Annotated in this window: 52 protein-coding genes and 11 pseudogenes (2 of these 63 only partly in view); 34 read left to right on the top strand and 29 right to left on the bottom strand. The window is 68.5% G+C overall.

What is annotated here, in order from left to right; genetic code table 11:
* The 3 genes from ACZ7M3_RS34115 to ACZ7M3_RS34125 form a co-directional block, all read right to left on the bottom strand.
* Positions 1-950 carry the start of an ALF repeat-containing protein gene (locus tag ACZ7M3_RS34115; protein WP_472068393.1) on the bottom strand. Its footprint begins 2,428 nt before the window's first position, so 950 of the gene's 3,378 nt are visible here — the first part of the coding sequence; it begins with the start codon at positions 948-950; the stop codon falls past the left edge of the window.
* Between the two features lie 127 nt (positions 951-1,077).
* Positions 1,078-3,279 carry a trypsin-like serine protease gene (locus ACZ7M3_RS34120; RefSeq protein ID WP_472068395.1) on the bottom strand — a complete coding sequence of 734 codons (2,202 nt, stop codon included), beginning with the start codon at positions 3,277-3,279 and terminating at the stop codon, positions 1,078-1,080.
* Between the two features lie 61 nt (positions 3,280-3,340).
* Positions 3,341-3,847, bottom strand: a complete 507-nt coding sequence (locus ACZ7M3_RS34125) for a hypothetical protein (RefSeq protein ID WP_472068397.1) — start codon at positions 3,845-3,847, stop codon at positions 3,341-3,343.
* 589 nt (positions 3,848-4,436) lie between these two features.
* Here ACZ7M3_RS34125 and ACZ7M3_RS34130 point away from each other — a divergent pair.
* Positions 4,437-4,970 (top strand): annotated as a pseudogene (locus ACZ7M3_RS34130) (transposase); the annotation flags it as partial.
* Between the two features lie 31 nt (positions 4,971-5,001).
* On the opposite strand, the gene ACZ7M3_RS34135 reads toward ACZ7M3_RS34130, so the two are convergent.
* Positions 5,002-5,277: a hypothetical protein gene (locus tag ACZ7M3_RS34135; RefSeq protein ID WP_472068399.1), complete on the bottom strand. Its 276-nt coding sequence runs from the start codon at positions 5,275-5,277 to the stop codon at positions 5,002-5,004.
* A 138-nt stretch (positions 5,278-5,415) separates the two neighbouring features.
* Between ACZ7M3_RS34135 and ACZ7M3_RS34140 the strand changes: the two are divergent.
* A pseudogene (locus ACZ7M3_RS34140) lies at positions 5,416-5,550 on the top strand (ISAzo13 family transposase); the annotation flags it as partial.
* Positions 5,551-5,898: 348 nt separating this feature from the next.
* Here ACZ7M3_RS34140 and ACZ7M3_RS34145 read toward each other — a convergent pair.
* Complete coding sequence (locus ACZ7M3_RS34145; RefSeq protein WP_472068401.1) at positions 5,899-6,363, bottom strand: SRPBCC family protein; 465 nt, start codon at positions 6,361-6,363, stop codon at positions 5,899-5,901.
* A gap of 46 nt (positions 6,364-6,409) precedes the next feature.
* On the opposite strand from ACZ7M3_RS34145, the gene ACZ7M3_RS34150 reads away from it, so the two are divergent.
* The gene (locus ACZ7M3_RS34150; RefSeq protein ID WP_472068403.1) at positions 6,410-7,018 is read left to right on the top strand and encodes a TetR/AcrR family transcriptional regulator; all 609 of its coding nucleotides are present in this window, start codon (positions 6,410-6,412) and stop codon (positions 7,016-7,018) included.
* Between the two features lie 444 nt (positions 7,019-7,462).
* Positions 7,463-7,774: a hypothetical protein gene (locus ACZ7M3_RS34155; RefSeq protein ID WP_472068405.1), complete on the top strand. Its 312-nt coding sequence runs from the start codon at positions 7,463-7,465 to the stop codon at positions 7,772-7,774.
* 64 nt (positions 7,775-7,838) lie between these two features.
* Here the strand turns inward: ACZ7M3_RS34155 and ACZ7M3_RS34160 are convergent, their stop codons facing one another.
* A complete protein-coding gene (locus ACZ7M3_RS34160; protein WP_472068407.1) occupies positions 7,839-8,237 on the bottom strand; it encodes a hypothetical protein in 399 nt (132 codons plus the stop codon).
* Positions 8,234-9,082, bottom strand: coding sequence for an IS5 family transposase (locus ACZ7M3_RS34165; protein ID WP_472068409.1), 849 nt, complete (start codon positions 9,080-9,082; stop codon positions 8,234-8,236). The genes ACZ7M3_RS34160 and ACZ7M3_RS34165 overlap by 4 nt, the downstream gene beginning before the upstream one ends.
* A 321-nt stretch (positions 9,083-9,403) precedes the next feature.
* Between ACZ7M3_RS34165 and ACZ7M3_RS34170 the strand changes: the two genes are divergently transcribed.
* Entirely contained in the window at positions 9,404-10,243 is an 840-nt protein-coding gene (locus ACZ7M3_RS34170; protein ID WP_472068411.1) for an IS5 family transposase, read from the top strand.
* Between the two features lie 69 nt (positions 10,244-10,312).
* Here the strand turns inward: ACZ7M3_RS34170 and ACZ7M3_RS34175 are convergent, their stop codons facing one another.
* From ACZ7M3_RS34175 to ACZ7M3_RS34200, 6 genes are all read right to left on the bottom strand, one after another.
* A complete protein-coding gene (locus ACZ7M3_RS34175) occupies positions 10,313-10,765 on the bottom strand; it encodes a nuclear transport factor 2 family protein (RefSeq protein ID WP_472068413.1) in 453 nt (150 codons plus the stop codon).
* Positions 10,766-11,853: 1,088 nt separating this feature from the next.
* The gene (locus ACZ7M3_RS34180) at positions 11,854-12,318 is read right to left on the bottom strand and encodes a MarR family winged helix-turn-helix transcriptional regulator (RefSeq protein WP_351314200.1); all 465 of its coding nucleotides are present in this window, start codon (positions 12,316-12,318) and stop codon (positions 11,854-11,856) included.
* A gap of 84 nt (positions 12,319-12,402) precedes the next feature.
* Positions 12,403-12,567: a hypothetical protein gene (locus ACZ7M3_RS34185; RefSeq protein ID WP_472068415.1), complete on the bottom strand. Its 165-nt coding sequence runs from the start codon at positions 12,565-12,567 to the stop codon at positions 12,403-12,405.
* A gap of 39 nt (positions 12,568-12,606) precedes the next feature.
* On the bottom strand, positions 12,607-15,441 hold the full coding sequence (locus ACZ7M3_RS34190) for a helix-turn-helix transcriptional regulator (protein WP_472068417.1): 2,835 nt from the start codon (positions 15,439-15,441) through the stop codon (positions 12,607-12,609).
* Positions 15,438-15,890 carry a phosphotriesterase family protein gene (locus ACZ7M3_RS34195; RefSeq protein WP_472068419.1) on the bottom strand — a complete coding sequence of 151 codons (453 nt, stop codon included), beginning with the start codon at positions 15,888-15,890 and terminating at the stop codon, positions 15,438-15,440. Before ACZ7M3_RS34195 ends, ACZ7M3_RS34190 begins: the two co-directional genes overlap by 4 nt.
* A gap of 46 nt (positions 15,891-15,936) precedes the next feature.
* Positions 15,937-16,830, bottom strand: coding sequence for an alpha/beta fold hydrolase (locus ACZ7M3_RS34200; protein ID WP_472068421.1), 894 nt, complete (start codon positions 16,828-16,830; stop codon positions 15,937-15,939).
* 201 nt (positions 16,831-17,031) lie between these two features.
* Here ACZ7M3_RS34200 and ACZ7M3_RS34205 point away from each other — a divergent pair.
* Positions 17,032-17,163, top strand: a pseudogene (locus tag ACZ7M3_RS34205) (isochorismatase family protein); the annotation flags it as partial.
* Positions 17,164-17,176: 13 nt separating this feature from the next.
* Here the strand turns inward: ACZ7M3_RS34205 and ACZ7M3_RS34210 are convergent.
* On the bottom strand, positions 17,177-17,314 hold the full coding sequence (locus ACZ7M3_RS34210; protein WP_472068423.1) for a hypothetical protein: 138 nt from the start codon (positions 17,312-17,314) through the stop codon (positions 17,177-17,179).
* Positions 17,315-17,506: 192 nt separating this feature from the next.
* Here ACZ7M3_RS34210 and ACZ7M3_RS34215 point away from each other — a divergent pair, with 192 nt between their 5' ends.
* Both ACZ7M3_RS34215 and ACZ7M3_RS34220 read left to right on the top strand, forming a co-directional pair.
* Entirely contained in the window at positions 17,507-18,193 is a 687-nt protein-coding gene (locus ACZ7M3_RS34215; protein WP_472068425.1) for an MFS transporter, read from the top strand.
* A 219-nt stretch (positions 18,194-18,412) separates the two neighbouring features.
* Positions 18,413-18,712 (top strand): carboxylesterase family protein, encoded by a 300-nt coding sequence (locus ACZ7M3_RS34220; RefSeq protein WP_472068427.1) that lies wholly within the window; start codon positions 18,413-18,415, stop codon positions 18,710-18,712.
* A 145-nt stretch (positions 18,713-18,857) separates the two neighbouring features.
* Here the strand turns inward: ACZ7M3_RS34220 and ACZ7M3_RS34225 are convergent, their stop codons facing one another.
* The gene (locus ACZ7M3_RS34225) at positions 18,858-19,811 is read right to left on the bottom strand and encodes an AsnC family transcriptional regulator (RefSeq protein ID WP_472068429.1); all 954 of its coding nucleotides are present in this window, start codon (positions 19,809-19,811) and stop codon (positions 18,858-18,860) included.
* A 533-nt stretch (positions 19,812-20,344) separates the two neighbouring features.
* Between ACZ7M3_RS34225 and ACZ7M3_RS34230 the strand changes: the two genes are divergently transcribed.
* On the top strand, positions 20,345-21,964 hold the full coding sequence (locus tag ACZ7M3_RS34230) for an amidohydrolase (protein ID WP_472068431.1): 1,620 nt from the start codon (positions 20,345-20,347) through the stop codon (positions 21,962-21,964).
* A gap of 186 nt (positions 21,965-22,150) precedes the next feature.
* Here ACZ7M3_RS34230 and ACZ7M3_RS34235 read toward each other — a convergent pair whose 3' ends face one another.
* Entirely contained in the window at positions 22,151-22,516 is a 366-nt protein-coding gene (locus ACZ7M3_RS34235) for a darcynin family protein (RefSeq protein ID WP_472068433.1), read from the bottom strand.
* A 72-nt stretch (positions 22,517-22,588) separates the two neighbouring features.
* A complete protein-coding gene (locus ACZ7M3_RS34240) occupies positions 22,589-23,482 on the bottom strand; it encodes an NAD(P)H-binding protein (RefSeq protein WP_472068435.1) in 894 nt (297 codons plus the stop codon).
* A gap of 107 nt (positions 23,483-23,589) precedes the next feature.
* Here ACZ7M3_RS34240 and ACZ7M3_RS34245 point away from each other — a divergent pair, with 107 nt between their 5' ends.
* The gene (locus tag ACZ7M3_RS34245; RefSeq protein ID WP_472068437.1) at positions 23,590-24,570 is read left to right on the top strand and encodes a LysR family transcriptional regulator; all 981 of its coding nucleotides are present in this window, start codon (positions 23,590-23,592) and stop codon (positions 24,568-24,570) included.
* A 133-nt stretch (positions 24,571-24,703) separates the two neighbouring features.
* Here the strand turns inward: ACZ7M3_RS34245 and ACZ7M3_RS34250 are convergent.
* The 3 genes and pseudogenes from ACZ7M3_RS34250 to ACZ7M3_RS34260 form a co-directional block, all read right to left on the bottom strand.
* Positions 24,704-24,858, bottom strand: a pseudogene (locus ACZ7M3_RS34250) (IS5/IS1182 family transposase); the annotation flags it as partial.
* 82 nt (positions 24,859-24,940) lie between these two features.
* Entirely contained in the window at positions 24,941-25,216 is a 276-nt protein-coding gene (locus ACZ7M3_RS34255; RefSeq protein ID WP_472068439.1) for a hypothetical protein, read from the bottom strand.
* A 48-nt stretch (positions 25,217-25,264) separates the two neighbouring features.
* Positions 25,265-25,936, bottom strand: coding sequence for a TetR/AcrR family transcriptional regulator (locus ACZ7M3_RS34260; RefSeq protein WP_472068441.1), 672 nt, complete (start codon positions 25,934-25,936; stop codon positions 25,265-25,267).
* Positions 25,937-26,320: 384 nt separating this feature from the next.
* Between ACZ7M3_RS34260 and ACZ7M3_RS34265 the strand changes: the two genes are divergently transcribed.
* From ACZ7M3_RS34265 to ACZ7M3_RS34280, 4 genes and pseudogenes are all read left to right on the top strand, one after another.
* Positions 26,321-27,757 carry an aldehyde dehydrogenase gene (locus ACZ7M3_RS34265; RefSeq protein ID WP_472068443.1) on the top strand — a complete coding sequence of 479 codons (1,437 nt, stop codon included), beginning with the start codon at positions 26,321-26,323 and terminating at the stop codon, positions 27,755-27,757.
* A 73-nt stretch (positions 27,758-27,830) separates the two neighbouring features.
* On the top strand, positions 27,831-29,435 hold the full coding sequence (locus ACZ7M3_RS34270) for a GMC family oxidoreductase (protein WP_472068445.1): 1,605 nt from the start codon (positions 27,831-27,833) through the stop codon (positions 29,433-29,435).
* 13 nt (positions 29,436-29,448) lie between these two features.
* Entirely contained in the window at positions 29,449-29,691 is a 243-nt protein-coding gene (locus ACZ7M3_RS34275) for a hypothetical protein (RefSeq protein WP_472068447.1), read from the top strand.
* Positions 29,692-29,983: 292 nt separating this feature from the next.
* Positions 29,984-30,817 (top strand): annotated as a pseudogene (locus ACZ7M3_RS34280) (IS5 family transposase).
* Between the two features lie 396 nt (positions 30,818-31,213).
* On the opposite strand, the gene ACZ7M3_RS34285 reads toward ACZ7M3_RS34280, so the two are convergent.
* Both ACZ7M3_RS34285 and ACZ7M3_RS34290 read right to left on the bottom strand, forming a co-directional pair.
* Entirely contained in the window at positions 31,214-31,762 is a 549-nt protein-coding gene (locus ACZ7M3_RS34285) for a DUF1062 domain-containing protein (RefSeq protein ID WP_472068449.1), read from the bottom strand.
* A gap of 211 nt (positions 31,763-31,973) precedes the next feature.
* A pseudogene (locus ACZ7M3_RS34290) lies at positions 31,974-32,270 on the bottom strand (transposase family protein); the annotation flags it as partial.
* 252 nt (positions 32,271-32,522) lie between these two features.
* Here ACZ7M3_RS34290 and ACZ7M3_RS34295 point away from each other — a divergent pair.
* The 3 genes from ACZ7M3_RS34295 to ACZ7M3_RS34305 all read left to right on the top strand — a co-directional run bounded on the left by ACZ7M3_RS34295 (position 32,523) and on the right by ACZ7M3_RS34305 (position 33,410).
* Complete coding sequence (locus ACZ7M3_RS34295) at positions 32,523-32,774, top strand: YlcI/YnfO family protein (protein ID WP_067383353.1); 252 nt, start codon at positions 32,523-32,525, stop codon at positions 32,772-32,774.
* A gap of 2 nt (positions 32,775-32,776) precedes the next feature.
* Complete coding sequence (locus ACZ7M3_RS34300; RefSeq protein ID WP_472068451.1) at positions 32,777-33,148, top strand: toxin Doc; 372 nt, start codon at positions 32,777-32,779, stop codon at positions 33,146-33,148.
* Between the two features lie 70 nt (positions 33,149-33,218).
* Complete coding sequence (locus ACZ7M3_RS34305) at positions 33,219-33,410, top strand: hypothetical protein (RefSeq protein WP_472068453.1); 192 nt, start codon at positions 33,219-33,221, stop codon at positions 33,408-33,410.
* 61 nt (positions 33,411-33,471) lie between these two features.
* On the opposite strand, the gene ACZ7M3_RS34310 is transcribed toward ACZ7M3_RS34305, so the two are convergent.
* Positions 33,472-33,789 carry a hypothetical protein gene (locus tag ACZ7M3_RS34310; protein WP_472068455.1) on the bottom strand — a complete coding sequence of 106 codons (318 nt, stop codon included), beginning with the start codon at positions 33,787-33,789 and terminating at the stop codon, positions 33,472-33,474.
* 744 nt (positions 33,790-34,533) lie between these two features.
* On the opposite strand from ACZ7M3_RS34310, the gene ACZ7M3_RS34315 reads away from it, so the two are divergent.
* Both ACZ7M3_RS34315 and gap read left to right on the top strand, forming a co-directional pair.
* Entirely contained in the window at positions 34,534-35,490 is a 957-nt protein-coding gene (locus ACZ7M3_RS34315; protein ID WP_472068457.1) for a GlxA family transcriptional regulator, read from the top strand.
* Between the two features lie 110 nt (positions 35,491-35,600).
* Entirely contained in the window at positions 35,601-36,599 is a 999-nt protein-coding gene (gap, locus tag ACZ7M3_RS34320; protein WP_472068459.1) for a type I glyceraldehyde-3-phosphate dehydrogenase, read from the top strand.
* A 209-nt stretch (positions 36,600-36,808) separates the two neighbouring features.
* Here the strand turns inward: gap and ACZ7M3_RS34325 are convergent, their stop codons facing one another.
* Positions 36,809-39,517: a SpoIIE family protein phosphatase gene (locus tag ACZ7M3_RS34325; protein WP_472068461.1), complete on the bottom strand. Its 2,709-nt coding sequence runs from the start codon at positions 39,515-39,517 to the stop codon at positions 36,809-36,811.
* Between the two features lie 966 nt (positions 39,518-40,483).
* Positions 40,484-41,689, bottom strand: coding sequence for an epoxide hydrolase family protein (locus tag ACZ7M3_RS34330; protein ID WP_472068463.1), 1,206 nt, complete (start codon positions 41,687-41,689; stop codon positions 40,484-40,486).
* Positions 41,690-42,535: 846 nt separating this feature from the next.
* Here ACZ7M3_RS34330 and ACZ7M3_RS34335 point away from each other — a divergent pair.
* A complete protein-coding gene (locus ACZ7M3_RS34335) occupies positions 42,536-42,718 on the top strand; it encodes a hypothetical protein (RefSeq protein WP_472068465.1) in 183 nt (60 codons plus the stop codon).
* Between the two features lie 32 nt (positions 42,719-42,750).
* Positions 42,751-43,014, top strand: a pseudogene (locus ACZ7M3_RS34340) (IS5/IS1182 family transposase); the annotation flags it as partial.
* Between the two features lie 45 nt (positions 43,015-43,059).
* Here the strand turns inward: ACZ7M3_RS34340 and ACZ7M3_RS34345 are convergent.
* Positions 43,060-43,437 carry a hypothetical protein gene (locus tag ACZ7M3_RS34345; RefSeq protein ID WP_472068467.1) on the bottom strand — a complete coding sequence of 126 codons (378 nt, stop codon included), beginning with the start codon at positions 43,435-43,437 and terminating at the stop codon, positions 43,060-43,062.
* An 85-nt stretch (positions 43,438-43,522) separates the two neighbouring features.
* Between ACZ7M3_RS34345 and ACZ7M3_RS34350 the strand changes: the two genes are divergently transcribed.
* From ACZ7M3_RS34350 to ACZ7M3_RS34375, 6 genes and pseudogenes are all read left to right on the top strand, one after another.
* The gene (locus ACZ7M3_RS34350; protein WP_472068469.1) at positions 43,523-43,753 is read left to right on the top strand and encodes a reverse transcriptase domain-containing protein; all 231 of its coding nucleotides are present in this window, start codon (positions 43,523-43,525) and stop codon (positions 43,751-43,753) included.
* A 29-nt stretch (positions 43,754-43,782) separates the two neighbouring features.
* A complete protein-coding gene (locus tag ACZ7M3_RS34355) occupies positions 43,783-44,265 on the top strand; it encodes a reverse transcriptase domain-containing protein (RefSeq protein WP_472068471.1) in 483 nt (160 codons plus the stop codon).
* Between the two features lie 39 nt (positions 44,266-44,304).
* Positions 44,305-44,862, top strand: a pseudogene (locus ACZ7M3_RS34360) (transposase); the annotation flags it as partial.
* A 38-nt stretch (positions 44,863-44,900) separates the two neighbouring features.
* Positions 44,901-45,239, top strand: coding sequence for a cupin domain-containing protein (locus ACZ7M3_RS34365; RefSeq protein ID WP_472068473.1), 339 nt, complete (start codon positions 44,901-44,903; stop codon positions 45,237-45,239).
* Between the two features lie 43 nt (positions 45,240-45,282).
* Positions 45,283-45,438, top strand: a complete 156-nt coding sequence (locus ACZ7M3_RS34370) for a hypothetical protein (RefSeq protein ID WP_355311219.1) — start codon at positions 45,283-45,285, stop codon at positions 45,436-45,438.
* 455 nt (positions 45,439-45,893) lie between these two features.
* Positions 45,894-46,241 carry a hypothetical protein gene (locus ACZ7M3_RS34375; RefSeq protein WP_472068475.1) on the top strand — a complete coding sequence of 116 codons (348 nt, stop codon included), beginning with the start codon at positions 45,894-45,896 and terminating at the stop codon, positions 46,239-46,241.
* Positions 46,242-46,318: 77 nt separating this feature from the next.
* Here the strand turns inward: ACZ7M3_RS34375 and ACZ7M3_RS34380 are convergent, their stop codons facing one another.
* Positions 46,319-47,341 (bottom strand): hypothetical protein, encoded by a 1,023-nt coding sequence (locus ACZ7M3_RS34380; RefSeq protein WP_472068477.1) that lies wholly within the window; start codon positions 47,339-47,341, stop codon positions 46,319-46,321.
* A 54-nt stretch (positions 47,342-47,395) separates the two neighbouring features.
* A pseudogene (locus ACZ7M3_RS34385) lies at positions 47,396-47,584 on the bottom strand (IS5/IS1182 family transposase); the annotation flags it as partial.
* A 189-nt stretch (positions 47,585-47,773) separates the two neighbouring features.
* On the opposite strand from ACZ7M3_RS34385, the gene ACZ7M3_RS34390 reads away from it, so the two are divergent.
* Positions 47,774-48,211 (top strand): hypothetical protein, encoded by a 438-nt coding sequence (locus ACZ7M3_RS34390; RefSeq protein ID WP_472068479.1) that lies wholly within the window; start codon positions 47,774-47,776, stop codon positions 48,209-48,211.
* Positions 48,212-48,256: 45 nt separating this feature from the next.
* Positions 48,257-48,904, top strand: a pseudogene (locus ACZ7M3_RS34395) (Tn3 family transposase); the annotation flags it as partial.
* A 140-nt stretch (positions 48,905-49,044) separates the two neighbouring features.
* Here ACZ7M3_RS34395 and ACZ7M3_RS34400 read toward each other — a convergent pair.
* On the bottom strand, positions 49,045-49,923 hold the full coding sequence (locus ACZ7M3_RS34400) for an alpha/beta hydrolase family protein (protein WP_472068481.1): 879 nt from the start codon (positions 49,921-49,923) through the stop codon (positions 49,045-49,047).
* 34 nt (positions 49,924-49,957) lie between these two features.
* Between ACZ7M3_RS34400 and ACZ7M3_RS34405 the strand changes: the two genes are divergently transcribed.
* From ACZ7M3_RS34405 to ACZ7M3_RS34425, 5 genes and pseudogenes are all read left to right on the top strand, one after another.
* Positions 49,958-50,182, top strand: a complete 225-nt coding sequence (locus ACZ7M3_RS34405) for a hypothetical protein (protein ID WP_472068483.1) — start codon at positions 49,958-49,960, stop codon at positions 50,180-50,182.
* A 293-nt stretch (positions 50,183-50,475) separates the two neighbouring features.
* Positions 50,476-50,595: pseudogene (locus ACZ7M3_RS34410) on the top strand (transposase); the annotation flags it as partial.
* 187 nt (positions 50,596-50,782) lie between these two features.
* Positions 50,783-51,724 (top strand): ABC transporter ATP-binding protein, encoded by a 942-nt coding sequence (locus ACZ7M3_RS34415; protein ID WP_472068485.1) that lies wholly within the window; start codon positions 50,783-50,785, stop codon positions 51,722-51,724.
* A complete protein-coding gene (locus tag ACZ7M3_RS34420; RefSeq protein ID WP_472068487.1) occupies positions 51,721-53,076 on the top strand; it encodes an ABC transporter permease in 1,356 nt (451 codons plus the stop codon). The genes ACZ7M3_RS34415 and ACZ7M3_RS34420 overlap by 4 nt, the downstream gene beginning before the upstream one ends.
* A gap of 4 nt (positions 53,077-53,080) precedes the next feature.
* A protein-coding gene (locus ACZ7M3_RS34425; protein ID WP_472068488.1) for a phosphoesterase crosses the window boundary here: on the top strand, positions 53,081-55,507 show its 5' portion. Its footprint extends 327 nt past the window's final position; 2,427 of the gene's 2,754 nt are visible here — the first part of the coding sequence; its start codon is at positions 53,081-53,083; the stop codon falls past the right edge of the window.

A 55,507-nucleotide genomic window follows, 5' to 3' on the forward strand; every position in this document is an offset into this window, starting at 1 on the left:
GCGCCTGTCGCGGCCTCGGCCGCCTTGCGGGCCGCCTTGCCGGACTTGATCACGTCGTCCTGGGCCGCCTGGGCCTCCGCCGCGGCGGTCTCCGCCGCCTGCTTGGCCTTCTCGGCGGCTTCCACCGCGCGGGCGGAGGCCTCCTCGGCCTCCTTCGACTGTGCGTCGGCCTTCTTGCCCTCGCGTTCGACGACCGCGACGAGTTCCTCGATCGTCGCGGACTCCTGGTCGCGGGCGCGGGCGATGTGCTGGCCGGTGTCGAGGAACCACTCGACGTCGGCCTCGGTCCCGTCCAGCGCCCGGGAAGCGTATTTCTGCACCTCCGGACCGGCCAGCACCAGGAGCTTGGTCACCTCGACGCGCATGTCCTCCAGGCGGCCGGTGTACTGGTCCTCGGTGAGGAACTGCTCCAGGGCAGCCTGCGTGCCCGCGTTCAGGGCGGCGTTGCCGTAGCGGCGTACGCCCTTGTCACCCACGGCCATCACGGTCGCGGTGGCGACGCTCAGGTCTTCCACGAGGGCGGTCTTGAAGCCGCTCGCGAGATACTCGGCGATGGAGGCGTCACCGCCCTCCAGCGCCGCGGCGGCCTCGCGCCGGGTGCCCTTCCCGCCGCCGGCGAGGGAGGTGAGGATGGCGACACGGTTGTCCTCCGCCGTGGCCTTGGGGAGGTCGACCGTCAGGAAGGTCTGGACGTCGGTGTCGGAGCCGATCAGTACCGCTTCCGCCGCGGCGCGGACGGCCTTGCCGCCCAGCAGCCACGCCTTGACGGCCTTCGCCCGGTCGGTGTCGGGCAGGTTGAACGGGTCACCTTCGTCGAGGTCGTCCGGCGGAGCGGTGGTGGCGGCTTCGGCAGGGGCTGAACTGAGAACGAGGCTGGAGGTGGCGGCGACGGCTGTCGTGGCCGCGAGGGCGCCGAGAACGCGCCGTCTGCTCCAGTAGGTCGTGTTCAAAGCTGTCCTCCGGGATCGGGGCCCGGCGGTGTGACGCACGGATGGCGTCACACCGCCGGGCGGAGTACGGGGGAGCCGCGCCCTTGTCCGGCGCGAGAGTTCAGCGGATCGGCGGCGGACCCGCAGGTCAGCCGATCGCCATGCCGAACGCCTTGCCCGTGAGGGGCAGGCCGTTCAGACCGGGCTGATATGTCGTCACCGTGGCGCCTGTGCCGCCCATGGCGTTCGACCACGGCAGGCCGTGCACGGCGCCGCGCTCGGAGGGGCCGTTCGGCATCCCGATCCACAGATGGGTGGGCGTGGAGTACAGGTAGGCGCCCACGAGCTGCGACGCGCCCGGAGTGCCGGGCAGGCCGCGCTCGTTGCCCGCCTGGATCCAGTGATCGGAGTCACCCGGCGCGCCCAGCAGCGAGAACGTCTGCACGATGCCCGCGTCGGTCGCCGTGTCGATGTCCTCGCCGGGGACGCCGACCGCCAGCAGCATGGTCGAGGCCGTGCTCGTGGCGTTCGGCGCGGTGTTCGCGACGGCGACGGACGTGCCGAAGCGGTCACCGGCCGCGGAAGCCCCGTTCACCCCGTCGACGCCCTGGTGGACGGTGGCCAGTTGGGTCACGGTGCCGGCCGCGGTCACCCGGAGGGTGAGCACCTGCCCTGCACCCGCGTAGGAGGTCGTGCCGACCCACAGGGTCTCGCCGGGCGAGCCGACGGCGATGATCGAGTCGGTGGCGGCGGTTGCGCCGGACGGACGGTACGCGACCGTCGACACCGACGCACCGAACAGGTCCTCGGGTTCGGCCGCGTCGCTGATGCCGTCGCTGTCCTGGTCTATGCTCGCCACGGCGGTGGGGATGCCTGCCGCGTTCAGCGTGTGCTTCAGGATCGTCACCATGCCGGCGTTCGCGGCGGTGCCGACGGTCTCGCCCGGGGAGCCGATCGTGATGTTGTTGGCGTCGCCCGCGACGGAGGCACCGAACCGGTCACCGGCCTCGATGACACCCACTACGCCCGACGAGTCCTGGTGGATCTTCACGTTGGTGGTACCGCGCAGGTAGAAGACCTGGCCCGCGTCCACATAGCCCTTGAGGTTCTGGCCGGGCATGCCGATCAGCAGATACGGCTCACCGGCGGCGGTCTTGCCGGCGGCCAGCGCGGCGCCCATCTGGTCGTTGGCCTCCGAGACGGCGGCCAGGATGTCCCCCGCGCCCGTGCCCTGTACCAGGTTGAGTGCGGCCTTGCCCTTGCCCAGGCCGTCGGGAGAGCCGTAGAGGACGGTCACCATGCCGGCGTTCGCCACGGTGCCGATGTCCTCGGAGGGGATGCCGACGACCAGGTCGGTGTAGCCGTCCTCGTCGTAGTCGACCGAGGCGAGTGCCTGACCGAACCCGTCGCCGGCCTCGGCCGTGTCCGGCACGTAGTCGAGGTCCTGGTGCAGCGTCTCGCTGCCCTTGCCGCCGCCGTAGACGACCTTTACCAGGCCGGCCTCGGACTGGCCGTTCACCGACGCCTTGGGATCGCCGACGGCGATGTCCTCCGTGCCGTCGCCGTTGAAGTCGTCCACGCGCGTCGCGGCGATCTGGGCGGCGACCCAGCTTCCGAGGTCGTCGACCCGGGTGGCGATGCCGCCGGTACGGGTCTCGGCGGTGTCGATGCCGAAGCAACCGCCTTGCCAGGAGCGGCTGTTGATGCCGACGAGCTGGGCCTGGGCGCCTGCCACGCGGACCTCGGGGCCGCCGGTGTCGCCGGCGCAGATGGACACGCCGTTCTTGCCGGTGACGGTGGCGGTGGTGGCGTCGGAGGCGTCCACGGAGAACGCGCCGGTGTGCAGCGCGAGCGGCGCCCATTCGTCCTTGGTGCGGCCGTATCCGGCGACGCGCAGTTCCTCGCCCGTGACGGGCGAGGTGGTGGCCAGGACGGCGGGGGTGACGGTGGTGACCGGGCGGGAGAGGCGGGCCAGGACGAGGTCGCGATCGGTGCGCGGGACCAACTGGACCACGTTGCGGACCACGCCGTCGGAGGTGGTCAGGTCGGTGCGTCCGATGGTCGCGGTCGTCGCGAGCTTCGGTGCGCCGGCGGGTACGTCGAGGCCGGCGGCAGGGTCGTCGACGAAGCAACTGGCGGCGGTGAGCAGCCATTCGGCGTCGACGAGGACGCCGGAGCAGGCCCGGGTGCCGTGGCCGATGTCCAGACGTGCGGTGTAGCCGTAGGTCGTGCCGGTGGCGGCGGTGCCGGTGACGGCTTGCGCGGGCAGGGTGCTCAGTGCGAGCGGTGCGGCGATCAGGGCCGTGGCGAGCAGGGCGCGGCGGACGGATCTGATGTGTTGGGTGAGCATGACTTCCTTGGGACGAGGGGGAGATACGACGTTGGCCAGGGCAACAGGACTGCCCAGAGCGCTACTTGGAGGTCCTGATCTCCACGAGCATGAACTCGCGCCCCTGCTCGTCCGCGCTCTCACCCACGGGCGTCCAAGTGTTCTTGGCGATGTCGTACGACTGCTCCTCGTCGGCGGTCGTCATGTCGACCTGCGCCGCGTAGTCGTTGCCCCTGATGGCGTAGACCGAGGGGATCTCCAGCGTCAGATAGCCGGAGTTGCCGGTGACCCGGAAGCAGATCAGGTCCGAACTGGCGCGGGCCATGATCTCCAACAGACCTGTCTGGCTTCCGCATTCGGCGAGGACGATGTGCCCGTCACCGCGCTTGAGGGTGATGCCCTGCTCCGCGAGGATCTTGTCGGCCTGCGGATAGTCGAAGCCCTCCACGGCATAGCCGGGTGTCTCGTCGGCGACGGCATGGACCGCCGCGGCGGTCGACGCCGTCGACGCGGATCCGCCCAACAGGCCCTGCGCTACGACGAGCCAGGCCAGGGCGGTTGTAGCCGCGGCGCCAAGAATGCGCCGCACGAGTCTCTTCCTTGCCTTCAGCACAGTTGCGATCACAGTCCTATTCGTGGGATCGACGCAGGTGTGAAGGCCGTCTTCAAGGCAGCTGGATGAAGCGGAATCGATGCGTGGGAAATCTGGCATAAAGCAGCGAAATAGAACAGCGTGCACGCGTAAATTCATGAGCTCACCCCCCGATGGCGGCCCTCGATACCCGCATGAGATAAACAGCCCAAAGGCCTTTGATTGCCTTTTAGCTGTGCTATGAAATCCCATCGCCCCGGGCCTTGTCTATCGGAAAAATAGGGGTAAAAGCGGGCTTTCGGGTTGACCATTTATGTGATGCGTGTCACATTCCTGTGAATCGCTACTGTAAGGTTCACTTTAATTTGGAAGCTGGTTATCATCCTCGGCCTCGATCAAAGGTTGTCCCGCAAGTGATCTCTGGGTTAACGCTGGGTCGATGCGCCGCCTGTCCTATCTGGCGAGGGTGAGGCTGCGCAGGTGAGGAACCCGGGCACGTCGTCTGGAAGTAGGCTGCCTAACCGCGTTCGTCATGAGGTCAGAGCGAGCTCGGCATCCAGGCGGACGGGTCGAGGGCGGTCTGTTCGCCGGTTACGACGCCCCGCGTATGGCCTATCTCCTCGATGGACTCCCGGTCGAGGTTCTTGGCCGGATGCGTACGGACCGGGGGATGCGCAAGCCGGTTCCGGTGCCCTGGATCTCACCGCCGCAGGGCGGGCGGCCGCCCAAGCACGGTAAGGAGTTCCGTTTCGCCAAGCCCGACACCTGGGGCGAGCCCGATACCGCGACCACACAGGTCACCGACCGTCATGGCACCGCTCGCGCGATGGCCTGGGACCGTATCCCTCCTCGTCTGACCACCCGCTCGGCATGGATCGGCCACACTGGCGAACTCGCCATTGTCGAGGGCGCGTTGATCCGCCTTCAGGTCGACCGTCTGCCCAGCGACCACGAACCTGGGCTGGTCGTCGCCGCCCACACCCGACTCCGCCTCGTCCGGGGGGAAAGCCCCGCCGAACCCGGTCGGCTCACCCCTGCCCGGGTTCGCCGGGGGTTCAGGAACCTCCGCCCGAACTTGCCCTGCCCGGCCCGTGCACCGAAACCCACCAGACCATCGCCGAACGCGACCAACTCAGAAGCTGAACACGGCGTCAGAAGGGAACAATCAGCCCGGCTTCTCGCAATCGAAGCAGTGCTGTGCCCATGCACTCGGCGACCGAAGCCCCGTCGGCCCTCATCCCGCCGTCCAGTGGCCCACCAGAAGCGGCAAATGTCCAGGCTGGCCGGCCGTCACGCATGCGCTCCGCGTCGACCCGGATCATGGCACCGACACCCTGCTCCCCGAGCCATTCCAAGACGAGCAGCGTCACGTCCCCGACGCCGCTGTCCAGGTCCACCTTGGGGCGCCGCCCCATTCCCTTGGCCATGGCCACAACCCTACTCAGCGTCCGGTCGGGCCTCGGCACACGTTTTCAAGGCAGCTCAAACCATAAAGAACGAGCTCAGGGCGTGCAGATCTCACCCGTAGCCTCCCGTTCGGCGGGTGGTTGCTCTGGTATGGGTGGCTGGAGGTGCAACGGGCCGTGCTGGCAGTGAAGTTCGGGGCGGTTCTGCCGCATCTCGATGAGCGGCAGTGTCGTCTGCTGATAGAAGCGGAGGCCCGGTCACTCGGCCACGGAGGAATCAGGGCGGTTGACCGCCCAGACATCGAGGCACGCTCGCGGGACCGTCGCACCCTTCAAGTGTCACCAGCCTGCCGGGTATGGGCCCCATCCTGTGGCGGCCGAGTTCGCGGCCGCGGCAGGCGGAGACATGACGGTATTCGGCACCCCCAACTCGTTGGCTTCGGCGGCAGGGCGGCCGGCCCGCCATCTGCTGTCCACCTGGCAGGAGTACAAAGATGCTGCGACCGATGCGCCTCGCTGTGCCGCCTCGGACGAACAGCCCGCGGATTCCGTGAGACATCAACTGGCTCAGACACACCGACAGGTCACATAACGCCGTCGAGGACGGTCCCGGCCGGGCAGAAGAACCGACATGTACCGACGTCAGGATCCGGCAGCGGACACATGGCGAGCCAACTCGGTGGCCAGGCGTCGCATGACCGTGCGGTTGGCGCGTCGTATCGTGGCCCGGACGACGGGTCCCAGCAGACGGTCGGCGAGCGGGACGCGCGCCCAGGCGTACGTGAACGTCACGTGACTCCCGCCGGTCGCCAGCGGTCCGATGGTGTAGGTGCCTTGGGCCAGACGTCGGCCGGCCGCGCTGACGTTCCGTTCGACGATGCGCCGCGGCGGGTCGGCCTCGACGACCTCGATGGTGACGTCGGTCTTCACACCGCCCAACGCGGCGGTGACCGTGGCGCACGATCCGATACCCCGGTCGGGGCCGCTGTAGCGCCATCCGCTCAGGTAGTGGTTGGTGAATCGCTCGTGGTGAGCCATGACATCGAGGAAGTCGTAGACCTGCTCGGGCGTCTGCGGTACGTCGATCGACACGGTGACAGACTTCATGTACCACACGGTACACAGGGCGTGTACCAATTGGTACGCTCGTGGCGTGGTGAATACGAACGGCCCACATCCTGAGGGCGAGGCAGTGCCCGGCACGGACGGGGACCGGCGAGCTCAATTGGTGGACGCGGCCGTCGACTACGTCGCGGCACACGGCATCGCAGACCTGAGCCTGCGCGGCCTGGGCGCCGGGATCGGCGTCAGTCACCGCATGCTGATCCACTATTTCGGCTCCAAGGAACACCTGCTCGTCGAGATCGTCCGAACGTCGGAGCAGCGCCAGCGTGATCTGCTGTCCCGGCTCCGCCTGGAACCCGGTCTCTCACCCGCCGATGCTGCGCGGCTCCTCTGGCAGCAGCTGACAGACCCTCGACTGGCCGGTCAGGAGCGGCTCTTCTTCGAAATCTACGGGCACGCGCTGCGGGGCCGCCCCGAGGCTGCCCCACTTCTCGAAGGGCTCGTGAACGACTGGCTGGAGCCGCTCGTGGCCGCCGAGGTCGCCACAGGGGCGGACCCTGCCGTGGCCCGGAACCGCGCCAGGCTGGGACTCGCCGCCGTCCGCGGTCTGCTGCTCGACCTGCTCGCCACCGGTGACCGCGCCGGCGTCAACGCGGCCATGGAAGACTTCCTCCGACTGTATTACGGCTCGAAGTGACGGAGTTGCCGCTCAGGCCGGGGCTGAGCCGGACGGCGATCACCGTTCGAGCAACGGTCGTCGAGGCAGACGTACGCCTGGACCTGCTTCACGGACTTTCTCTCCGACACCTCCGAAGCGTCTGGAGAACCATCGAGTTTCATCTCGTAGCTCCAGTCCGCGCCGGTGGGCAGCTCTGGTACGGACTGGGCGACGGAGAGGGGCCGGTCCGCCAGCCAGCCGGCGGCGAAGCGGGCGGTGGTGCGCGTCGCAGTTCTCAGAGGGCGGTTCGTGAAGTGATGTCCGGTTCCTGGTAAGTAGGTGTCTTTGGACTCGGGGCGGGTTCCGCCTGCGCCGCGGGCCGAATACATCGTCAGGGACAATGTGCCTGTGTCCAGACGTCAGCGGCCGGAGCCACCTACGGATGTCCGACTCGACCCTTATCGCCACGCTGCTGCTCGCCTTATGGACGGGGACGAACAGGCCGGCGTGCTCCTGACCCGAGTCACCACTTGGTGGTGGCGGGAAGGCCCGGTCTGGCGAAGGCGGTGGGTGAAGCCGCAAGAGCTTCCTGAGTGGGCAGTGTTTCGTGTCGGTGCAACACAGCAGTTGCCCGTGTTCGAGGACGGGGTCGTTGGTGCTGACGAGCTCGATGAGGAGCTTGAGGACTGGTCCTCGGGATCCTTCCGGCTGCGGGGCCGGCGGTTCACACTCGAGTGGCTCGGCGAAGACGAGACCGAGGCGGTGCATAGGGAGCACGGCTGGATGAGCGGCTGACCTTCCCCGCGACTGGCTGTGCCGCAACACCCGCCTCCTGGCCTGGGCGCGGACCATCGGGCAGCTACTGCTTCCTGGTGAAGCTGCCGGCGTCGACCTCGGCAAGGACGTCGAGCTTGACGAGGCGTTTCAGCTTGGCGCGGGTGCCTTCGATGTTCTTCGGCCGCGGTTCGTGGCCGAGGGCTTCGCAGATGTCCTTGGCCCGTAGCGGCCCGGTCGCCTGGTTGAAGACGGCGAGGATGCGGGGGTAGTCCGGGTGCTCGGGCAGGTCCGGTGGGACGGTCGGGAGCCGGTCGGCGAGGCCGGTGACGGTCCTGCGGGTGATCGCGAGGTGCTCCAGGTGGGTCTCGGCCTCCCGCAACCGGGTCTGCAGGTCGTCGATCTGTGCCCGGAAGTCGTCGGCCAGGGCCCGGGCTGCGTCTTCCTGGAGGTCCAGGGCATCGAGCAGGGGCTGGATGTTCACGCGGTCACCGCCCGATCTTCGCGCCAGGTGGGGGTGTTCGCGCCGGTGAGGCGGCGGATCATGACGTGGGTCATCGCCCAGTAGACGCGGGAGGCGGACGAGGAGGGGCGGTGCTCGTAATCGCGGACCAGCCGGCGGTGCAGTATCAAGATCCCGTATGTCTGCTCGACCCTCCACCGCTTCGGCTGCGGCACGAACCCCTTGTCCTGCGGGTTGCGTTCGACGATCTCGACGTCAATTCCCAGGCCGACGCCGTGCATGACGACCTGGTTCTTGAAGCCCTGGTCGACCAGGGCTTTGCGGACGGTGCCGCCGGCATGCTCGGCGGCCTGGTCCAGCAGGATGATGCCCGCGGCGTTGTCATGTGTGTTCGCGGCGAGGACGACCACCGCGATGACCAGGCCGAGGACGTCCACAGTCAGTCCGCGCTTGCAGCCCGGCACCCGTTTGGCCGGATCCCGGCCGGTCGTGGTGGCGGGGACCCCGGCAGCCGCGTGGACACTCTGGGTGTCCAGGACCACCAGGGTCGGGTCCTCTAATCGGCGGGCACGTTCACGGACCTGGCAGCGCAGGAGTTCATGGATGACCTGGTCGGTCCCGTCGTCCCGCCAGGCGGCGAAGTGGTAGTACGTCGCGCTCTTCGGCGGAAGATCGTGTGGGAGATAAGCCCACTGACAGCCGGTCCTGCTCTGGTACAGGATCGCGTTCACGATCTCCCGCATGTCGTAGGCGCCCTGATGGCCACTGACCGAACGGTGCCGGTCCTTCCACGCGGTGATCACCGGCTCGATCAACGACCACTGCTCGTCCGATAAGTCACTCGGATACGGCTTGCGTTCACTCACCTGGTCACATCACCAGATCAACGACTGCGGACCGGCAGATTCCGCCCCGCCGCCACACCATCAGGCGACAACAGAAGCACCCAAAGACTTGCAAACTGCCCTCTCAAAGAGCGTTTTGTCCCACCGAGGTTGTTTGGTGGCGCTTCACCGGGACGAGTTGAGAAGACTGCTGGGGCGAGAGTGTTCCATGTGATGGATGGGGCAGGCGTCGCCCTTGGGTCGCCCGGTTTCGTCGGTTCGCTCCTGTCTGATCCCAGGGCGCCCCCGCTTGGCACCGTTTGCGCCCTGCAGGGACGGGCTCGCCGCCGGTACTACCGAAACATGACGCGACAACGCCCGTATCCCAGCGACCTCTCCGATGCGCGCTGGGAATTGATCGGGCCCATCCTCACCACGTGGCGGGCCGAGCGCAGAGGCAAGGGTCTCGACATCGGTCGCCCGCCCGAGCATGACCTGCGCCGCCTCATGGACGCCATCCTCTACGTCGACCGCACCGGCATTGCCTGGCGTTACCTGCCCCACGACTTCCCGCCGTGGGAAACGGTCTACGGCTACTTCGCCGCCTGGCAAAAAGAAGGCATCTTCGACCAACTCAACGGTCTCCTGCGCCGTCTGGTGCGAGAGGCCGAAGGCCGCGACAGCGAGCCGAGCGCCTGCGTGCTGGACGCACAGAGCGTGAAAACCTCAGCGAACGTGCCCGCGACCAGCCAAGGCATCGACGCCGGCAAGAAAATCGCAGGCCGCAAGCGCCACATCGGGGTCGACACCCTCGGCCTACTCCTGGCCGTCTGGGTCACCGCAGCGAGCGTCTCCGACAACGCCGGCGGCATACACCTGATGTCCCATATCGCCGCCGCTCACCCCCGCGTGACCAAAGCATGGGCCGACACCGGCTACCGCACCAAAGCCATCGACCACGGCGCTCGCCTCGGCATCGACGTGGAAGTCGTCCAACGCGACCCCGGCGTCAAAGGATTCAAGGTGATCCCGCGACGCTGGGTCGTCGAGCGGACCTTCGGCTGGCTGATGCATCACCGCCGACTGGCCCGTGACTACGAAACCCACCCCCACCGTTCCGAAGCCATAATCCACGTCGCGATGATCGACCTCATAAGCCGCAGACTCACTCGCGAATCCACCCTGAACTGGCGCGACACCTGAACCTCGAACCAAACAACCTCGGCGGGACAAAACGCTCTTTCAGACCCGCTGGGGTGCCGGGTGGGCTGGTCACGCATCCTCAGCCGGGCGGCGCGGTGAGCCGGCCAGCGGCGAGGCGTCTTCGTATCGGACCTCGTAGACGCGCTCGGCGAACTTCCAGCCGTCGTCGGTGCGCTGGTAACGGTCGTGGTAGATAGCGTAGTTCAGCCCTCCGCGGCCGTCGCGGCCACGCCCGACCTCTGACATATACGCGCGGCCTGATGCGGTGTCCCCGTCAAGCTGGATCACGCCCGGGTGCGTATTCTGCACAAGAAAGTCCACAACATCCGGCACCCTCCCGCCCCAGGCGCGGATCGGCTCCTGCCCCTCGAGTTCAACGGGGATGTTGGGCATACGCCATACACCGTCCGGTGTGAACAGCAAGGCGATACGGTCGTAGTCGCGCATCATCACTGCATCGGTGAACTCACCGCGCAGCGCCTCGATCTCGACGCGATCCGCGATGGCCTGAAAGTCACTCATCGGTTTCCTCCTCGTCACCTTGAACTCGGTGCACGAACGACACCGGTCCGCCCTGAGACGGAAGCCTCCACGTCGGCGGTACAGACGATCCCGCCGAGCGTCCCTGGGTCGCCTACTCGCTTGATGGTGTGTTCGTCTCAGCAGTACGACGACACGGTCTTCCGGAATGTGACACGGTCCCCGCTCAGAGCGCACCGCAATGACGATCCGCCGGTACGAACGAGAACGAATGAGAGTCCGCACGGGGTGGCTTCGGCGACCTCGCTCGGCATGCGTCTGTACGCACGATGCATAGGCAGGGGAGTTGGAGCAGTTGGAGTTCCAGCAGTGGGGCGTGCTGCCGGCACGGCGCAGCAGTCGCTGGTCTTGTTCGCACCAGATTCTCCTTTGCCCGAGGAGTGTGGCCGTGTGGCTGAGTGCGACGAAACCGAGGCGCGGCAGCGAAGACTGACGTGTCGTATCCGAACCTGATCACCGCCATCGGCATGGGCATCGGCGTCGGCAATACGGGGTGCCTTTCCGGGGGCCTTCGGGCATGCGTCAGACTCCCGTCATGAGCACCACGCGACGCCGACTCGGCACGGGCCCGACCGCCATCAGCAGCACACCGTCCGCGGAGGAGTCCCCACGGCTTCTGCCCGTCGAACGAGTTGGCCTCGGGGGACTCTTGAAGGCTCCCCAACAGAGCGAACCGGAGCTGACGCGGTCGCGCCGGCGGGCGCTTCGCTCTCCTGAGGTGGGGGACTGACCAACGACTGCCTCGGACTCCTGATCTACGCCTACGAGTTGAGGCGTCGACTGGAATACGTGACGGGCGAGGAGCACCTGTCCGCGATGCACACGGCGTACGCCGCGGCTGCGCCGCTGCTCTGCGTGAGCAGCCCACCACCTCGGCAATGGCGCTCTCGCCCGCAGGTCGGCGGCCCGCACCTCGTGTACCAACCCTGAGTGTCCCCGGGCCTCACCTATTGCTTGCGGGGACGCGGACGTGCGGCGCGCCGTCGATTCCGTTGCCGCCCGACGCCGCGCACGCGACCGCATCCGGCGTTGCCGGGGCCCATCATGAGGTCGACCCGTCCGTCCGTCGGTCAGTCCGGCTGCTTCTCCATGTGCTCCAGCACGCGGTTCGAGATCTGGGCGAGCGTGCTGAGCTCCTTTGGCGTCAAGGCGTCGATGAAGAGTCGGCGGACGTGCTCGACATGGAGGGGAGCGGCGGCTTCGATCGCCGCGTATCCGGCCGGGGTGGCGACGATGAACGCTCCGCGTCCGTCGTCGGAGCACTCTTCCCTGGCCACCAGTCCACGCTTGGTCATCCGTGTGACCTGGTGGGACATCCGGCTCTTCTCCCACTCCACCAGATTGGCCAGTTCCAGGAAGCGCAGCCGTCCGCCGGCTTCGGTGAGCTTGGCGAGCACGATGTAGTCCGCGGCGGACATCTTGGAGTCCGTCTGCACCCGGCGAGACAGTCGGCCGATGAGCTTCTCCTGCATGCGGATGAAACTGTCCCAGGCAGCCTGCTGCTCGGGGTCGAGCCAGCGCGGTGTCTCCTTCATGAGTGCAGTGTAACGAAATTGTTGACAACTCACCTATTCGTCTCGCTCGGCAGCCGAAGCATCGTTGACCTGGCCGAAGAAGAGTCAACCGATGTCGATCGTGAGGGCCGGGACGGAGGTGCGGGCGGGCGAGATGTCGGCCGTGGGGCGGATGGACACCGCACCGCGTAGGGACATTGTTCCCCCCAGGGCGTCGACGGGATCCTTGACGCCGCCCAGGTGGCGCGTCGGTACCGCGCGAACAGTCATGTGACCAGGCATGTGACGTAGTTCCGGCCAACCGCTGCGTCAATGCTGGTGCAGCCGTTCCAACGCGTCCCGCAATGCGGCTCTGGAGGTCACGCCCAGTTTGGGAAAGAGCTGGTAGAGGTGGGTGGAGACGGTGCGCGGGGAGAGAAAGAGTTTTTCGGCTATCTGTTTGTTGGACAGGCCGGCCGCGGCCAGGCGCGCGATCTTTTGCTGCTGCGGTGTCAGGGTTGTGGTTTCGGGAGGGGTGGCGGTTCGCCCAGGGCCGCCGCAGGCGCGCAGTTCCTGGCCCGCGCGGTCGGCCCAGGGGGCGGCGCCGAGCCGTTGGAAGATCTCCGCCGCGGCCCCCAGGTGCCGACGCGCCTGTCCAGGGGCTCTGCCGCGGCGGAGGCGCTCGCCGTAGTAGAGGTGGATGCGGGCCAGGTCGAAGGGCCACCGCTCAGCCCCCTCGACGGCGAGGGCGTCATCGAAACCCGGGTGCCGGTCGTCGTCGGCGGCCAGCGCGGCGGAGGCATGCAGCACCATCGACAGACGCGGCGACACGTCGTCCAGTCCGGCCCTGCGGGCGGCGGTGACATGGTCGCGTGCCTGTTCCTGGCGGCCGGTCCGCACGGCCGCGTCCACCAGGTCCAGCACCGTCCACAGCGCGTGCGGGGCGAACTTCGGCAGCGTCCCCGCCGGCGCGATGAACGTGGCCTGCTGATACGCCTCTTCGAAGTCTCCCTGTCCCAGGGCGGACAAGGCCCTGACATGAGCGGAATAGACTCGCACGACCCCGGCGCGCCGGGGACCGGCCCACTGCTCCATCTGGTCGGCCAGGGCGCGCGTCGTCCCGTGGTCGCCGCACGCCGCGGCCGTGCAGGCCAGCAGGAACTTCCCCGGCCAGGCCAGCATCGGGTAGTGGTACTGGTCGCACAGGTCCAGTCCCTCGCGGGCGGTCAGCCGCAGCTGCTCCCACTGGCCGGTCAGCCAGGCGTGGTTGCCCAGAAGGAACAGGGCGTCGATGGCCGCTGTGATGTTCTCGCCGCGGCGCCCACCGGCCACGACACGGTGCAGTCCTTCCGCGCATCCGCCGAGACGGTCGACATACGCCCCGGCGATGGCCACCCGGACGATGCGCAGGGGGTCGGACTCGTGCGCCAGCTCGGCGATGGCCGCGTCCAGCCGGGCGAGGTCCGCCGGGCCGGTGCGGGCCGGGTCGGCGAAGGTGCTGCGTGCCGTCGACAGCAGTTCTGGGACGGCGGGGTACTTGGCCGCCGTAGCGTCGAACTGGGACCACAGACCGGGCCGGCCGCCGAAGAAGCACACCATGAGCAGGGTGAGCAGTGCCTCGGCCAAGGTGGTGTCCTCGGGGTCGTACGGCTCGGGCTGCAGGGCGATCGCGCCGGACAGGAGGCTGTGGGCGGTGTCGATGTCGCCGGCGCCGTTGAGCAGGTAGGCCGATCCGGCCACCGCCGCGGCCAGCGATCCCGGCCCGGGAGCAGTGCGGCGGGCGTCGTCCAGCAGGCGCGGCACGTCCCGCAGGTCGCCGGTGAGGTTCGCGCCGGTGTACGCCGCCCGGGCAAGTCGTCGTGCCCGCTCGGGACCTGCCGGGGTCAGATCGGCGGCGCGCAGCAGCGCGACCACTGCGGCGGACCCGTCGCCCCGACGGGCGATCACGGAGGCCGCGCGCTCCAGCAGGGCGGCGACGTGCTCCTCAGGGGCGTCCGCGGCCTGCGCCAGGTGCCATGCCTGACGCTCCGGTACGTCTTCCCACGCCCGGGCCAGTTCACGATGGGCGCTACGACGCTGGTCGCTGGTCGACAGTTCGACCACCGCCGCCTGCGTCAGCGAATGCCGGAATCTCACCACGGAGGGGTCGGCGACACGGATCAGCTGGGCGCGTTCGGCGGGGCCCAGATGCTTGAGGCTGCACCGTCCGGCTGCGGCACGGCGCAGGACCTGCAGGTCGCCGGAGCCGTCGAGTGCGGCGAGCAGCAGCAGGTACCGGGTGGCCGCGGGCAGCCCGGTGATGCGGGAGGCGAAGGCCGTCTGCAGCTTGCGGCTGAGCGGAAGACGCTCGGGCAGGGCCTCGGCGGCTGCCTGCTGCGACCCGCTGAGCGCGACCGGCAGCTCCAGCAGCGCCAGGGGGTTGCCCTGGGCCTCGGCCATCAGGCGGCGCCGCACGCGCACGACGAGGGCCGGGTAGCGGCGGACCAGCAGGTCCTCGGAGGCGGCGTCGCTGAGGGGAGCCACGTCGTGGACGGGCAGACCGCCGTGGTCGAAGAAGCTCTCCGCTTCCGGTCTGGACGTGCACAGCAGGCCGGCCCGGGTGCCGGCCAGCAGACGCGCCACCCGGCTGAGGACCAGGGCGCTGGCCGGGTCGAGCCACTGCACGTCGTCCACGGCCAGCAGGGTGGGCCGGTGGTGGGACAGCTCGCGGATCACCGACAGTACGGCGTCGGCGACCATGTCGTGCGCGGGGGCCGGGCCGTCCTTGCGGCCCAGGGCCACGGCGAGGGCGTCCGCCAGGACGATCGACGGCTGGTTCTCCACCGCCGCCTCGAGCAACTGCCCCAGACCGCTGTAGCTCAGCCGCGCCCTGTACTCCACGCCGGCGGTCGCGACGACGTGCATGCCGTGGTCCGCGGCGCGGGACACCGCGGCGGCCAGCAGTGCGGTCTTGCCGACGCCGGGCTCTCCCAGCAGGAGCAGCGGCCCGCCGGTCCGGGCCGCAGTCCCCAGGAAGGCACCGATCCGGTCCAGATCGGTGCCGCGGCCGACCAGCGGCTCGTCGTCGCCTTCGAACACCCAGGGCGCGATCCGGTCTCCGAAACGGGTGTGTTCCCCGCTGCCCGGCTGTCCGGGAAGCCGCCCCGGATCCGGTGGATGGTTCATGACGGCCGTCCCCGGGTCAGGAATCGGCGCGGGTTGCCGACGAGCATCGTCGTGACCTGTTCCTCGCCGACGCCGACGCCGGCACGGCGCAGGGCCGGCAGCACCTGCTGGCGGAGGTACGCAAAGTGCCAGTTCGGCGCGACCTGCTCACGCGTTCTGGGAGGCAACGAGTCGATGTGGCACGAAGCGTCGCGCGACAGCATGAGCCGGTCGGCCAAGCCCTCGTCGAGCAGGCGTACGAGGTTGGCGATCGGCTTCTCGCCCGGCAGGTGCAGGTCCAGTTGGAAGCGGTCCATCCCCACGTACGAGCCCTGGTCGACCAGCGTGCGGACGTAGTCCGGATGGTTCCAGCGCTTTTCCTCATCGAGGACGATCACGTGCTCGTGCATCAGAACCGTCTTGAGCGCGTCCGCCGCGACAGGTCCGCGGAGGGTCTCCGCCGTCGTCATGCCACCTCCGTAGTTGTCTGCCGAGTCATGCGTTTCCGTACGTGCTTTACGCGTTGTCCGCGGTCACGAACGCGGCGACCTCGTCGGCGAATCGCTCGGGCTCGTCCAGATGCCCGAAGTGGCCGTTGTGCTCCAGGATCACCAGTCGTGAGGCGGGGATCAGCTTGTGGAGCTCCTCGGCCCACCGCACCCCGCACAAGACGTCGTACCGTCCGGCCACGACCAGCGCGGGCACGGACAGGGTGCGAAGCTGCTCGCGGTCGTCGACCACATCGGGTACGCCGTGCTCGTCCAGCCCGGAGATGTAGGTCGCCCGCAGGGACTGCCTCAGCGGCGCCCACCGCTGAGGGTCGGCCCAGTAGTCGGCGATGTAGGCCGGAAGCACGCCTCTGGCGGCGGCCAGCATGGCCTCGTCGTCGCCGATGGACGGGATGGCCGCGAACGCCTCCAGTACGGACGGCAACTCTGGGTGGCCGGTGTGTCGCGTCGCGAACTCCTGCACCGAGCACATCACTTCGGCCGCGTGCCGGCCCCCGGTGACCGGTGCGCTGTCGTACAGCACGATTCCCGCGAGCTGGTCGGGACGGTGCGGTGCGTGGCACTGCGCGACGAAGCCGCCGTGGGAATGGCCCAGCAGATGCACGCGCGGTACGGCGAGGTGGTCGATCACCGCGGCCAGCTGCCTGCTGTAGAGGACTCGGGTGTAGCCGTGGGATGGCCGGTCAGCCGATCGGAGCCGCCGGTGCCGACCGGTTCCACGTACACCATGGTCAGGTCCTTCTCCAGTACCGGTGCGCGCAGGTAGTCCCAGGCGAAACCGGGCCCGCCGGGGTGCGCCACGCACAGCGGCCCGGTGCCGTGGACGTGGTACCGCAGGACGACGTCCTCCACCTCGACGGTGTGGACTCCGACGGTCAGAGGGGCGGCGCGATGAGACCATCACAGCTCCCGATCTTGAAGGTCTTTCGATGAACACCGGCAAGATGCGTGAGCAGGCTGGAAGTTCGATCCCATCAACGTAACGTGAGTCACACCTCTTCGGGAGCTAACGCGCACCCCAGCGTCGGTCGAAGGACGGGACGACGACGGAGGCGATCCAGGTGATGAAGCCGCGCGGATGACCCTTTGTTCTCGCCTGCTCATGGCCGGCCTGTGGACCGAGGTCTGCCTCACCATCCCCGCGCTGTCGGCGGCCGAAGACGGGTACGAGGTGTTCGCCGTCGTCGATGCCTCCGCCGGGTCGAACACCGGGGCCCACGATGCCGCGATCATCCGGATGAGTCAGATCAGAAGGGTGTCGTTCCTGTCAGCACCGCGAGCGTGCTCTCCGAACTGCGATGTGACTGGGCCCGTTCGGAGACGTACGACGCCGTCATGGACATCGTCGCGACCACATGGGCGCCGGGGGACAGGGCGTCAATCATGTGAGTGCGGGATTCAGCAGGAAGTAGCGCGAGTGACGCGAGTGGGAGGTGTTGGATGGGAGTCGTTAGCGCGAACCGGCAACGCACCCGTGTCAGCAGGGGTCCCCTGGGTGACCCGACCTACCGCATGCTCTGGGCCGCCCAGTCGGGCTCGGCCGTCGGCGGCTGGATGCAGTCGGTGGGGCACGGTGGATGCTCGTGCACCGTCCGGGCGCGGCCACCTGGGTGTCGCTCGTGCAGGCGGCAAGCCTGCTGCCGGTGATGTTCGTGTCGCTCCCCGCGGGCGTGCTCGCCGATGTCATGGACCGGCGACGGCTGCTCATCGGCGTCCAGAGCGCGATGACGGTGCTCGCAGCGCTGCTGACCGTGCTGACCGCCGCCGGACGGACCCACCCCCGCCGTGCTCATCGCCTTCACCTTCCTGCTCGGTTGCGGGCAGGCCGTCGGCAACCCCGCCTGGCAGGCGATCCTGCCCGAACTGGTGCCCAGGGAGCAGATCCCGCAGCCGCAGCCTTCGGGAGCCTGAGCGTCAACGTGGCGCGCGCGGTGGGCCCGGCCCTCGCCGGCCTGCTGCTCACGGTCACCTCCACCTGGGTGCTGTTCGCCATCAACGCGGTCTCGTTCACCGCGGTGATTCTGGCGCTGCTGCGCTGGCGCCGGACCGAGGCGGAGCGCACCGCGCCCGAGGCGGTCCTCGCCGCCCTGCACGCAGGCGGCCGCTATGTGCGCCACGCCCCGGGCGTACGCCGGATCCTGTGGCGGGCCGCCCTGTTCGTCGTGCCGGCCAGCGCCCTGTGGGCCCTGCTGCCCGTGATCTCCAGCGAGCACCTTGGCAACAGGCGATGGCGAACGGGGCCTTGGAGGGCAAGGACCTTCTGATCGGCACCACCCGGGGCGAGATGACCGCTTTCTTCTTCTTTCGAGCCGGGCATCCAGTCACTCACGCGAGAAAGCGCACTGCGTCTCCTCGCCGGCCAGTTCGGCCCCAGCGCACCGGACGTCTTCCAGCGCCACGAGAACGAACTTCCGCACGCGACTCCCTTCCAGGTTTTCACCGCACTGCAGACGGATGAGCTCTTCCGTAACGGCGCCCTGCAGATGGCCGACCACCACGCCGTCGGCGGCAACGCCACGTACGTCTACCAGTTCGACTACCACCCCGCCCAGGACCCCGACCGTCTCGGTGCCGCGCACTGCGTCGAACTGCCCTTCCTCTTCGGCACGTTCGAGAACTACCCCGACAGCCCGATGCTGGGGACCCTCTCGGACACCGAGCGGGCGCTGGGGCGGTCCTTCGCCACGGCTGTCTCCGCATTCGTCGCCACCGGCTCCGCGAGCGACTGGCTTCCGTACGCGCCTGCGGCCACCACAAGAATCCGACACTTCAGTACAAGGTAATCTTCGCCGACCGGTGTACGGAGTGGAACGAGTGGCTGCGTCCGCTTCCCTTCACCCTGGGAGTGCTGGTGCTCCTGGTCTTCATCGTGATGCCGGGCGCCGGGGCCGTAGCCCCTGGCCGATCCGCGTGCCGCGGAAAGCGGCATCACAACGAAAGCGCGGCGGGACGTACCAGGCCCGTGCGCTTGACGCCGGTGAGAATGGGCGTCACCTCAATGTCGGAGATATGCGGCAAGGCCCCCACCGTGCCGGTGAGGAATGCGTAGAGCGCGCTCAGATCGGCGGCGGCCACCGCCACCAACAGACTGCTGGAGCCGGTTGTGGCGGCGGTGAAGCGCACCTGCGGATGCCGGCTGAGGATCTGCCCCGTCTCCTGCAACGCCCCGGGCATCGCCTTGATCCACAGCAGTGCCTCGGCGTGCACTCCCAGCAGAGCGAGATCGACTTCGGTGGCCAGTCGGACGGCATGCGTCTCCACCAGGGCGTCCAGGCGGCGACGTACGGTCCGCGGAGTCTTGCCGGTGCGGCCGGCAAGCTCCTCGTAAGTCATCCGGGAGTCCTCGATCAGCGCATCGATGAGTACGTCATCTCCCGGCAGCGGAGTGAGGGGCTCGGGGGAGGCATCGAAGCCGGGCGACAGCTGCGCGGACTCCTCCTGGGTCAGCAGTCCCGCGCTCCAGGCAAACCCCGCGGGAAAGACTCTCAGCAGGTCGTACGACGTCCAGGACTGCACGGCCGCGGTCGCAGGCAGGTCACGCAGCACAAGCTGGTTGCGGGCATTGGATCCGTTCAGGAAGAGCACGACGCAGATCTCGTCCCCTCCGCCCAGAATGTCGACCCAGACGGTGTCGCGGCGCCGAGCGAGGGTGGCGGCGATGGCGGTGATCCGATGGGGGCGGCAGCGGATGCGCAACACCATGGGGATGAGGCGGGGATAGAGGGCGGGATTGCGCACCGCCGTCGCCCGGAGGGTCTGGTCGTGGAACAGCGGTGCGGCGCGGCGCACGACCGTGCGCTCCGAAACACCCAGCACATCGGCGACATGCCGCCAGGAGGCGCGGGGGGACGCCAGCAGCACGGCCGTGATCCGCCGATCCACAGCATCAAGATCCTGGCGTACTTTCGGCACCCCGACCCCTCAGCGATCTTCTTCCTCTGGAGACGAGCGTATCCGGGGACCGAGATGGTCGGCGACGCGCTACGTGCCCCCGCCCCGACGGATTGTGGCTCGACTCGGTGCATCGGACCGCTCGTCAGCGTCCCGGAAGACAGCCACCGCGGAACGCCGTCCTCGGTGTGTGCCGGGATCAGCGTGGTGTCGATGCCGGGAGGGCTGGGGAGGCGCTGTCGGTGGCGCCGGGTCGCGGACGACCGTCGCGCGCGGTGTGCCTTCGGCAGCCGCGATCCGAGGATCTGTCTCGTCGAGCATTTGGCGCATGATCGGTACGGCGAGACGCAGGTGTGGCGTAGTTTCTGTGTTTCCGGCACTGGGATGTATGTGAATCGGCAGAGAGTCCGTAGAACGGTCTTGTCAGAGGGCGCGCTGGACGCCCCTCGGCCGGGCGCGGACCCGGCCCCCTGCGGCCCCTGACACGCCCTCGACGACGACTTTCAGATGGTGGGGAGAAGACCATGACTGATCACGGAGCCGATCTGGTGATCCGGGCCGACGCGGTGCACACACTGGTGCCCGGCCAGGCCCCGCAGCGGGCACTGGCCGTACGGGGCGACCGCATCGCGGCTCTGTCCCCCGACCCGAACGGACTCGACCACTGGGTGACCGCCCGCACCACGGTCCACGACCTGCCCGGTGCCACGGTGCTGCCCGCGTTCGACGACACCCACACCCACCTGATCTACGCCGCGCTCGGCGCGCACGACGTTCCCGTGCACCAAGCGCGTACGATCCCCGAGTTCCTGGAGCTGATCCGGCAGCGGGCCGAGGTCACCCCCGAGGGGGAGTGGATCCGCACCTCCACGAACTGGCAGGAACTCAACCTGGCCGAGCGCCGCATGCCCACCGCGGCCGAACTCGACCGGGCCACCGACCGGCACCCGGTCCTGGTCAAGCGCGGCGGCCACAACGACATCGTCAACACCTACGCGCTGCGGCTGGCGGGCATCAGCGAGGACACCCCCGTACCGCCCGGCGGTGTGATCGGCCGCGACGCGGACGGCAGGCTCGACGGTCGGCTGATCGACAACGCCCTGGGCCTGGTGGAGCGCCTGGTTCCGGCGCCGGACCGATCCCAGCGGATCGACGGGTTGCGCCTGGCCACCAGCCAGTACGCCGCCACCGGCATCGGCACCGTGCGCGACTGCGCGGTCACCCCCGAGGACTACAAGGTGCTCCTCGCCGCCCGCGAGTCGGGGGCGCTGAGCACCCGGGTGCGGGCCCTGATCTCCGCGCTCGGCCTGACCAGCGCGGCCCAGGTGGAGGACCTCCTCGACGTCATGGAGGACTGGCACTACGACTCCGACCCGTGGCTTCGGGTGTGGGGAGTGAAGTTCGGGCTCGACGGCGGGCTGGAGGCCGGGGCCACCGAAGAACCGTACGCCTGCGACCACTCCTTCTCCGGCATGCTGACCTGGGAGCCCGACGCGCTGGTCGAGGCGGTCGAGGCCGTGGTCCGCCGCGGCTGGCGCGTCGGCACGCACGCCTACGGCGACCGCGCGGTCCGCATCCTCCTGGACGTCTACGAACGCGTCCTCTCCCGCAACCCCGGCCTGCCTGCCGGCACGCTGGTGATGGAGCACGGCGGTCCGGCCGGCCCCGAACAGCGCGCCCGCGCCGTCGAGTTGGGCATCCCCGTCACCATCCAGCAGCCGCTGCTGCACGACACCGCCGAGGTGGAGGAGGGCTTCTGGGGCCCGGAACGCGTCGCCCGCCTCTTCCCGGCCCGCGGCTGGATCGACCTGGGCGCCCAGGTCAGCGCCGGATCCGACTTCCCCGTCGGTCAGTTCGGCGCCATGCGCTCCGTCTGGGGCATGACCACCCGGCAGACCGTCATCGGCGTCAAGGGCCGCGAGCACGCCATCACCTACCAGGAAGCCCTCGCCCTGCACACCACCAACGCCGCCCGCCTGTGCGGCGATCAGAGCCTGCGCGGCGCCCTCACCCCGGGCCGCCTCGCCGACCTCACCGTCTGGGACCAGGACCCCGCCCACTGCCCCAGCGACGCCCTGCGCGATCTCAACCCCACCCACACCGTCGTCGGCGGCCTCGCCGTTACACGCGCCGACGCCCGCTAGGGTCTGTGCGAGGTTGTGATCGGTCTTCGGGTTGTGACTGTTCAGTTCATCCGGCGGATGAGCATCAGGATCGGCGGATGCACCCACCCTCTCCGGACAGCCGGTACCTCTGGTTCTTCTGGGCCGATGCCCTCTGTCCGCAACCGGCCAGAGGGCATCGGCCCAGTTGCCCGGGCGGGCGGTGTGTCAGGTGGTGATGGTGGCGACCGGTTCGAGGCCGTAGGTGCGGGCATAGCCGTTCTCGGTACCGACGAGGAGATCGATGACCTCGAAGTAGCGGTCCCAGAACGGGGTTTCGCGCAGTGCGTCGATGAGGAGCTGGTAGGCGTGGTGGTCTTCGGCTTCCCACACCCAGACGTCGGTGACGCGTGCGGAGTAGAACTCGGTGTCGTAGAAGCGTGACCGGACGCCGGTGGTCTTGGCCTCGATGGCCGGCAGGACCTGGGTGGTGAAGGCCTCGACGCGTTGCTGGACGGTCAGGGCGAGCCACTCGGGTGTGGTCTTGACCAGTATGAAGGCCGTGACCGGCGGTTCGGTCTTTTCAGCGGGCATCAGGGTGCCTCCGAACTGGCAGGTGGTCTTGGTCCGCCGGGTTCTATGTGTTCCGGCGGCGGGTGGTGGGCTTCAGGAGAGGACGGCGGGCGTGAGGGTCTGGGCGCACCACTGCTGGAAGCTGGTGGGGAAGGTGGTGTCCGGAGTGCGGGCGATGCCGGCGTCGAGACCCTCGTCCTTGGCCCGCTTCATGTCGACGATGCCCTGGACGAATGCCTCGTTGAGGCCGTAGCCGACGAGGGTGGTGTACAGCTCGTCGAGCGGCTGGCGTTCGTAGCGGACGGGGCGGCCGAGTTGTTCGGTCATGATGCGGGCCAGGTCATTGGGGGACAGGTCCTGCGGCCCGAGGACCGGGACGCTGTCGGTGCCGGTCCACGAGCGGTTCAGCAGCAGGCCGGCGGCGGCTGCCGCGATGTCGGCGACAGCGACGAGGGGGGCCTTGCGGTCGGCGTCGACGGTGTCGGTGAAGACGCCCTTGTCGCGGATCGAGTCGGACTCCTCCAGGATGTTCTCGAAGAAGGACGGATTGGCCAGGGCCCGGTAGGCGACGCCGGTGTCGGCGATGAGGTCGTCCATGGCGAGGGAGGCGGTGACGAGGCCGGCCCGGTCGGCGAGCGGGGTGCCGCGGCCGAGCGCGGAGACACCGACGACATGGCCGACGCCGTGGGCGGCGAGTGCCTTGACGGCGGGGCGGCTGAAACCGCTGTAGGCGTCCTGCGGGGTCAGGGAGGCGTCCGGGGGGACGAGCCAGAAGACGGCGTCCGCACCCTCGAAGGCCCGGTCGAGGACCTGTGCTTCTGCGTGCGAGCCGGTGACCACCTCGACACGTCCGCGCGCCGCGTCCGGAAGCCGGGCGGGATCGCGCACGATCACGCGCAGTTCCTCGCCCGCGGCGGGGGCGGACTCCAGGAGCCGGGAGAGCAGGTGACGGCCGATGTTCCCGGTGGGAGCAGTAATGACGATCATGAAAACCTCGCAGGTAGCGCCGGTTCGGTACGCCCCTCATCCTGCTGAGGATCTCCGTGCTGCCACAATGGGAACTTCGGCACGGAATCATTGACTGAAATGGAATAATGCTGGTGAGCAGCCCGGATCCGGTCATCGACGCCAATCTCGCCATCGCGCTGGATGCTCTGCTGGCCGAGCACAGCGTGACCCGCGCCGCCGCCCGTCTGCACACCTCGCCCGCCGCCATGAGCCGCACCCTCGCCCGTCTGCGCCGCATCCTCCAGGACCCCCTCCTGGTCCGGGCCGGACAGACCATGGTCCCCACCCCACGCGCCCAGGCCCTGCGCGAGGAAGCCGCTGCAGTGGTACGCAGTCTCGGAGCGCTGCTCAGCCCTGGCGCGAGCGTCGACCCCGCCGGCCTCAGCAGCACCTTCACCCTTCAAGCCGCCGACCTGGTCGGCGCGGCACTGGCCCCCGGACTGCTGGAACTGGCCCAGCGGGAGGCGCCGGGGGTCTCGTTCCGGATCCGGGCCGAAGAACTGGAGGCAGGACCCGGTCTGCGCGACGGCCGGATCGACCTGGAGGTCGGATCCATCGACCACGTGGACCCCGAAACCCAGGTCGAAGCATTGGTCAGCCTCCGAATGGTGGCAGCTGTCCGGCCCGGCCATCCGCTCACCGAAGGGCCGCTGACCCCGGTCCGGCTTGCTGCCGCCCAACACGTCGCGGTCAGCCGCCGCGGCCGGTTCACCGGCCCCCTCGACACCGCCCTGGCCGAGCAGAACCTCCACCGGCGGGTCAGCGTCGTCCTTCCCAGCCACCTGGCCGCGATGACCCTCGCCGCCCGCAGCGACATCGTCTGCCTCGTACCCGCCGCACTCCCCGGTGCTGCCCCCTCGCCCCTCACCCACGACGCCGGCGCCCTCGGACTGCACCTCCTCGACATCCCCCTGGCACTGCCACCACTGACCATCGGCATGGCCTGGCACCCCCGACACACAGCCGACGGAGCCCACCACTGGCTCCGCAACGCCGTCCGCCGGACTCTCTGCACACCAACAGCACCTTCTGAGATCACCGTGGCGGACGCGATCGACCCCGAGTAGTACGACACCGCCCCGTCCTAGGAACTGGTGGGTGTGACGCGTAGGCAACTCACTGACAAGCAGTGGAATTTGATTGAGCCCCATCTGCAGATCGGGAGGTTCGGGCCGTACCAGGAGCGGCTTCGGGATCAGTTGGGCGTCGGCTCGGGCGCTCGTCCCAGCGGTGGTTGCCCAGGCCCGGCGGATCACGCTACGCATGGTGATGATGGTGTCGGCGAGGTCGAAGAGGGCGTCGATGACGCCAGCCCGGCGCTCGCGGCTGCACTCGAGGCGGTCGAAGACGTTCTGCTGGGTCGGGCAGCGGTCCCAGGTCGTCCGGGCGAACCGGGGGCGGGCGAGCACACGAGTACACCGACAGCCACCAGGGCCGTCACACCCCGCCTGTGGCTCGGGGCCGTAGGCGGTGATGCATCAGCCCCGCCGCGTACACCACCACGGGTACGGCGACGGCGGGCACGATCCACCACGGGATGCCGATCCACGCCGCCGGCAGGCCCACCCCGAAACAGACCGCGGCGATGGTGATGAGCAGCCGCTGCCCGTACGGGTTCCAGGTGAAGGGCTCGTAGGCACGGGGCCGGGCAACACGCACCGCGCCGAACACGAACGTCTGAGCCGCGACGAGCACGCCGATGGCAGCGTTCATCTGGAGCTCGTCACGGGGCGCCTCCGATGCCCCCGACCGGTACATGCCCTACGCGACCGACGGGGCGCCACCGGGCATGCAAGTGATGGCCTCGAAGAGGAGAAGCCCCTGATCCACCAGCTCCTCCCTAGAGATGTCCAGAACTCCGTTGAACCAGCTCAACAGCATCTCGCTGACCGCGCCCACGACGGCCACGGACATGGTGGCGGTGTCGATCCGGGCATCGTGAAGCCCTTCTCTCAGGAGGGAGTCCACGAGGCCGCTCATGCGCTGCAGGCCCAGACGCCGTTCGCGTGCCGTGAGGGGACCGGCACCCAGGGATTCCGCGAGTTTGACGCGCCCTTTTCTCGGGTCTTGCAGAGGAAGTCCGACGATGACGTCGATCATGTTTCGAGCCCGGTCGCGCAGCGGCTGGTCTGTGCCGATCGCCTCGGCGCATCGGGTGACCTGCTCCTCGTAGATGTCTCTCATGAGCGCTGCCATGAGATCGTCGAGGGAGGAGAAGCTCTCCGTGAAGTACCTGTCCTTCAGCCCGGCGTGGCGGAGTACCGCGCTGATCGACGTGTGGGCGTATCCCTGGCTGGAGAAGAGTTCGAGACCGCTTTCCATGAGGCGCTGACGGCGGAGCGATGTGCGCTGTTCCGCCGTTGCTCCGCCATATGTCCTCACGATGTGCCACCTCTCCTTGAGGCGTCCTGCCCATGGTGCGATGTCGCGCACCGGAGCCCGGTCTGCCGACCGCGATGCTCACTGGCATCGTCTGAGGTTTTGAGCCGTCGGTCCGGCCTTCCCTCGGCGGGCGGCGCCCAAAGTCTTTCCGCCCAGATTCTACCCATCTGGTGACGTGTTACCCCAGATGGGTGTAATGTCGCAATTATTCAGTCGTGAACCGTGAAAGCGCTCCTCGCGAGGCCGGTACCAGCCGCAAGGGGTGTCGCAGATGTGGCCCACCCGCAGGTTGGACGCGCCGGGCCACGCGTAGGAAAGTCATGACCGGTAGCGGCCTGCGTACCGCGCTGAGCGCCCTTGTGCCCGCTGGTCATCCACGTATCGAACACCACGGAGTGCCGTGGTCCCACGGCCATGCCGAGGGGAGAGTTCACCATGAATCCCCACCACCTGTTCATCGGCGGACGCTGGGTGCACACGTCCGGCGATCGCGTCATCAACGCCGTGTCCGCGAGTACCGGCGATCACCTTGGTGCTGTGCCGGACGGTACTCGGGAGGACATCGACCGGGCGGTCGGGGCCGCTCGTGCCGCGTTCGACGCACCGACCGGCTGGGCCTCCTGGGGCACCGAACGTCGCGCGGCCGCCATGATCCGTCTCGCGGACGCGGTCGACGCCAGGAAGGAGGCGACGTCCGACGCCGTCAGCGCGCAGAATGGCATGCCGATCACTGTCGCCCGGTCCTTCGAAGGTGTGGTGCCGTCAGCTCTGCTGCGCTATTACGCGGGTCTGGCCGACAGCATGCCGTGCGAGGAACTGCGTACCGGACTGCCCCGTGGCACCACCCTGGTCCGCCGGGAACCCGCAGGCGTCGTAGCCGCCATCATGACCTGGAACTTCCCTCAGACCATCGCCTTCTTCAAGATAGCCCCGGCTCTGGCGGCCGGTTGCGTGCTCGTCCTCAAACCGGCGCCGGAGACGGTCCTCGACTCGGTGTTGCTGGCGGAGGCGGTCCAGGAAGCGGGCATCCCCGACGGCGTGATCAACATCGTTCCGGGCGGCCGCGACACCGGCGCGTATCTGGTCTCCCATCCTGACATCGACAAGGTGTCGTTCACCGGATCCACCAGAGCGGGGCGTCAAGTGGCTGCCACATGCGCCGAGTTGCTACGGCCGGTGACCCTGGAACTGGGAGGCAAGTCCGCCGCCGTCGTCCTCGACGACGCCGACCTCGCCGCGAACTCGGAGCAGTTCTTCATGGCCAGTCTGCTGAACAACGGTCAGACCTGTTACGCGAGTACCAGGATCCTGGCCTCCCGCAGCAGGTATCGGGAAGTGGTCGAGTTCTGTACGGCGATGGCCCGTGACGCCGTCGTCGGTGACGCGCTCGACCCCGACACCCAGATCGGCCCGCTCGTCAGCCAGCGCCAGCGCGAACGTGTGCTGGGTTACATCAAGACCGGCCTCAACGAGGGGGCTCGGCTCACCACCGGAGGAGGCCGGCCGCCCGGCCTCGATCGAGGCTGGTTCGTCGAACCCACCGTATTCGCCGACGTCGACAACTCATCGACCATCGCGCAGGAAGAGATCTTCGGCCCGGTCCTCACGATCACCTCCTACGACGGCGAGGACGAGGCAGTGCGCCTGGCGAACGAGTCGGCCTACGGCCTCGCCGGCACCGTCTGGACCACGGACTTGGACCACGGTGCCCAGGTGGCCCGCCGTTTGCGAACCGGCACCGTCGGGCTCAACGGCTATCTGCCCGACCTCACCTCCCCCTACGGAGGCAGGAAGGCCAGCGGACTCGGCACCGAACTGGGGCCCGAGGGTCTTCATGCATACCAGCAAGTCCAGTCGATCTACCACCCCTGATGCGACGGTCGGCATGCGTCGCCCGGCTCGGGCGAGTGCAGGCGACGGCCGTCCGCCGGGCGAGGAGGCCAGCATGAATTCCACCGGAACCGAAGGATTCGACTACGTCATCGTGGGCGCCGGCAGCGCCGGTTGTGTGCTCGCAGACCGCCTGAGCCGCGACGACCGCGTCCGCGTACTGCTCCTCGAAGCGGGCGGCCCCGACACCGACGAACTCATCCACATCCCGGCCGCGCTCGGAATGCTCTTCGGATCGCCTACCGACTGGAGCTACCGGACCGTCGAGCAGTCCCAGCCGGGCCGCACCTTCTCCTGGCCCCGGGGCAAGACACTGGGCGGCTCGTCATCCACCAACGTCATGATCTACACCCGGGGCAACCGGCACGACTACGACGGTTGGTGTGACGAGCACGGGGCGAAAGGCTGGGGCTACGACGACGTCCTGCCGTATTTCGTGAAGTCCGAGTCGAACCCCCGCCTCGGCGAGCCCTACCACGGTTCGGACGGACCCCTGCACGTAGAGGACCGCGTCTACACCCACGAGCTCTCACGGTCCTGGCTGGACGCCGCCGTGGAATGGGGACTGGACCGCAACGACGACTTCGCGGGTACGTCCCCTGCCGGCGCCGGCCTGTACCAGGTGACATGCCACCACGGGCGACGGTGGTCCGCTGCCGACGCCTATCTGCGCCCGGCCCTTGACCGACCCAACCTCACGGTACGCACCGGCGCCATGGCAACAAAGATCACACTCGACGGATCACGCGCGGCCGGCGTCACCTATCTCCGGGAGGGACAGGAGCGGACGGCCCACGCCGACAGGGAGATCCTGCTCTGCGGCGGATCCATCAACTCGCCCCAGCTGCTGCTCCTGTCGGGCATAGGCGATCCCGACGAGCTGCACGATGTGGGGATAGACGTCCGCGTTCCCCTGCCAGGGGTCGGGCGGAACCTGCAAGACCATTTGATGACTCCCGTCGTCTGGGACACCCGCAACTCCACTGACATCGTCCGGGACCTGCTCACCCCGGACAACCTCGAACGGTGGCGCGCCCACGGCGACGGGCCCTTCGCCTCCAACTACGGCGAGGTCGGCGCGTTCCTCAACGTCACGGACGGCGACAGCCGTCCTGACGTCCAGTTGGTGGGAGGAGCCACGGCACTCATTCTCAGCGGTGAGGAAGTACCTGACCGGCCGGTGTTCACGATGAACTGCTGCCCCCTGAACCCGCGGACTCGCGGCACCGTCCGTCTCGCGTCGGCTGATCCGCAGGCCCCACCGCTGATCGATCCCCGGTACTTCGACGTACCCGCGGATGTGTCGGTCATGGTCGCCGGACTCAGAGCGGTCATGGGCATCGCCCGCTGCGCACCGTTCGCCGCACACCTGGCGCGGGCGTACCTGCCGGCCAGTGACGACCTGGACTGTCTGGACGGCATGGACGACGCGGCTCTCGAAGAGCACGTCCGCAGGTGGAGTGCCACGGCCTATCACCCAGTGGGCACCTGTGCCATGGGAACCGGAGACGACTCCGTCGTCAATTCGGACCTGGAGGTCTACGGAGTCGAGCGACTCCGTGTCGTCGACGCCTCGGTCATGCCGACTGTCATCAGCGGCAACACCAACGCACCCACGATCATGATCGCCGAAAAGGCGGCCGAGAGGATCGGGGAGTAGCGGCGCCGTCAAAGTGCCGAACCACACCGGTCGGACGGAGCCCAAGGACCGGATCAAGGGCCTCCAGCGGACGGTGGAGCAGACCAAGGCATCCGGACGGTCGTCCATCGCCCTGATCGGCGCCGGCCTGGGAAAGAACGCTGATCTCTACGTGGCGGTCGGCGCCGGCGCTCCTATGCCCAGAGATGCGGAGGTTGTCCACGTGGCCCGCATGCGTGATGAGGAGTCCCAGCGGCAGGGCGAGGAGGAGCACTAGGCCGGTTCGTTTGGATCACTTCCGCTGGCCGAGGTTGTCGTTGATGATGTCCATGTGACTAACTGCATCAGCGCTCTGATCTCGGCCTTCGGCGTCCTTGCCAGCGTGATGCTGTTCGTTCTTGCCGTTCGTGAGCACCGCTCTGGGGCCTCGGTTCTCTGGCTCGTGGCTGGAGCCGTGATCTTCCTCAGCGCGTCGTACACGCTCGTGCGGGACGTGCGGCGACTCCGCACTGGGCCCACCGCCTGACAGCAGCGCCGTTCCAACCAGCTCCGCCAGTCGTTGTTCGTGTGTGCCGTTGACTGACGCGCAGTGGGCGCGAATCGTGCCGTTACGCCCAGATCGGACACCGCGGCGGGGTGGCCGGTGGCGGGATCACCGAGAGGTGATCGACGCGATCGCCTGGAAGTTCCAGACGGGATCGCAGTGGATCCGCCTCCCGGAGAAGTACGGCAACTGGCGAGGCGTCTACAACCGGCTGCGGATGTGGGCCGTCGACGGCACCTGGGAGCGGGTGTTCACCGCGCTGGTCGCACAGGCCGACGCCGACGCCGACCTCAACTGGGCTGTCTCGGTGGACTCCACCATCGTGCGAGCACACCAGCACGCGGCCGGGGCCCGCAAAAAGGGGCCCCAGCAGACCACGTTATCGGCCGGTCCCGGGGCGGACTGACCACAAAGATCCACCTGGCCTCCGATGCCCAATGCCGGCCACTGGCCTTCGTGCTCACCGCCGGACAGGCCGGTGACGCACCCGCCTTCGCTCACGTCATGGCCCGCCTTCGCGTTCCTCGACGGCGAGGACGGCCCCGCACAAGGCCAGACGTGGTACTTGGCCGACAAGGCATACTCCTCCCGCGCGATCCGCGAGCACCTGCGGAAGCGCGGTATCCGCGCGGTCATCCCCGTCTCGGCCGATCAGCGCGGCCACCGCCTGCGGCGCGGCAGCCGGGGCGGCAGACCACCCGCCTTCGACCGCGAGACATACAAGCAGCGCAACACCGTCGAACGCTGCATCAACCGCTTGAAACACTGGCGAGGCATCGCCACCCGCTACGAGAAGACCGCGACCTTCTACCTGGCCGGACTCCACATCGCGGGCATCTTCCTCTGGTCAGCGCGGTGATCCAAACGAAACTGCCTAAGCGCGGCTCCTGGTGGTCGCGGTCCTGAAGACGGAGTCATCAGAGGTGCGTTCCTTTGCCGGTTCGGGCGTGCGGTAGTGATGTTGGGGAGGGGCTCTGCTCTGCAGTGGTTCAAGTGCTTTCCAACGCCGCTGGTCGGCGACGGCAGGGGCGGCCGCAACAAGTTCAACGTCCAGCAAGAGGCCCCGGTCAGGGCTTGCGCCTCTTCCGGGACCGGATGCCGTCGAGAACGCACCACGGGACCCGTGCGAGATACGACTGCCACCCGACGGGGACGGAGTCCTGCCCCCGAAACGGTTCCAAACGCCCCAAGGCAGCTGTGAGTTGGGGCCTGTCCGGCGGATCCTGCCGGACAGGCCCGTGGTCCCGAGGACGGCTCAGCGCTTGAGCGTGAAGGTGAAGTCGCCGGAGAGCTTGCCGCTCAGCCGGACTGCCGACACGAGTTTCCCCTCCGTGATCAGTCTCTCGATCTCGGCCCGCGAAAGACCGCACCCTTCAGCGATCAGTCGCACCGGCCGGACAGGGATCCGCGCCGCAAAGCGGACCGAGACGTCGATCACCTCGCGGTCCAGGTAATCCGATCCGCCGGGGTCGAGGCGCCAGGCGTTGTCCCAGTCGAGGGCGATGCGGTTGCGGCGCCGCACGAGCGGATCCTGGAGCAACTCAGCTGCCAGACCAGGGTCGTTGTCATGCAGCCGGTCCAGCAGCTCAGGTCGTACGGAGCGCACATTCATCCGCTCCAGGACCGTGAGCTTTGTCGTTTCCCCGCAAGCGGTGCAGAGCGCGAGGAGCCAGGCGTCGATGAGCTTGTGGTGGGCGTTGACGCGAAATTTACCGCTGGTCCGGAAGCGCTCGGAGGCGCACGCGTGGCAACGGCGGAGAACGAGCGGCAGGCAGGTGGGCATGACCACCCAGTTTTCGAGCACAGAAATACACCGGTTTCAGTGAGAAGTCCGCAGCAAAAAGAAGCGCGGCGCACATGCGCGACGCGCGACAAATCAGCGCTCGGGAGGTCTCACACGGCGTACAACGGCACGTCCTTGACTAGACGACTTGGTCCGGCAGCACGCTAATGGCGCACAGCGGGGCTGTTCCACTGGTTTTCGAGCGCCTCACCGACCGGTTCTCTTCGGCGGATCACGGACGAAGCCAGAGCCGGATCACGGCGACGGTGACGGTGCCGTGGAAGACGTAGGCCCGCCTTTCGTACCTCGTGGCCACGGCCTCGAAGTTCCGTCCCTCGGCTCGGGGATGGTGCGCTTGGCGTGGTGTCTGCGCAGGTAGCGGCGGTTGCGACGGGATTTGTACTCCTTGTCGCCGCCGAGGTGGTCGGGGCGGGTGCGAGGTGCCCGCCGCCCAGGCGCGCGACGCGGTGTCTTCCACGCCTGGAATGAGCTGCGGTGCTTCCCCCACTGCCCCTGGTGTGATCACGGCTCTCGGCCTGACCCGCTCGGCTGGACCCAGCCGCCGTCCGACCTTTGGTCTCTGGGTGCAGCGTCCGGCGTTTTCCCAGGTGGACCGCGCTGCGCACGTAGCTGGGTCCCACTGGATCCGTGGACCTGTGTCACTGATCAGTGGTGTCATCTGTGTCATCGGCGCCCCGGCCCGAGGTGGGAAGGCGCCTCGTTCGGGTTCGGTTTCGTCGTACCTATCCCCGCGCTGTACGCCTTGCTGTACGGTCGGAACATGTCGAAGTCAGTGACAATCCGAGTCCCTGAAGAGCTCCACGCGCAGCTGCAGGAGCGGGCCGAAGCCGAGGGCACCACGGTCACCGCGCTCATCACCGAGGCCGCGCACAACGCGGTCCGCGATCCCCGCCTGGACAGCGCCGCCGACGTCTTCCGTGCGTTCGTCGCCGACAACGCGGCCGCGTTCGACGCGGCGTTTCCCGACGATGCCCCCGCCCGGCTGGACGCCTCTGGACGGGCTGCTGCCTGACCATGGAGCTCCATATCGACATCCGCTGGCTGCTGGAGCGCCAGTCGGAAGTGCTGCCCAAGCAGCCCTCGGTTCACGACTTCTCCAACCTCGTGGCCGCCGTCGCGCGCCACCGGGTCAACACCCCCCAGGTCGGCGTCGCCGTCGACAGCGCCTGGCGGGCGGCGGCTCTGATGCACGCGATCATCCGGCTGCGCCCCTTGCCGGCCCGCAACGCCTTGTACGGTGCCGCGATCGTCACGGCGTACATGTGCGCCGCGGGCGAGGCTGTGGACCCGCCGTACGGTGCGCTGATCGACCTCGCCCGCGACATCGATGCCGGCCGCGTCGACGGATACGACGCAGCCGACCGCATCCGCTCCTGGCGGATTTGATCTCACCCCCCATGCAGCGCCTGGTGCAGCGCGGTGTCCTGCATGGTGAGGTTTTGGGCATCGGAGAGTGATGGTGACCTCCCAAGGAACGACGCTCACCGTGCCCGTCTCCGGGGAGGCGGAGGAAGCGTCCAAGCCGACGACGGCCACGACCGAGGAGCCGACCAGCGAGCCCGCCTCGCCCACTGCCGCCGGCACGGAGTCGACGCCGACTCCCGACGTCACGGACACACCCACACCGACCGGGAGCGGAGTCTCCTGACCCGTCGGGCGCTTTGCCGGGTCAGGTCGGTGACGCACGGCCCGGACGACACTCCTAGCCCCTAGCTCAGCTCCACCCGCACGGTGTCGTCGTCGGGGAGGACCACGACCTTGGTGCTTTTGTAGTCCGCGGTCTTGGAGACCAGGTAGTAGCGGCTCGGCGACTTCGCGATCAGGCGGAAGCCGGTGTACTGGTAGCGGTACGGACCGGCTCCGTCGCCCAGGTCCTTGTACCTGATGTCCTGCGCGTGATGCTGGAGGATCACACGTGAGTGGACTATTACGTGCTGACTCTTCCGATAGTGGACCTGGGCGGCCGCGACGGCGTTGCTCACGCCCGCCATCGACGCGTAGCGGGCCATGGTGAAGAAGAGCGTCATCGTCAGTAGCCCGAGGAGCAGGGCTCCCCCCCGACTGCCATAGCCGGTCCCCGGTGCGGCCGGGCCGGTCGTGTGTCTCTCCGTCGTGGGTGAGACGCAGTTGTACGGCGAAGAAGGCCAAGGTTGCGCCCAGAGCCACCAGCGTCGCAGGCATGAACTTGGCGGCCCAGCCGCCCGGAAGCGTGGGGAGATTCTTCTCCCGGAAGAAGACCGGGAAGCCCAGCAGCAGGACAAGGCCCGAGCCCAGCAGCCAGAGGATCACCTTGCTGCGACGGGCCGCGTGCCGTGGCCCGCTGAGCGTCTGTCCCCCCCAGCCAAGCACCAGCAGCACGATCAGCCCGCACACGAGCAGGAGCCACAGCGGCAGGAAGATGGCGTCCGGGCTCTTGGCCAGCATGGCCTGCACGGAGAACTGCAAGATCTTCGGGGATCACCCCGAGTGCGGTGTCGTACGCGCGCTGGTAGACGTTGCCAAAGTGGTACAGCAGCCCGATGGCCACAGTCCCGGGCGCCGCAATGTATGCCGCCTTGTCCAGAAACCCGGACTTCGGCGGCCGCGGGGGAGGCTCGGTTGCCGACCTGGGCGGCGGCTCCTCGGGCGCGGGCATGGCCCAGTCTGTTCACCGGTTGCCCTGCCCGCACGTGAGGCGAGTCCGCTCGAATGACCCTGCGCGCCAGCCGGGACCCTGCGCGCCCGGCCAACCCATCCGGATGCTCCGACCCACCCCTGCGTACCCTGTCTTCGTGTCAGCCTCCCGCCTGCGTCGCGTCGCCGTTCTTGTGCTCGAGGGTGCGAAGCCGCTCGATGTCGGAATCCCCGCGCAGGTGTTCACCACGCGCGCGAGCATGCCGTACGAGGTTCGGCTGTGCGGCGCGGCACCTGGTCTCGTGACCGGCGGCGACGGCCTTTCGTACCACGTCGCCCACGGCCTTGACGCACTTGAGTGGGCCGACATCGTCTTCATCCCCGGCTATCGCTTCCCGGACCGTGACGATCCGCCGCAGGCCGTCGTCGACGCGCTGATCACTGCCCACGACCGGGGCGCTCGGCTCGCCGCCATCTCGACGGGCGCCTTCGCGCTCGCCGCGACGGGCCTGCTCGACGGCAGGCGTGCCACGACGCACTGGCACTACGCACGGGCGCTGGTGGCGAGGCATCCGCTCGTCGAGGTCGACGAGAACGTTCTGTTCGTCGACGAGGGCAGCGTGCTGACGTCGGCCGGCGCCGCCTCGGGCATCGACCTGTGCCTGCACGTTCTGCGCGGCGACCTCGGGGTGGCCGCATCCAACCACGCGGCCCGGCGATTGGTCGCAGCCCCCTACCGCAGCGGCGGTCAGGCGCAGTATGTGCCGCGCAGCGTGCCTGAGCCGCTCGGTGAGCGGTTCGCCGACACCCGCGAGTGGGCGCTGCACCGGCTCGACGAGCCCCTCACCCTCGAGGTACTGGCGCGGCAGGCGGCGGTCTCGCCGCGCACGTTCTCGCGGCGCTTCGTAGCGGAGACCGGGTACACGCCGATGCAGTGGGTCATGCGAGCCCGCATCGACATGGCCCGCGAGCTGCTCGAGCGTTCGCAGCGCAGCGTCGAGCAGATCGCCACCGACGTCGGTCTGGGCACCGGTGCGAATTTGCGACTGCACTTCCATCGCATCCTCGGCACCACGCCGAGCGAGTACCGGCGCACCTTCACCCAGGGAGAGTAGCCCCGCCGCCGACGCCCTTGGCGCGATCCTTTTGAACCGTGGCGATCCCGCCACTGTCACCGGTCGGTGCCGCCAGCGAGCCTTGGTGGCGAACCGAAGGGACAGCACTTATGACTCGCATCGCCATCAACGGATTCGGCCGCATCGGACGCAATGTGCTGCGCGCACTGCTCGAACGCAACAGCATCCTCGAGGTCGTCGCCGTCAACGACCTCACGGAGCCCGCCGCCCTCGCGCGACTGCTCGCCTACGACACGACAGCTGGCCGACTCGGTCGCCCCGTGACCGTCGACGGCGACGCCCTCGTCGTCGACGGCCGTCGCATCAAGGTGCTCGCCGAGCGTGAACCGGCGCAGCTGCCGTGGGCCGAACTCGGTGTCGACATCGTCCTCGAAGTGACCGGCCGCTTCACCTCGGCCGAGGCGGCCCGCGCCCACCTCGATGCGGGCGCGAACAAGGTGCTGGTCAGTGCGCCGTCGGACGGCGCTGACGTCACGCTGGCGTTCGGGGTCAACAGCGACACGTATGACCCGACCCTGCACACGATCGTCTCGAACGCCTCGTGCACGACCAACGCGCTCGCACCGCTGGCCGCGGTACTCGACGAACTCGCCGGCATTGAGCACGGCTTCATGACGACGGTGCACGCGTACACGCAGGAGCAGAACCTGCTGGATGGTCCGCACCGCGACGCCCGTCGCGCCCGAGCTGCCGCCGTCAACATCGTGCCGACCACGACGGGTGCCGCCAAGGCGATCGGCCTCGTGCTGCCGAACCTGGCCGGCAAACTGTCGGGCGACTCGATCCGTGTGCCGGTTCCGGTGGGCTCGATCGTCGAGCTCAATACGACCGTCACGCGTGACGTGACGCGCGACGACGTGCTGACCGCGTACCGCGCCGCGGCGGATGGGCCGCTCGCCGGCATCCTCGAGTACTCGGACTTCCCGCTCGTGTCCTCCGACATCACGGGCAATCCGGCCTCGTCGATCTTCGACTCGGCCCTCACCCGGGTCGACGGCCGGCACGTGAAGGTCGTCGCCTGGTACGACAACGAGTGGGGCTTCTCGAACCGCGTGATCGACACACTCGAGCTCCTCGCCACCCGCTGACCCGAGCGGGTCCGGACTCACGGGATGCGATGACGGCGCCCATGCCACTGGCTAGTGGTCGTCATCGCATCCCGTGAGTCCAGTCGGCCTCGTCGCCTCTCTGCCGGGGCTGACGATGAGGTATTTGATCAACGCAAGTTGCTGGCCGGGCGAATCGAGGAGCTGCCGGACGCCGGGGAGGTCGCGGGCAGCCGCAAGGCGGGGCTGGATCAGGCGGGCGGTGAGGCGTCGGGCGGGGCTTGTTCGGTGGGCTGGTCCCTTGCGGAGAGCAGCTGTTCCGTCCAGATGACCTTTCCGTCGGATGTGTAGCGAGTACCCCAGCGGTCGGCGAACTGGGCTACCAGGAAGAGGCCCCGGCCGCCTTCGTCCATGGTGGTGGCTCGGCGCAGGTGCGGAGAGACGCTGCTGCCGTCGGAGACCTCGCAGATGAGGCTACGGTCGCGGATCAAGCGCACACCGATGGGGCCGGTTGCGTGCCGGATGGCATTGGTGACCAGCTCGCTGAGGATCAACTCCAGGGTGAACGCTTCCTCTTCCATACCCCAGTCGCCCAGGAGCCGGGTGGCGGCAGCACGCACGACGGCAACGGCCGAGGGGTCGGACGGTACGTCCCAGGACGCGGTGCGATTGCCGTCGAGCAGCCGAGTGCCGGCGACGAGCAGGGCTACGTCGTCGCGTGGCGTTACGGGGACCATGGCGTCCATCGCTGCCCGGCACACCTGGTCCGGCGTTTGCCCGGCGTGTGCGACAGCACGGCGCAGGAGCTCGATGCCTTGATCGATGTCACGCTGCCGGTCTTCGATCAGGCCGTCGGTGTAGAGGAGGATGGCGGTGCCCTCGGGCAGCAGTATCTCTGTCCTCTCGTAGGGCAGTCCTCCCAGACCCAACGGCGGGCCGGCCGGTACGCCGGGCAGGTCCGCATGCCCGTCCGGGCGCACGATGATGGGTTCCAGGTGTCCCGCCCTGGCCATGGTGCAGAGACGGGTGATCGGGTCGTAGATCGCGTACAGGCAGGTGGCGCCCGTGAGTGTCGGTGTCTCACCGTCGCCGTCCCGGTCCTGGTCGATGCGGGTGACAAGTTCGTCCAGGTGACAGAGCAGTTCGTCGGGTGGCAGGTCGAGCGTGGAGAAGTTGTGGACGGCGGTGCGCAACTGTCCCATGGTGGCGGCGGCGTGCAGTCCGTGCCCCACAACGTCGCCCACCACGATGGCGACGCGGGCTCCGGGGAGGGGTATGACGTCGAACCAGTCACCGCCGACACCACCGAGTCCTGCCTCTGCCGGAAGATAGCGGTGGGCCACGTCGACCGCGCTCTGCTCGGGGAGAGCGTGCGGCAGAAGGCTGCGTTGCAGCGTGACCGCCGTGGTGTGCTCGCGGGTGAAGCGACGGGCGTTCTCGATGCTCACCGCCGCGCGGGCGACCAGTTCCTCTGCGAGCGAGAGGTCTTCCTGAGAGAACGGTGTCGGCTCCTTCGAACGCCAGAACGTCGCCACGCCGAGAATCACCCCGCGGGCACGCAGGGGAGCAGCGATCATGGAGTGGATCCCGTATGCCACCAGTCTGCGAGCCCGGTCGGGTTCCTGCGCCTGCCAGCCGGAGAAGGCCGCCAGGTCGGCCTCCAGCACGATCTGCCCGGAACCGAAGCCGGTTGCCTGTGGTGTTGACGGGTCGGAATGGATGAGCCCACCGGGAGGGTAGAGCGGCGCATCCTTGCGTATGCCGTCCATGGCGACACGACGTAGTTCCGATGCACGCGATGGGTTCGGTTCGTCGCCGCGCAGCACGGCATCGACCAGGTCGACGGTGGCGTAGTCGGCGAACCTGGGCACGGCGAACGCCGCCAGTTCCTGAGCCGTGTGGGTCACGTCGAGCGTGGTGCCGATGCGTATACCGGCGTCGTACAGCAGTGTGAGCCGTTCCTGGACTACTTCCACCCGGCCCATCAGGGCGCTGAGTTCGGTCGTGTCGCGCAGCGTGGCGACCCAGCCTCCCAGCCCGGGCTGCTGCGCCATGGGGCGTTGGCTGACGGCCAGGAGTCGGTCGCCCACCTCGATGACCTCGTCCGTGGTCGCCCTGCCCGACAGGAGAAGCTGCTCGGCCTTCGGTTCGAGTCCCAGATCCGTGACGCGCCGCCCGTCCCCGTCGACCCTCAGCCCGAGTAGGCGCCGTGCTTCGTCATTGGCCAGCAACAGACGGCCCTGGGAATCGACGATCAGAACACCTTCCCGTACCGAGTGCAGAACAGCATCGTGGTGCTCGTACATACGGGTCATCTGGGTCGGGCCGAGGCCGTGCGTCTGACGGCGCAGGCGCCTGCTGATCAGTGCTGTTCCGCCGGTGGCCGCCGAGAGCACCACTCCGGTCGCGGCCAGGACGAGTGGCACCTGTCGCTCGGCCGCCATGCTCACCTGCTTGACCGTGATGCCCGCGGAGACGAGACCGATGACCCTCCCGTCACCTGTGGTGACGGGAACGACGGTGCGGACCGAGGGGCCCAGCGTCCCGGCAGTCGTTTCGGTGACGATCCCGCCGCGCTGCGCTGCCGCGATGCCGCCGATGTACCGTCGGCCGATCTGCGTGGGGTTCGGATGGGTGTAGCGGATGCCCGTCGGACTCATCACGACGACGAAGTCCACGGCGGTGCGTCGGCGGGTTTCTTCGGCCTGCGGCTGAAGCACGGCGGTCGGATTCGCGCTGGACAACGCCTGTCGCACGGCGGGGGAGGCGGCGACTGCCGAGGCAACGGCCAGTGACCGGTTGCGGGCCTCGCGCTCGGCGGCGCCCCGGTACTGGAGCATCAGGGCGGCGACCGCCGCTGCCGCAAGGGCCAGGATCAAAACAGCCTGCAGAAGGAAGACCTGGCCTGCGACCGTGGGCAGCCCACGCCAGGACCGCATACGCCCGATCAGGTGATGCATATGCCCATATAACATCGCGGATATCTCAATATCACCCCTAGGTGACATACGGCCTTGGTGACGATTCGGAGCGTGCCCGGATGTGTACGCATGGTGAGAAGGGCAACCGGAAGGCACAAGACAAGCTGAGGACCTGCGCGACGAAGCGGACGATCCCGTGGGCGATGCCCTCGGGACCGGCCGAGGCGGCCGGCTTGCGCCAGGAGCGCACGGCGTCGCCACAATGGCCATTCCGAGTCCTCCAGCGCGAACGATGCCGGGCACATGGCCTTGTCTTCCGCACCGTGGCGAACGCCGCGCGGTCACGGCGTCATGAGCAGCCTCATATGGGGCACCCGCGGATAGAGCCTGGCGCCGGTGGGGGGAAACCTCCCCGCCGGTGGGGGGAGAAACCTCCCCCCACCGGCACCCTCACGATGTGAAGCCGCCGACGAAGCCGCCCGTGCGGCCGCGGCTGCACAGGCGGAGGCGGAACCTGGACGACGCTCAGGAGCCAGGCAGGCTCCGCGGCTTGTTCCGCCGCCGGACCTGACGACTACGGGCCGGCCCATGCTGGCCCGGGGGTCAGAACTGCGCGGGTCCTCGTAGACAGGAGGCGGAAATCCTGTCCGGATGTGAGTGACAGTGGGGCTTCGCCAAGGTGGTGACCAGCTGCGGCGTCAGAAGGTTGTCGGCCGGTCCGTCGGTGACAACGACCAGCAGCCGTCCGCAGTCGCCGCCGGGAGTGGTGGCAGCTCGCCGCGCGCGAGCCCACTGCGGCTTGATGCAGCCACTGTGCCTCGGGGAGGCGCTCGGGCCCCTTTGCCGTGGGTGCGGTCGGGGCCGGCGTCTCGGTGGGGCCGCGCGGTCGAGGGGGTTCCGCGTCGGGTGTCGACAGCGAGGCCGATCGGCTGACCGTCTTCGAGCCGCTCAGTGTTCGTCGACCGCTCGTCGACCGCTCGTCGAAGGGCGATTTCTGTCGAAGGCCTACTTTCCTGCTCTTCGCTGGGAGTTGCGCAGTGACGAGAATGCGGCCCGGAGTTCGTCTGTGAAGATGCCCGGGACCTCCCAGGCCGCGAAGTGGCCGCCGCTACGGGCCTTGTGGTAGTAGAAGAGGTCGTGGTAAGCGCGTGACGCCCAGCTGCGCGGGGCCTGGTAGATCTCGCCGGGGAACACCGTGATGGCGGCCGGGATGGACACCGACACGGCGTTGAAGTTGTTGGCGTTGTTCTCCCAGTAAAGACGTGACGAGGAGACCGCGGTGTTCGTCACCCAGTACAGGGTGATGTCGTTGAGCATCTCGTCCTTGGTGAGTACGCGCTCGGGGTGGCCGCCGCTGTAGGTCCAGGCCGCGAACTTGTCGTACATCCAGGCGGCCAGTCCGGCGGGCGAGTCCGTCAGTCCGTATCCCTCGGTCTGCGGACGGGTGACCATCATGGCCGAGTAGCCCGATCCAGTCTTGTAGAAGGCGGCCAGCTGGTTGTAGGCGGCCTTCTCGTCGGGGCTCAGACCGGCGGGTACGGGGTCACCGCAGGCGAGCTTCTTCGCGATGTCGGGCGGCACGGTGGCCGGGAAGTTGACATGGATTCCGAGCAGCCCGGGGGGCTTCTGTACGGCCATCTTGTCCGAGATCACGGCACCCCAGTCCCCGCCCTGGGAAACGTAGTGCTCGTACCCCAGACGCTTCATCAGAATGGCCCAGGCGCGAGCGATGCGGTCGGGGTTCCACCCGGTGGTCGTCGGCCGTTCCGAGAAGCCATAGCCCGGCATCGACGGTATGACGAGGTGAAAGGCGTCCTCGGCGCGGCCCCCGTGGGCCGTGGGGTTGCTGAGCGGCCCGATGACCTTCAAGAACTCCAGAATGGAGCCGGGCCAGCCATGGGTCAAGATGATCGGCAAGGCATCCGCGTGGCGGGAGCGGACGTGGATGAACTGTATGTCGAGTCCGTCGATCTCTGTTATGTACATCGGCAGAGAGTTGAGTGTCTCCTCGATTTTCCGCCAGTTGTACGTCGTTCCCCAGTAGCGGGTGAGTTCCTTCATCGTGGCCAGCTGGACACCCTGGGACTGATCGCGGACGGTTTCCCGATCGGGCCATCGTGTCGCCTTGATGCGTCGACGCAGATCAGTCAGATCCTGCTCCGGAATATGCACGCGGAACGGGCGGATGCTTTGCCTCTCGCTTGCCGACACCGGATTTCCGGATTCCCCCCAGGCTCGCAGACCGAAAGCCCCTGTTGCCGCCATGCTCGCGACGGTCGCCGATGTGGAGATGAATTTCCGACGGGAATACGAACGGAAAAAATCGGGCATGACGGATCTCCCTGAATTCATGCGTCCGAAGTCGCGGAGTGTGCCGAAGGAGCGCTTCCTCGACGGGACTTCCACTCGCCGGCGCGGACAGGAATCGTGCGCACACCGAGGCTGCACCGCAGGCGTACCGAACGGGCGTGGAGTCGCATGGCACTCAGGCGCTCATGCCACGCGACAGGCCTATTACTGTCCGTAACGCTAACCTTTCGCCCTGTGAGCATGCAACTCGAACGAGTGACACCGACGATGCACCCGCGTACCTGGGATCTTGGATGCCACATAGGAGCATGGCTCCGTCGGTCACGGCAGGCTCGGCACTCGGGCAGTCGAAGGTGCACGGGAGGTGGCTGCCCCGCTGGAGGCAGATTTTGCGGCTTCCTGGCCGCCGTCGGACCGTAGATGCTGGCATGATGATGCTCATGTCCATGTACCGAAAGGCCGATGCCGCGTAAGCGGCCCGGCGCGCTGCGCGCTGAACAGTCTCTCCGTGTCGCGTGGGGCTTGCCTCCGGCCCGGATCCACGGTCTCTCTGCCCGAACCAGCATCGTGATAGGGCGAGTAGAGAGGCTCTCGGACGACTACTACGTCTACCCCGGCGCCACCGACCGTGCGCTGCGGCGGTATCGAGCGTTTCTGCAACCAGCCGGCCGACGACCCCTCTATCCGCAGGATGCGGAGTGTTCGTGCCGCGGCTGTTCCTTCGACGACGTGCGGCACGCTCGCGACGTGCTTGGTGAGGTCCTGCGGCAGTTGCCCGCCTGGGCCCACGTCGAGTTGGAACGCCGAGTGCGCACCCTGGACGCCAGGTACGTCGAGCGCACGCTGCCGGATCCGTTCGCCGCTCATCGGCAATGGTGTTCCGACCTCTGGTGGCGCCGCCGCCTGGCCGGCGGACGAGAGGCTGGATGAGGGGCCTGGCCCCAGCCACGGTGAAATGATCCATGCGTGGCTGGTGTGATACGGCGTCACAGCCGTCCTGGACAGGCCCGTTCACCAGGCTGAGCCCGCGCTGCTTCGGCAAGCCGGTGACCGCCCTGCGCCGCGAGGGAGCGGACACGGTCCGCCGAGGCCGGCCACGGACCCTGCCCCTGGAGGACCGCGTCCTGCTGGTCGCGGCCTACCGGCGCACCAACTTGACGCTGCGCCGGCTCGCGAAGGACACCGTGCTCATCGTGGACGGCACCTTGGTCCCCACGCGCGAGCATCCGGGACGAGAGTGTGTTCGCCTCGGGGCGTGGACGATGGGCCGGTCACGCAGTGTCCCGGGTGTCGTCGTCGAGCTGGTTGAGGATGCGCTGCTCCGCGTCGCGGAGTGTGGTGCGCGCGGCCGGGGGCCGGGTGCAGTCGGCCCCGTGTACGGCACCTTCGGAGGACTTCCAGATCTGGCAGCAGGGGACCGGGAGCGGTGCGGGGCCGCGGGCGGCCAGCTCGGCACGTTCCGTCTCGGTGCGGGCTCGGCGTTTCCGGTCATGGCGTTCGCGGCTTTTCCGGATCGCGCCTTCGGCCAGGAAGAGCGCGAGAGCCCAGAACACGCTGGTCTCCCACCACAGGTGGTGGAAGGCGGTGGCGGTGCCGGCGGATGTGAGGACGGTGGCGCCGAGGGCGCAGGCGGTTTCGTGTCGGGTCACAGGTACTCCCCGCTGGGTTGGACGTCGTTCGTCGTGTTGAGTCTTCCCACGAACTCCTTCCGGCCTCTGCCGGTGCGGGAGCGCCGTGATCGCCGACCGGGTTGTCCAGGCCGCGCTGAAGCTGGTGCTGGAACCTATCTTCGAGTCCGGCTTCAAGCCGGTCTCTTACGGGTTTCGGCCCAAGCGGCGGGCGCAGGACGCGATTGCCGAGATCCATTTCTATGGCACCCACGGCTATCGCTGGGCGCTGGACGCGGACATCGCGGCGTGTTTCGACGAGATCGACCACGCCGCGCTGACGACCGGGTCCGGATGAGGATCAAGGACAAGTAGGTCCTGGCGCCGGTGAAGGCGTTTTTGAAGGCCGGTCTCCTGACGGTGCTCGGTGACCATCGGGACACCTTCACTGGCACGCCGCACGGGGGGATTCTCTCCCCGCTGCCGGCCAACATCGCCCTGTTGGTGCTCGATGAGCACCTCCACCGGGCGTGGGAAGCAGGCGGAGAGATGTCCACCGACTACCGGCGGGGCCGACGCCGCGCCGCCCGTCTGCCGTCGTGGCGGCTGGTCCGCTACGCGGACGACTTCGTCGTCCTGGTCGACGGGACCAGGCAGGACACCGAGGCACTGCACGAAGAGTTCGCCAGGGTTCTTGCACGAACAAGTGGTACGTCCACACCTAAGCGCACCTGCAGCAGGCTGGGTCGGACGTCCGCAGACCCCCTGGGCCCCTGCGACCACCTGACGGCAGAGACCGTGGAGAGCCCGTTGCCTAGTAATGGGCACGACGGGTTCGGCGAGAGGTCTGGGGAAACGGTCCGTGAGTAATCCCAGCACCGCGCCCCGGGCCTACGCAGCGATGAAGCCGCCGTCTCGATGACGTCGCACCGAGCGCGCACCTGGGCATCGAAGTGCGGCACACCCGTGGTCCGGTTCGGACGCTCCTCCCGCGGCCGCATCGCGATGGCCGCGCTGACCTGTGTCAAGGCCGGCGAACGCAGCCGACGGATCTACCGCCCTCGCACCCGGGGCGATCACCGAGGCGAGCACCGGGGCTTTGTCCGGCAGGACTACCGCGACCTTCTCGTCCGGGCTCACCTCCGGCTCGGCGGCCCCGTCGTGGTCGTCTGGGACAATCCGAATGTTCATCGCTGCAGCCGATTACGGCAGCACGCGGCCGAGCACAACTGGCTTGCCATCGCCCAACTGCCCACCTTCGCGCCGGACCTGAATCCGGTTGCGGGCATCTGGTCGCTGCTCCGGTGCACCACTACCGCCCACGTCGTCTTCACCGACCGCGAGCACCTTGTCCAAGCCGTCCGCAGCGGCATGCGCCGCATCCGACGACGCAGTCATCTCATTGACGGATCCCTCGCCGAAACCGGACTCACGTTAGACGCGACAACTCAGCGGAGAGGTCAGTAGTAGGTGCTACTCCTCACTGCTTACAGAAGGTCACTGTCATGAAGAACGAGCGGGAATTCTTTTCACCGGACGCCCTGCAGTGGCGCTCCGGGCCGCAGCCCGGGACCGCCGAGAGGATTCTGAGCAGGGACGAGGCTGATCCGGAGGTACTGACCCGGCTGGTGCGCTGGGAGCCCGGCCTCGACACCTCGCTCTCCGGCGTGATCCGGCACGAGTGGGTCGAGGAGGTCTATCTGCTCGAAGGCGAACTGCATGACCTGACCTTGGATCAGACCTTCTGCCCGGGAGACTTCGCCGCCCGGCCCCCGGGCATGGAACACGGCCCGTACCGGACAACCGGAGGCTGCGTGATGTTGGAGATCCGCTACCGGCCGTAGAGCGTGGGCCGAGTTCCGGCACGTGCGCGTCGCCCGTTTCTAGGTGAAGGTCGGCGCGGTGGGCCTCGCGGTGGCCGGGACGGTGGTGTTCGTCGCGGCCACCATCGTCTTCGTCCTCGGGTACATGACTGAGGCGATGGAGCTGTACGTCGTCGCGGCCTGCGCGGGCGTGGCCGCGGCGGCGTTCTTCCGCGTCTGACCCCGGAGGGACGAAGGGGCTCTCCCGCACCCTGCGGAGCGCGCGTTCATCGTCGACGAGCTGGTCGCGGTGCTCGAACCGGCTGAGGACGGCCACCAGCTCGACGGCCTCGACGGTGTCCAAGACGTCACGGTGCCCACCGACGTGGTGCCGGTGGGCACCGTGAGGTCTTGGGCGGGGCGGTGATCTGCAGGTCGGCTCTGCCGACCTGCCATTTCCCGGGGCGGGCTGGTGGAAGGCGAGGAAGCGGTGCAGGAGGCGGCCCGGTCCGACCGTCTGCCGGCGGTGCGAGTGCTGCGCGGCGGCGGGAAGGGCCGAGAGGATGCCTCAGGGTGGGCCACTTCGGCCACATGCATAGTTCGGAGAAGGAAGCAGGACGATACCCAGGAAGTTGCCGAACTGGCTGCCGCGCATACGGTGCGGCGTCGGCTGGAGCAGGCCAAGGGACGGGGCAGATGCAGGCCGATGCCCGCGGGGGTTACGCGGTGTCGGACGAGGTGGGGGCGCTGCTGAGTGAGATGGGCGGAAATGTTCTCGACGTAGGAGGGCATGCGCTGGGCGTGGAAGGCCGGCTGGGTCAGGAGCCGCTGTCGGTGGTGGTCACCGTGCGGACATGTCCCGAGTCCGTTCCCCAGTTCTTCGCGGACCTGTTCGATGAGCATGCCGCCCTTGTCGAAGGTGCGGTCATCCACCAGAACCTGCAGGGCGAGTTCGGGGTCGCGGACCACCGGCGCGCTCACCGGCCTCACCTTGGTCTGGATCAGATCGCCGTGGGCGGGCAGCGGGTCATGTGCCCAGCGTGACGCGATACCGGCGGGTGTGGGCGTCTGCCGCCGAAAGGACCGGCGCGGCCTTCAACGATGTCTCGTCAAGGCGCCGTTCAGGGCATCGCGTCGAGGTTTCTCAACGCCTCGCGGGCATCGGCCGCGCCCGCTGTGTCGCCGGTGGCCGTCATCAGCTCGGCGTGCCAGGAGATACAAGTGTGCGCCACCGAGCGGGTTTCCAGGTCGATCACCGCGAACGGGGTCAGCGCGGCCACAGTACCGGCCATCCAGGCGGCGAGGTCGAGCGTGAGCGCACGCAGGCCGTGGTGCGCGCAGATCTGGGAGCAGGTGAGGAGGACACGCGCCCAGGACGGCCCGTGCTCGGCCATGTTGTAGCGCAGTTCGGGCGTCTGCCGTTCGGACTGATGCGCGTAGAGAACGTGGGCTTCCAGCCCCAGCCGCAGGCTCGCGGCCGGCTCGCGATCCGATGTCGCCGTTGCGGCGGCGGCGAACATGCCGGCGACCATGGGGGCGTCGGCGCTCGTGCACCGTAGGGACGACGTGACAAGGGAACAGTCGGTGGCCGGGGCGGTCACCGCACCGGCGAACTCCCGGCTCAACGCGGCCGCCCGTTCATCACCTGCCGGTGTGACCTGCTTCAGCGCCTGGGCCAGCGTCATGTCGGCCAGCAGCGGCACAGGTGCCTCGATCTTGAGGGACGACACCATGGGGCGGGCATCCTGGACCAGGCCTCGGGCGCTCGCTGCGATACTGGACCGGCCGAACCGTTGGTGGATGTCTGCGGCGATCAGTCCGGCCTTCATGAAGGCGGGTACGTACCTTCTGCGTGCTGCGGCAGTTCGGTTGATCTCGTCACGCCGGTTGAGGAAGGTGCGGATCGCCAGGTCCGCGGCAGCCACCGCGAGGTCGGGATCGCCCCAGCGGTGCAGCACCTCAGCGTGCTGTGAGAGTGCCCTCGCCATGTCCACCGTGAACGGGTCATCGTCCTCGAATCGCTCCAGCCAGGCCTGAAGCCCGTTCTCGGCACTCACCAGAGCCGACGCGCCCTGCCCGCTGTGCAGCTTCTCGACAGCATCGTCGAGCTGCCGCTCGGGATAACCCGCTTCGACGTGACTCACGTTGTCCAACCCCGCTCTGTCGACGCCAACTCATGCCACGAATATAGGGTGTTGCCGCGTGTTCACCGAGTCGATCGCGCACCGCGACCAGTCCAGAATGCCGCGAGCGCCGAGCTCGTCCAGGACCAGGCGGTGGAGCTTGCCCCGTACCCGGGCTTGGCTCCGCTCGGTGAACCGTCGGTGCGCGGTCGGCCCGGACGGCCCGAAGACCGGGGGCAGTTGCCGCCACGTGCAACCTGTCGTGAGAGCTCTCAGGGAACGAACATCGGTACAGCGGCTGTCGGTGGGAACGATCACGGTCGGCCGGCACACCGACCGGCTGTGCCGCCGGGGTTCGGGCGAAAGGCCCTCAGGCGGGGGCGGACGGTGGCTACGGCCCGGCGACTCCAGGGGGCAATCCGAGCGCTCGTTTCCGGCCAGTATGCTGCGGTCGTGATCGACGATGAGGACCAGATTCTGACGGCTGCGCTTGGCGCGCTGGGGGCCAGCGGCAGCGGGCCTGGCGGCCGACGCGGGGCGACGTTTGCGGCGAAGCGCTTGAAGAAGAACGTGTACGAGACGGACCTGGCGCTGGCCATGTCGGTGGAGGCCGCCACCAAACATGCTGAGGGCATCCTTGCTCAGGTCGGACGCATGCTGGAGGCGCCAGGCACCCAACTCGCGGGGGCGCGAGTTCTCAGGGCGATGGTTGGCGGCGGGCTCGGGAACATGAATCCAGTTCTGATCACCGTCGGTCTGACCGGCGATGGGCCGGAGCGCACCGCTGTGTCCGTCCGTGGTGCAGCCAAGGAGGGCCTCATCAAGCAGCGGGCTGGAGAGAAGACGGCGAAGCGCATCGCTGAACTCCTCGCCCATCAGGGAACGAACTGAACGGTACTCGGTTGGATACAGCCAACTTGACTCGTCCGCATAAACTCCGACATGGTCCTCGGCCTGTTCGGGATTCTTGGCCATGACTTCGCTCCGCGCTCTTGCGACCGGGACGACCAACGGTTCTGGCGGGCGACCATGCCCGGCGCGGAGACCGGCACGTACGAGGTGGCGGAGGACCCGGCCCGCAACAAGGTCAGCAAGGTGATCACGCACTGGCCGGACACTGCGGGCGGCCGGAATCTTTGGTCACCGACCAGGTGCGCGCCTACGACCTGCTGCGGACGCTCGGGCGTGAGAATCGCCCGATCCCGCTGGGACAGGCGTTCGCCGAGTGCGGGCGCATCGCCAGGACCGAGCACCTTCTGCGTGTCGTCGACCCGGTACACCTACCGCCGCCAGATGAACCGGCAGCTCATGCATGAATCCCGCCACAAGCCGGCCCGCGACGTGTGCCACGGCAAGCGCGGCACCATCCACCAGGCGTACCGGGACGGGATGGAGGACCAGCTCGGCGCGCTCGGCCTGGTCCTCAATGCCGGGGTGCTCTGGACGACGTGGTACATCGACGCCGCCGTCGTCGACTCCGCGCCGAAGGCCACGAGATCCTGGGCGAGGACGTCGCCCGGCTGTCCCCGCTCGAGCACCGCAACCTCAACGTGCTGGGCCGCTGCAGCTTCACCGCCTCCCCCAGAGAGCTCCTGTCCTGCCGGTCATGTGCGGAGCCGGATGACGAGTGCTGCTGCGGTGACGGTGCCCGGGGCGATGGAGCCGGGCTTGCCGCAACGGGTGGCGGCAGTCCGGGAGTTCTTTCTGCCTCGAGGGCCTGTCGGCTACCCCCGCGCCAGCCAGGCCGTGATCTCGGCCACCACCGCCGGCTCGACGTGTCCTGGCCGCGCATACTCGGCCGGGGTGGGGTGGCCGCTGCCGGAGAAGAAGAGGTGGTTGGCGTCCTGGTGGATCCGGATGGTCACCTCGGGCCGGTGCGCGAGGGCGTTCCGCCAGCGGACCAGGTCGTCGGCGACGGTCACTTGGTAGTCCCGCCCGCCCTGCAGGATCAGCATCGGGCAGGCCAGCCCTGCCGCCGTGGCCAATGGGTCGTAGGCGCGCAGGTCGAGCCAGTAGGAGGCGGAGAACCCCAGCGGCAGCATCTTTGACGGTGTGTCAGGGGAAAGGCCGGGGGATACCACCAGCGCGGCCTGCCGGGCGAGTGCGGCAACCATCTCCTCCGCGCCGGGCCCGGGGGTGAGTGCCGCGAGATGGCGGGCGACCCGGACGGCCGCCTCGTGCATCGGCTGTGCGTCTGCCGCGAGCAGCACCAGGCCCGCGATCGACGGGTCGGCGGCGGCGATCCGGGGTGCCGCCTTGCCGCCCATGCTGTGGCCGAGCAGATGGATCCGGTCCGGAGCCACTTCGGGCTGCTGCCGGAGCAGGCGGACGGCGGCGAGCGCGGGCGGCAGGTACTCGTCGGCCATGGTGAAGTCCCGCGGCAGGCGATCCGGGTGCGCGAAGGTCGCCTTGTCGAAGCGCAGCACGGCCACCTGCCGGGTGACGAGCCCCCAGGCGAGATCCTTGAGCGGCTTGTTCGGGCCGCTGCTCCCGTCCCGGTCGAACGCACCGCCACCGCTGAGCAGCACTACGGCGGGCCACGGTCCGGGGCCGACAGGAAGGCTGAGCGTGCCGGGCACGGCGAGCGGACCGGTCCCGAGCAAGACGTCCCGCTCGGTGAACCGGGGGGCAGACCCGGTGGCCGACCAGGTGGGCTACCGGCAACACGCACTCTGGCTCAGCCCAGCAGAACTGGAAGAACTGACCGTTGAGCTGCGTGCAGCCATCGCGCCGAGGCTGGCCAACCGGCCGAGCCCTGAGCGGGCACAGTACCTGCTCAGCCCGATTCACTTCCCGGTGGAAGACCCGCAGCGGGAAACCGGGCGGCCGGCGGCTGCAACGGATCACGAAACGGATATATGACCGGCCTGAGGGCTCCTGGGGCCGGGGCGCGATCTTGCCGTGGGTGTGCCGTCGTTCCAGTTCGCGGAACGCCTCTCGCACCTGCTCCAGCGGTCAGGTGTGGGCGATCGGGCACCTCCAGCTCCCCGCGTGGGGCAACCCGGGCCGACTCGCGGAGGCCCGACCGTGCACGCGGCCGCACCTTCTCCGTAGGTTCGCGCCCCCACCCTGGCCGCGGCCTGCCAGTCGCTGATCGTGTTGATCCGCTCGGGCCGCACGCCCAACTCCACTGCTGGCTCACGTAACCGTTGCAATCCCGCCCCCGCATTCCCGGACCACGGACCCGGACACGATCCGTGCCGCCCGGACGCGGAGCGAACGCGGGGGACCAGAACGCCCAGCACCGTTCGGGGCGCTCGGCTGAGCACGAGTAGGGGCACCAGGACTCGCTCCCGCTCAGTCCTCAGGAACGGTTGCCCAACTCTGGCTCGATGCTGGCCATTTTGTGCACCGGGACTTGCCGACGCCTTGACGATCCGTTTCCTGCACGTTCAGCCAGCTGCCTGTGCCTGCGTTGTGTGCCGTCCCTAAGGTCCCTGAGTGTTTCGGAAGAAGGGGCTCATGGATACACCTCTCGCAGTCCAAGCTCGCGGGATCACCAAGTGCTTCGGTGACGTCGTGGCACTCGACGGCGTCGATCTGGACGTGGCGCAGGGCCAGATCCACGGCCTGGTCGGACCGAACGGTGCCGGCAAGACGACACTGCTCGGCCTGCTGCTGGGCCTGGCCGTCGCCGACAGCGGCCACCTCGAGATCCTGGGCACGCCGCTCAGGCGCGCGCTCGCCGCCCCCGACGGCGTCACCGGCTTCGTGGACGGACCCGGCCTCTACCCCTCGCTCACCGCCCGGCAGAACCTCGCCGCACTGGCCGCTCTGCGAGGCCACGACGCGCGGACAGCGGGAGTCGACGACGTGCTCGACCAGGTCGGGCTCACCGATGTCGCCGACGACCAGGCCCGCGGCTTCTCCCTCGGCATGCGACAGCGGCTCGGACTCGCCGCCGCCCTGCTCACCAAGCCCCGGCTGCTCGTGCTCGACGAACCCTCCAACGGCCTCGACCCGGCCGGCAAAAAACACGTACACGGTGTCCTCACCCGGCTCGCCGCGGAGGGAACCTCCGTCGTGCTCTCCAGCCACCGGATGGACGACCTCCAGGCACTGTGCTCCGAGGCCACCATCCTCGCCACCGGACGGGTCGTCTTCTCCGGCCCGCTGAGCAAGCTGGCCGCCGAGTACCGTGAACTCGACTACCGGCTGCTCACCTCCGACCCGCAGGCCGCCCGCAGGCTGGCCCTCGATGCGGCCGCAGTCCGCGTCGTCGACGACACCGGGACACGTCACGACGCCGAAGTGCTCGTCGTGCGCGCGCCGGTGCCCGCCCTCGACGAACTGGTGGTGCGGCTCGTACAGGCGGGCATCGCGCTGCGCGAGCTCGCCCCCCTGGTGTCGCCGCTCGAAGCCGCGTTCCTCGCCCTCACCGAGCAGAAGGAGACCGGCCGGTGACCGCGACCCTCACCCACGACAACGTTGCCGCAGCCCGCCGTGTCTCCGTTCCGCGCGCCTACCGCTTCGAGCTGGTCAAACTCGTCTCGCAATGGCGGATCCGCCTGCTGGTCCTCGCCTGCTGGATCGCGCCGGCGCTCTTCGTCGCCGCGGTGAGCCAGCAGAGCACACTCCCCTCCGACACCCTCTTCGGCCGCTGGATGCACGCCACCGGGTGGGCCGGAGCGCTGGTGATGCTCGGCTTCGCGGGCACCTGGGCGCTCCCGCTGCTGACCTCGGTGGTCGCCGGTGACGTGTTCGCCTCCGAGGACCGGCTCGGCACCTGGCGCCACCTGCTGGTGGCGGTCCGCTCACCCAGGCGGATCTTCGCGGCGAAGGCACTGGCCAGCCTCACCATCATCCTGCTGCTCGTGGCCGGGCTGGCCGCATCCAGCACGGCCGGCGGGATCGTCGCGGTCGGCAACCAGCCGCTGGCAGGCCTCGACGGCCACCTGCTGAGCCCGGCGGACGCCGCCGGCAAGGTCCTGCTCGCCTGGATCTGCGTACTCGCCCCGACCCTGGCCCTCGCCGCGATCGGACTGCTCGGGTCCGTCGCGCTGGGGCGCTCCCCGATGGGACTGCTGCTGCCCGCGCTCGTCGCGCTCGCGATGCAGCTCGCCCAGATGATGCCGCTGCCCGTCGCTGTACGCCTCGCCCTGCCCAGCTACGCCTTCATCGCCTGGAACGGTCTGTTCACCAGCCCCATGCAGCTCGGCCCGCTCCTGATCGGCATCGTGGTCAGCCTGCTGTGGGCCGTGACCGCGACCGCGCTGGCCTACACGCTTTTCCTGCGGCGCGACTTCACCAACCCGGCCCACGACGGCTCGGGGCGCCGCGCGGCCGCCGCCGCAGGCCTGCCGCTCGCCGCTCTGGTCGCCGTCACGGTCGCGGTGCTCGCCTCGGCGACCGGTGCCTCGGGCTCCGGGATCGAGCAGGACAAAGTGCAGCGCTCGGTTGCCACGGCGTTCGCCCACCTCTACCGCCTGCAGACCGAGCAGCTCAACCGCCCCGCCGTCACAGAAGCGCAGTTGAAGGCCACGGCGTCGTGCGACAAGGGCAGCGTCAAGGTCGCCGCCGAGGGGCCGGGCAACGACTGGCGTTGTGTCGTGTCCTGGCATCTGCCCGGCATCGAGGTCGTGGGGACGGCGATCTACCAGCTCGACCTCACACCCGACGGTCGTTTCATGGCCGACGGCGACGGACCGAAGGAAGTCAACGGCTACTTCCTGGTCCGCACCCCGACCGGGGACGCACCCAACCCGCTGTGGCAGTTCGACGGCAACGTCGACCTGCTCGCCACCCCGAAGGGATAACTCCATGCAGGTAGTACGGCAGCGTCGGAGCAACGAGAAGGAACAGGTCAACCTATTCGGCAGACGCGTCGGCCGCCGGAGCACTCTGGTGGCGGCGGGCATCGCTGTGGCCCTCGCCGTCACGGGCACCGCTGTTGCCTCGACGAGCCAGTTCGCCACCCAGCAGGTCGGCCAGGTCACCGCCAACGGCCAGGTCATCTCGAGCGACCAGTACATCGCCCCGTACGGCAGCCGCACCGTCATCAACAACGGCAAGATCATGTCGTCCTCGGTCAGCCCGGACGGCAGCCATCTCGCGGCCTCGGTCACCGACGGCGACGCGTCGCTGGTCGTCATGGACCTCACGACCGGGCAGGTGAAGCAGCGCATCGGCACCGCCTCGACGGACGACCTGCGCATCACGAGCGGCGCCGTCGGCCAGGAGGGCCCGACGTACTCGCCCGACGGTTCGCAGCTGTGGCTGGGCCAGAGCGACGGCTACACCAAGTTCACCGTGAACGCGGACGGCACCCTCTCCAACCCCACGGCCATCCCGATCCCGGCCGACGGCTCCAAGCACGCACTGGTGGGTGCCGCGGTGTTCTCGGCCGACGGCTCCACCGTGTACGGCGCGGTCAACGGCCAGAACCGGGTGGCCGCCATCGACGCGGCGACCGGGACCATCAAGCAGAGCTGGGCCGTTGGCAACGCACCCCGTGGCATCGCCATGGCCGGCAACAAGCTCTACGTCAGCAACGAGGGCGGGCGTCCGGCCAAGGCCGGCGACACCACGATCAACTCCTACGGCACCCAGGTTCCGGCCAACCCGCAGACCGGTGCCACCACCACCGGCACGGTCAGTGTCATCGACCTGGCGGACCCGACCGCAGCCGTCGGGAGCATCGACGTCGGTCTGCACCCGACGGCCCTGTACGCCAAGAACGGGGCGGTGTTCGTCACCAACACCGCCGACAACAACGTGTCGGTCATCGACACCCGCAAGAACAAGGTCGTGCAGACCATCGCCACCCAGCCGTGGCCGGAGGCGTCGGTGGGCTACGAGCCCAACGCGGTGACGCTCACCGACGACGGCCGTCTGCTGGTGACGCTCGGCCGCGCCAACGCCGTCGCCGTCTACCGCTACAAGTCCCCGCAGGAGCCCGCCAGTTACGTCGGCCTGCTCCCGACGGACTACTTCCCCGCGGAGATCACCACCGTGGGCAAGAAGGTGGTCGTCTCCAACACCCGTGGTATCGACGCCCGCCGCCCCACCAACAAGGCCGGGCACGGCACCCACGACACGACGTCGAGCCTGACGCAGTTCACCCTGCCGGACGACAGCGTCATCAGGTCCCAGACGGGCAAGGTCTTCAAGCAGAACGGCTGGACCCGCGGCTCGGTCTCGTCGGCCCACGGCAAGGGCAACCAGAAGCAGGTGCCGGTCCCGGCGCGGCTCGGCGCTCCCTCGACGATCAAGCACGTCTTCATGATCGTCAAGGAGAACCGGACCTACGACCAGGTCTTCGGTGACATGCCGCAGGGCAACGGCGACGCGTCGGTGACGCAGTTCGGCGAGAACGTGACGCCGAACCAGCACGCGCTGGCTTCGCAGTTCGGGCTGTACGACAACACGTACGACATCGGCACGAACTCCGCCGAGGGCCACAACTGGCTGATGCAGGCCGATGACCCGGAGTACACCGAGTCCTCGGCCGGTGAGTACACGCGCAGCTACGACACCGAGGACGACGCTCTGGGCCACCAGAAGTCCGGCTTCATCTGGACCGGTGCGCAGGCGGCCGGGAAGTCAGTCAAGGACTTCGGCGAGTTCCAGTCGTTCGAGAGCAAGCCGGCCGGCGCGTCCTGGCAGAACCTGTACTGCGACACCAAGAACATGGAGGCGACCGGGCAGGACACCGCCTACCCCATTCAAACGGGCTCGGCGATCCCGTCGCTCAACAAGGTGTCGGTGTCCGGCTTCCCGCTGTTCGACACCAGCGTCCCGGACATCTACAAGGAGCAGATCTGGAAGCAGGACTTCGAGAAGAACGGTCCGGCGAACCTGAACATGTTCTGGCTCTCCAACGACCACACCGGTGGTCCGGCGAACGCGGCCGCTCAGGTCGCCGACAACGACCTCGCGGTCGGCCGGATGGTCGATGAGATCTCGCACAGCAAGTACTGGAAGGACTCGGCGATCTTCGTGGTCGAGGACGACTCCCAGGCCGGCCTCGACCACGTCGACGGCCACCGAGCCCCCATCCAGATCATCAGCCCCTGGGCCCGGCACGCCGCCGTCGACAGCCACTACTACTCGCAGATCACGATGATCCGGACCATCGAGCAGATCCTCGGGATCCACCCGATGAACCAGAAGGACAGCGCGGCCACCCCGATGCGCGGGGCGTTCACCCGGCACCCCGACTTCACGCCGTTCAAGGCACTGCCCAAC

The organism is Streptomyces sp. NPDC111656 (assembly GCF_055656965.1).

What these genes read in the sequence shown, in the direction of transcription:
- ACZ7M3_RS34120 (WP_472068395.1), bottom strand. Translation starts at nt 3,279, where the DNA reads ATGCTCACCCAACACATCAGATCCGTCCGCCGCGCCCTGCTCGCCACG.
- ACZ7M3_RS34135 (WP_472068399.1), bottom strand. Translation starts at nt 5,277, where the DNA reads ATGGCCAAGGGAATGGGGCGGCGCCCCAAGGTGGACCTGGACAGCGGC.
- ACZ7M3_RS34145 (WP_472068401.1), bottom strand. Translation starts at nt 6,363, where the DNA reads ATGAAGTCTGTCACCGTGTCGATCGACGTACCGCAGACGCCCGAGCAG.
- ACZ7M3_RS34155 (WP_472068405.1), top strand. Translation starts at nt 7,463, where the DNA reads ATGGACGGGGACGAACAGGCCGGCGTGCTCCTGACCCGAGTCACCACT.
- ACZ7M3_RS34170 (WP_472068411.1), top strand. Translation starts at nt 9,404, where the DNA reads ATGACGCGACAACGCCCGTATCCCAGCGACCTCTCCGATGCGCGCTGG.
- ACZ7M3_RS34175 (WP_472068413.1), bottom strand. Translation starts at nt 10,765, where the DNA reads ATGAGTGACTTTCAGGCCATCGCGGATCGCGTCGAGATCGAGGCGCTG.
- ACZ7M3_RS34180 (WP_351314200.1), bottom strand. Translation starts at nt 12,318, where the DNA reads ATGAAGGAGACACCGCGCTGGCTCGACCCCGAGCAGCAGGCTGCCTGG.
- ACZ7M3_RS34185 (WP_472068415.1), bottom strand. Translation starts at nt 12,567, where the DNA reads ATGACTGTTCGCGCGGTACCGACGCGCCACCTGGGCGGCGTCAAGGAT.
- ACZ7M3_RS34190 (WP_472068417.1), bottom strand. Translation starts at nt 15,441, where the DNA reads ATGAACCATCCACCGGATCCGGGGCGGCTTCCCGGACAGCCGGGCAGC.
- ACZ7M3_RS34195 (WP_472068419.1), bottom strand. Translation starts at nt 15,890, where the DNA reads ATGACGACGGCGGAGACCCTCCGCGGACCTGTCGCGGCGGACGCGCTC.
- ACZ7M3_RS34200 (WP_472068421.1), bottom strand. Translation starts at nt 16,830, where the DNA reads ATGGTCTCATCGCGCCGCCCCTCTGACCGTCGGAGTCCACACCGTCGA.
- ACZ7M3_RS34210 (WP_472068423.1), bottom strand. Translation starts at nt 17,314, where the DNA reads ATGATTGACGCCCTGTCCCCCGGCGCCCATGTGGTCGCGACGATGTCC.
- ACZ7M3_RS34215 (WP_472068425.1), top strand. Translation starts at nt 17,507, where the DNA reads ATGCTCGTGCACCGTCCGGGCGCGGCCACCTGGGTGTCGCTCGTGCAG.
- ACZ7M3_RS34220 (WP_472068427.1), top strand. Translation starts at nt 18,413, where the DNA reads ATGGCCGACCACCACGCCGTCGGCGGCAACGCCACGTACGTCTACCAG.
- ACZ7M3_RS34230 (WP_472068431.1), top strand. Translation starts at nt 20,345, where the DNA reads ATGACTGATCACGGAGCCGATCTGGTGATCCGGGCCGACGCGGTGCAC.
- ACZ7M3_RS34235 (WP_472068433.1), bottom strand. Translation starts at nt 22,516, where the DNA reads ATGCCCGCTGAAAAGACCGAACCGCCGGTCACGGCCTTCATACTGGTC.
- ACZ7M3_RS34240 (WP_472068435.1), bottom strand. Translation starts at nt 23,482, where the DNA reads ATGATCGTCATTACTGCTCCCACCGGGAACATCGGCCGTCACCTGCTC.
- ACZ7M3_RS34245 (WP_472068437.1), top strand. Translation starts at nt 23,590, where the DNA reads ATGCTGGTGAGCAGCCCGGATCCGGTCATCGACGCCAATCTCGCCATC.
- ACZ7M3_RS34255 (WP_472068439.1), bottom strand. Translation starts at nt 25,216, where the DNA reads ATGAACGCTGCCATCGGCGTGCTCGTCGCGGCTCAGACGTTCGTGTTC.
- ACZ7M3_RS34265 (WP_472068443.1), top strand. Translation starts at nt 26,321, where the DNA reads ATGAATCCCCACCACCTGTTCATCGGCGGACGCTGGGTGCACACGTCC.
- ACZ7M3_RS34270 (WP_472068445.1), top strand. Translation starts at nt 27,831, where the DNA reads ATGAATTCCACCGGAACCGAAGGATTCGACTACGTCATCGTGGGCGCC.
- ACZ7M3_RS34295 (WP_067383353.1), top strand. Translation starts at nt 32,523, where the DNA reads ATGTCGAAGTCAGTGACAATCCGAGTCCCTGAAGAGCTCCACGCGCAG.
- ACZ7M3_RS34300 (WP_472068451.1), top strand. Translation starts at nt 32,777, where the DNA reads ATGGAGCTCCATATCGACATCCGCTGGCTGCTGGAGCGCCAGTCGGAA.
- ACZ7M3_RS34305 (WP_472068453.1), top strand. Translation starts at nt 33,219, where the DNA reads ATGGTGACCTCCCAAGGAACGACGCTCACCGTGCCCGTCTCCGGGGAG.
- ACZ7M3_RS34310 (WP_472068455.1), bottom strand. Translation starts at nt 33,789, where the DNA reads ATGACGCTCTTCTTCACCATGGCCCGCTACGCGTCGATGGCGGGCGTG.
- gap (WP_472068459.1), top strand. Translation starts at nt 35,601, where the DNA reads ATGACTCGCATCGCCATCAACGGATTCGGCCGCATCGGACGCAATGTG.
- ACZ7M3_RS34325 (WP_472068461.1), bottom strand. Translation starts at nt 39,517, where the DNA reads ATGCATCACCTGATCGGGCGTATGCGGTCCTGGCGTGGGCTGCCCACG.
- ACZ7M3_RS34365 (WP_472068473.1), top strand. Translation starts at nt 44,901, where the DNA reads ATGAAGAACGAGCGGGAATTCTTTTCACCGGACGCCCTGCAGTGGCGC.
- ACZ7M3_RS34375 (WP_472068475.1), top strand. Translation starts at nt 45,894, where the DNA reads ATGCAGGCCGATGCCCGCGGGGGTTACGCGGTGTCGGACGAGGTGGGG.
- ACZ7M3_RS34415 (WP_472068485.1), top strand. Translation starts at nt 50,783, where the DNA reads ATGGATACACCTCTCGCAGTCCAAGCTCGCGGGATCACCAAGTGCTTC.